The organism is Glutamicibacter mishrai, assembly GCF_012221945.1.
GTDB classification, from domain to species: domain Bacteria; phylum Actinomycetota; class Actinomycetes; order Actinomycetales; family Micrococcaceae; genus Glutamicibacter; species Glutamicibacter mishrai.
Genome location: NZ_CP032549.1, coordinates 2,577,471 through 2,635,141 on the forward strand (window position 1 = coordinate 2,577,471; position 57,671 = coordinate 2,635,141).

General features: G+C 60.5%; 48 protein-coding genes, 1 tRNA gene and 1 pseudogene (2 of these 50 cut by a window edge). 26 read left to right on the forward strand and 24 right to left on the reverse strand.

Going from position 1 to position 57,671, the window contains the following annotated elements:
* Nucleotides 1–122: the beginning of a DUF4245 domain-containing protein gene (locus D3791_RS12140; protein WP_172512358.1), read on the reverse strand. It extends 523 nt beyond the left edge of the window; only the first 122 of its 645 coding nucleotides appear in the window; it begins with the start codon at nt 120–122; the stop codon falls past the left edge of the window.
* 186 nt (nt 123–308) lie between these two features.
* Here D3791_RS12140 and glpX point away from each other — a divergent pair, with 186 nt between their 5' ends.
* Complete coding sequence (gene glpX, locus D3791_RS12145) at nt 309–1,343, forward strand: class II fructose-bisphosphatase (protein ID WP_022874932.1); 1,035 nt, start codon at nt 309–311, stop codon at nt 1,341–1,343.
* 95 nt (nt 1,344–1,438) lie between these two features.
* Here the strand turns inward: glpX and manA are convergent, their stop codons facing one another.
* From manA to D3791_RS12165, 4 genes are all read right to left on the reverse strand, one after another.
* On the reverse strand, nt 1,439–2,647 hold the full coding sequence (gene manA, locus D3791_RS12150) for a mannose-6-phosphate isomerase, class I (protein ID WP_172512359.1): 1,209 nt from the start codon (nt 2,645–2,647) through the stop codon (nt 1,439–1,441).
* Nucleotides 2,648–2,712: 65 nt separating this feature from the next.
* The gene (locus tag D3791_RS12155) at nt 2,713–4,347 is read right to left on the reverse strand and encodes an LCP family protein (protein ID WP_022874934.1); all 1,635 of its coding nucleotides are present in this window, start codon (nt 4,345–4,347) and stop codon (nt 2,713–2,715) included.
* Between the two features lie 18 nt (nt 4,348–4,365).
* The gene (gene purE / locus D3791_RS12160; protein ID WP_022874935.1) at nt 4,366–4,896 is read right to left on the reverse strand and encodes a 5-(carboxyamino)imidazole ribonucleotide mutase; all 531 of its coding nucleotides are present in this window, start codon (nt 4,894–4,896) and stop codon (nt 4,366–4,368) included.
* Between the two features lie 73 nt (nt 4,897–4,969).
* Nucleotides 4,970–6,130, reverse strand: coding sequence for a 5-(carboxyamino)imidazole ribonucleotide synthase (locus D3791_RS12165; protein WP_081638071.1), 1,161 nt, complete (start codon nt 6,128–6,130; stop codon nt 4,970–4,972).
* Nucleotides 6,131–6,307: 177 nt separating this feature from the next.
* On the opposite strand from D3791_RS12165, the gene D3791_RS12170 reads away from it, so the two are divergent.
* Nucleotides 6,308–6,877, forward strand: a complete 570-nt coding sequence (locus D3791_RS12170; RefSeq protein ID WP_172512360.1) for a GtrA family protein — start codon at nt 6,308–6,310, stop codon at nt 6,875–6,877.
* Here the strand turns inward: D3791_RS12170 and D3791_RS12175 are convergent.
* Nucleotides 6,874–7,602, reverse strand: a complete 729-nt coding sequence (locus D3791_RS12175) for a TIGR03089 family protein (protein WP_172512361.1) — start codon at nt 7,600–7,602, stop codon at nt 6,874–6,876. The two genes, D3791_RS12170 and D3791_RS12175, sit on opposite strands and share 4 nt — an antisense overlap.
* Nucleotides 7,603–7,890: 288 nt before the next feature.
* Between D3791_RS12175 and D3791_RS16840 the strand changes: the two genes are divergently transcribed.
* From D3791_RS16840 to D3791_RS12195, 4 genes are read left to right on the forward strand one after another with little or no spacing between them, the layout of a single operon-like run.
* Nucleotides 7,891–8,415, forward strand: a complete 525-nt coding sequence (locus D3791_RS16840) for a WhiB family transcriptional regulator (protein ID WP_081638083.1) — start codon at nt 7,891–7,893, stop codon at nt 8,413–8,415.
* Complete coding sequence (locus D3791_RS12185; protein ID WP_172512362.1) at nt 8,361–11,891, forward strand: glycosyltransferase family 2 protein; 3,531 nt, start codon at nt 8,361–8,363, stop codon at nt 11,889–11,891. Before D3791_RS16840 ends, D3791_RS12185 begins: the two co-directional genes overlap by 55 nt.
* Nucleotides 11,891–14,467 (forward strand): DUF5719 family protein, encoded by a 2,577-nt coding sequence (locus D3791_RS12190; RefSeq protein WP_172512363.1) that lies wholly within the window; start codon nt 11,891–11,893, stop codon nt 14,465–14,467. The genes D3791_RS12185 and D3791_RS12190 overlap by 1 nt, the downstream gene beginning before the upstream one ends.
* A gap of 25 nt (nt 14,468–14,492) precedes the next feature.
* Nucleotides 14,493–15,425, forward strand: a complete 933-nt coding sequence (locus tag D3791_RS12195) for a COX15/CtaA family protein (RefSeq protein ID WP_172512364.1) — start codon at nt 14,493–14,495, stop codon at nt 15,423–15,425.
* On the opposite strand, the gene D3791_RS12200 is transcribed toward D3791_RS12195, so the two are convergent.
* Nucleotides 15,416–15,880, reverse strand: a complete 465-nt coding sequence (locus tag D3791_RS12200; protein ID WP_172512365.1) for a metallopeptidase family protein — start codon at nt 15,878–15,880, stop codon at nt 15,416–15,418. The genes D3791_RS12195 and D3791_RS12200 overlap by 10 nt on opposite strands.
* Nucleotides 15,881–15,976: 96 nt before the next feature.
* Between D3791_RS12200 and D3791_RS12205 the strand changes: the two genes are divergently transcribed.
* Nucleotides 15,977–16,363, forward strand: a complete 387-nt coding sequence (locus D3791_RS12205; protein WP_172512366.1) for a DUF3499 domain-containing protein — start codon at nt 15,977–15,979, stop codon at nt 16,361–16,363.
* 181 nt (nt 16,364–16,544) lie between these two features.
* Nucleotides 16,545–18,020 carry a TIGR01906 family membrane protein gene (locus tag D3791_RS12210; RefSeq protein ID WP_172512367.1) on the forward strand — a complete coding sequence of 492 codons (1,476 nt, stop codon included), beginning with the start codon at nt 16,545–16,547 and terminating at the stop codon, nt 18,018–18,020.
* 64 nt (nt 18,021–18,084) lie between these two features.
* On the opposite strand, the gene D3791_RS12215 is transcribed toward D3791_RS12210, so the two are convergent.
* Entirely contained in the window at nt 18,085–19,926 is a 1,842-nt protein-coding gene (locus tag D3791_RS12215; RefSeq protein WP_172512368.1) for an AMP-dependent synthetase/ligase, read from the reverse strand.
* A 78-nt stretch (nt 19,927–20,004) separates the two neighbouring features.
* Complete coding sequence (locus tag D3791_RS12220; protein WP_172512369.1) at nt 20,005–21,615, reverse strand: dolichyl-phosphate-mannose--protein mannosyltransferase; 1,611 nt, start codon at nt 21,613–21,615, stop codon at nt 20,005–20,007.
* Nucleotides 21,616–21,683: 68 nt separating this feature from the next.
* Between D3791_RS12220 and rsmI the strand changes: the two genes are divergently transcribed.
* Both rsmI and D3791_RS12230 read left to right on the forward strand, forming a co-directional pair.
* The gene (rsmI, locus tag D3791_RS12225) at nt 21,684–22,544 is read left to right on the forward strand and encodes a 16S rRNA (cytidine(1402)-2'-O)-methyltransferase (RefSeq protein ID WP_425483107.1); all 861 of its coding nucleotides are present in this window, start codon (nt 21,684–21,686) and stop codon (nt 22,542–22,544) included.
* A gap of 136 nt (nt 22,545–22,680) precedes the next feature.
* Nucleotides 22,681–24,168: an NAD-dependent succinate-semialdehyde dehydrogenase gene (locus D3791_RS12230; protein WP_022874949.1), complete on the forward strand. Its 1,488-nt coding sequence runs from the start codon at nt 22,681–22,683 to the stop codon at nt 24,166–24,168.
* A gap of 73 nt (nt 24,169–24,241) precedes the next feature.
* Here the strand turns inward: D3791_RS12230 and D3791_RS12235 are convergent, their stop codons facing one another.
* The 3 genes from D3791_RS12235 to D3791_RS12245 are packed head-to-tail and all read right to left on the reverse strand — an operon-like array spanning nt 24,242 to nt 28,966.
* Nucleotides 24,242–26,671, reverse strand: a complete 2,430-nt coding sequence (locus tag D3791_RS12235) for a transglutaminase TgpA family protein (RefSeq protein ID WP_172512371.1) — start codon at nt 26,669–26,671, stop codon at nt 24,242–24,244.
* The gene (locus D3791_RS12240) at nt 26,668–27,993 is read right to left on the reverse strand and encodes a DUF58 domain-containing protein (RefSeq protein WP_172512372.1); all 1,326 of its coding nucleotides are present in this window, start codon (nt 27,991–27,993) and stop codon (nt 26,668–26,670) included. Before D3791_RS12240 ends, D3791_RS12235 begins: the two co-directional genes overlap by 4 nt.
* Nucleotides 27,994–28,003: 10 nt before the next feature.
* Nucleotides 28,004–28,966 (reverse strand): AAA family ATPase, encoded by a 963-nt coding sequence (locus D3791_RS12245; RefSeq protein ID WP_172512373.1) that lies wholly within the window; start codon nt 28,964–28,966, stop codon nt 28,004–28,006.
* Between the two features lie 209 nt (nt 28,967–29,175).
* Between D3791_RS12245 and D3791_RS12250 the strand changes: the two genes are divergently transcribed.
* The 5 genes from D3791_RS12250 to D3791_RS12270 all read left to right on the forward strand — a co-directional run bounded on the left by D3791_RS12250 (nt 29,176) and on the right by D3791_RS12270 (nt 35,019).
* Entirely contained in the window at nt 29,176–30,135 is a 960-nt protein-coding gene (locus D3791_RS12250) for a TatD family hydrolase (protein ID WP_246242072.1), read from the forward strand.
* 287 nt (nt 30,136–30,422) lie between these two features.
* On the forward strand, nt 30,423–31,577 hold the full coding sequence (locus D3791_RS12255) for a resuscitation-promoting factor (protein WP_281350597.1): 1,155 nt from the start codon (nt 30,423–30,425) through the stop codon (nt 31,575–31,577).
* A gap of 99 nt (nt 31,578–31,676) precedes the next feature.
* A complete protein-coding gene (gene rsmA / locus D3791_RS12260) occupies nt 31,677–32,561 on the forward strand; it encodes a 16S rRNA (adenine(1518)-N(6)/adenine(1519)-N(6))-dimethyltransferase RsmA (RefSeq protein ID WP_172512375.1) in 885 nt (294 codons plus the stop codon).
* 2 nt (nt 32,562–32,563) lie between these two features.
* Complete coding sequence (locus D3791_RS12265; RefSeq protein WP_172512376.1) at nt 32,564–33,496, forward strand: 4-(cytidine 5'-diphospho)-2-C-methyl-D-erythritol kinase; 933 nt, start codon at nt 32,564–32,566, stop codon at nt 33,494–33,496.
* 152 nt (nt 33,497–33,648) lie between these two features.
* A complete protein-coding gene (locus D3791_RS12270) occupies nt 33,649–35,019 on the forward strand; it encodes an NAD(P)/FAD-dependent oxidoreductase (RefSeq protein WP_172512377.1) in 1,371 nt (456 codons plus the stop codon).
* 10 nt (nt 35,020–35,029) lie between these two features.
* On the opposite strand, the gene D3791_RS12275 is transcribed toward D3791_RS12270, so the two are convergent.
* Complete coding sequence (locus tag D3791_RS12275) at nt 35,030–35,263, reverse strand: putative quinol monooxygenase (protein WP_246242074.1); 234 nt, start codon at nt 35,261–35,263, stop codon at nt 35,030–35,032.
* Nucleotides 35,264–35,435: 172 nt separating this feature from the next.
* The gene (locus D3791_RS12280; RefSeq protein WP_172512379.1) at nt 35,436–37,229 is read right to left on the reverse strand and encodes an ABC-F family ATP-binding cassette domain-containing protein; all 1,794 of its coding nucleotides are present in this window, start codon (nt 37,227–37,229) and stop codon (nt 35,436–35,438) included.
* A gap of 162 nt (nt 37,230–37,391) precedes the next feature.
* On the opposite strand from D3791_RS12280, the gene D3791_RS12285 reads away from it, so the two are divergent.
* The 3 genes from D3791_RS12285 (at nt 37,392) to D3791_RS12295 (ending at nt 40,103) form a co-directional block, all read left to right on the forward strand.
* Nucleotides 37,392–37,466, forward strand: a tRNA-Gln gene (locus tag D3791_RS12285).
* A gap of 132 nt (nt 37,467–37,598) precedes the next feature.
* Nucleotides 37,599–39,050, forward strand: coding sequence for a bifunctional UDP-N-acetylglucosamine diphosphorylase/glucosamine-1-phosphate N-acetyltransferase GlmU (gene glmU / locus D3791_RS12290; protein ID WP_022874960.1), 1,452 nt, complete (start codon nt 37,599–37,601; stop codon nt 39,048–39,050).
* Nucleotides 39,051–39,122: 72 nt separating this feature from the next.
* Nucleotides 39,123–40,103: a ribose-phosphate diphosphokinase gene (locus D3791_RS12295; protein WP_022874961.1), complete on the forward strand. Its 981-nt coding sequence runs from the start codon at nt 39,123–39,125 to the stop codon at nt 40,101–40,103.
* A gap of 122 nt (nt 40,104–40,225) precedes the next feature.
* Here D3791_RS12295 and D3791_RS12300 read toward each other — a convergent pair whose 3' ends face one another.
* Entirely contained in the window at nt 40,226–40,627 is a 402-nt protein-coding gene (locus D3791_RS12300) for a nuclear transport factor 2 family protein (RefSeq protein ID WP_172512380.1), read from the reverse strand.
* A 280-nt stretch (nt 40,628–40,907) separates the two neighbouring features.
* On the opposite strand from D3791_RS12300, the gene D3791_RS12305 reads away from it, so the two are divergent.
* Nucleotides 40,908–41,489: a shikimate kinase gene (locus tag D3791_RS12305; protein WP_172512381.1), complete on the forward strand. Its 582-nt coding sequence runs from the start codon at nt 40,908–40,910 to the stop codon at nt 41,487–41,489.
* A 316-nt stretch (nt 41,490–41,805) separates the two neighbouring features.
* Here the strand turns inward: D3791_RS12305 and D3791_RS12310 are convergent, their stop codons facing one another.
* Nucleotides 41,806–42,177 carry a GNAT family N-acetyltransferase gene (locus D3791_RS12310; RefSeq protein WP_343034536.1) on the reverse strand — a complete coding sequence of 124 codons (372 nt, stop codon included), beginning with the start codon at nt 42,175–42,177 and terminating at the stop codon, nt 41,806–41,808.
* A gap of 315 nt (nt 42,178–42,492) precedes the next feature.
* On the reverse strand, nt 42,493–42,945 hold the full coding sequence (locus D3791_RS12315; protein ID WP_246242076.1) for a MarR family winged helix-turn-helix transcriptional regulator: 453 nt from the start codon (nt 42,943–42,945) through the stop codon (nt 42,493–42,495).
* Nucleotides 42,946–43,025: 80 nt separating this feature from the next.
* On the opposite strand from D3791_RS12315, the gene D3791_RS12320 reads away from it, so the two are divergent.
* From D3791_RS12320 to sufU, 6 genes and pseudogenes are all read left to right on the forward strand, one after another.
* The gene (locus tag D3791_RS12320; protein WP_172512383.1) at nt 43,026–43,658 is read left to right on the forward strand and encodes an NAD(P)-dependent oxidoreductase; all 633 of its coding nucleotides are present in this window, start codon (nt 43,026–43,028) and stop codon (nt 43,656–43,658) included.
* A 330-nt stretch (nt 43,659–43,988) separates the two neighbouring features.
* Entirely contained in the window at nt 43,989–44,489 is a 501-nt protein-coding gene (locus D3791_RS12325) for a hypothetical protein (RefSeq protein WP_172512384.1), read from the forward strand.
* 218 nt (nt 44,490–44,707) lie between these two features.
* Nucleotides 44,708–44,980, forward strand: a pseudogene (locus tag D3791_RS12330) (50S ribosomal protein L25); the annotation flags it as partial.
* A gap of 42 nt (nt 44,981–45,022) precedes the next feature.
* Nucleotides 45,023–45,604, forward strand: a complete 582-nt coding sequence (gene pth, locus D3791_RS12335) for an aminoacyl-tRNA hydrolase (RefSeq protein WP_022874966.1) — start codon at nt 45,023–45,025, stop codon at nt 45,602–45,604.
* A 259-nt stretch (nt 45,605–45,863) separates the two neighbouring features.
* The gene (locus D3791_RS12340; RefSeq protein WP_172512385.1) at nt 45,864–47,156 is read left to right on the forward strand and encodes a SufS family cysteine desulfurase; all 1,293 of its coding nucleotides are present in this window, start codon (nt 45,864–45,866) and stop codon (nt 47,154–47,156) included.
* The gene (gene sufU, locus D3791_RS12345; RefSeq protein WP_058255380.1) at nt 47,157–47,609 is read left to right on the forward strand and encodes a Fe-S cluster assembly sulfur transfer protein SufU; all 453 of its coding nucleotides are present in this window, start codon (nt 47,157–47,159) and stop codon (nt 47,607–47,609) included.
* 85 nt (nt 47,610–47,694) lie between these two features.
* Here sufU and nhaA read toward each other — a convergent pair whose 3' ends face one another.
* Together nhaA and D3791_RS12355 are read right to left on the reverse strand one after the other, a co-directional pair.
* Nucleotides 47,695–49,047 carry a Na+/H+ antiporter NhaA gene (gene nhaA, locus D3791_RS12350; protein WP_172512386.1) on the reverse strand — a complete coding sequence of 451 codons (1,353 nt, stop codon included), beginning with the start codon at nt 49,045–49,047 and terminating at the stop codon, nt 47,695–47,697.
* A gap of 170 nt (nt 49,048–49,217) precedes the next feature.
* Entirely contained in the window at nt 49,218–49,712 is a 495-nt protein-coding gene (locus D3791_RS12355; RefSeq protein ID WP_022874970.1) for a DUF2505 domain-containing protein, read from the reverse strand.
* Nucleotides 49,713–49,958: 246 nt separating this feature from the next.
* Here D3791_RS12355 and mfd point away from each other — a divergent pair, with 246 nt between their 5' ends.
* Nucleotides 49,959–53,570 carry a transcription-repair coupling factor gene (mfd, locus tag D3791_RS12360; protein WP_172512387.1) on the forward strand — a complete coding sequence of 1,204 codons (3,612 nt, stop codon included), beginning with the start codon at nt 49,959–49,961 and terminating at the stop codon, nt 53,568–53,570.
* A gap of 13 nt (nt 53,571–53,583) precedes the next feature.
* On the opposite strand, the gene D3791_RS12365 is transcribed toward mfd, so the two are convergent.
* The 5 genes from D3791_RS12365 to D3791_RS12385 form a co-directional block, all read right to left on the reverse strand.
* Entirely contained in the window at nt 53,584–54,078 is a 495-nt protein-coding gene (locus tag D3791_RS12365; RefSeq protein WP_022874972.1) for a tetratricopeptide repeat protein, read from the reverse strand.
* Between the two features lie 98 nt (nt 54,079–54,176).
* A complete protein-coding gene (locus tag D3791_RS12370; RefSeq protein WP_022874973.1) occupies nt 54,177–54,434 on the reverse strand; it encodes a hypothetical protein in 258 nt (85 codons plus the stop codon).
* 35 nt (nt 54,435–54,469) lie between these two features.
* Nucleotides 54,470–55,156, reverse strand: coding sequence for a deoxyribose-phosphate aldolase (gene deoC / locus D3791_RS12375; protein WP_172512388.1), 687 nt, complete (start codon nt 55,154–55,156; stop codon nt 54,470–54,472).
* Between the two features lie 59 nt (nt 55,157–55,215).
* On the reverse strand, nt 55,216–56,946 hold the full coding sequence (locus tag D3791_RS12380) for a phospho-sugar mutase (RefSeq protein WP_172512389.1): 1,731 nt from the start codon (nt 56,944–56,946) through the stop codon (nt 55,216–55,218).
* Between the two features lie 50 nt (nt 56,947–56,996).
* Nucleotides 56,997–57,671, reverse strand: the 3' portion of a protein-coding gene (locus D3791_RS12385; RefSeq protein WP_028268489.1) for a purine-nucleoside phosphorylase. Its footprint extends 126 nt past the window's final position; 675 of the gene's 801 nt are visible here — the last part of the coding sequence; the start codon falls outside the window, past its right edge — the gene reads right to left on this strand; it ends in the stop codon at nt 56,997–56,999.

The window sequence follows — 57,671 nt, forward strand, 5'->3', positions numbered from 1 at the left end:
TGCTTCTCGGTGAGCTGTGGCTTGAACGGCAGATCCTCGAAGGTGGCTTCTGGATCATTCAGATCACGACGCTGTCCAGGAGCTGTCTCAGCTGGCTGGTCCGAAGGCTCGTTCACAGGCACGGTGTTCCCACTGTTGTTCTCAAGTTGCACGTCTTCTATTCTCCCCGATGATTCTGTGTAATTCGAACCAGCGTGCCCAACCCCACGTTGGGTTGCTGAAAAGCCATGGCGACATGAACTGTCACGGAAATTCCGAACAAGATAGAATGTGGGTGTTTGCATAGGCGCAATGACTACGACTCAGTGATGGGATCTTTCGTGACCGAAAAGAACAATTATGCCCACCTTTCTCCGCGACTGTCGGTAACCGACGCGGAGCCGGACCGCAACCTAGCACTGGAACTGGTGCGCGCTACCGAAGCCGCTGCCATCGCCTCCACGCCATGGGTTGGATTCGGCGACAAGAATGCAGCCGACGGCGCTGCAGTTGATGCGATGCGTGGTCTGCTCTCCACCGTGAACTTCAACGGCGTTGTCGTTATCGGCGAGGGCGAAAAAGACGAAGCCCCAATGCTCTTCAACGGCGAGCAAGTCGGCAACGGCACCGGTGCCGAATGCGATGTCGCTGTTGACCCTATTGATGGAACCCGCTTGACGGCCCTGGGCCTGAATAACGCACTGTCTGTTTTGGCAGTGGCTGACCGTGGATCCATGTTCGATCCTTCAGCCGTTTTCTACATGGAAAAGCTGGTTACCGGTCCGGAAGCCGCAGACCTTGTTGACCTGCGTCTGCCGGTGAAGCAGAATCTGCACTTGATCGCCAAGGCCAAGGGCAAGAAGATCAGCCAGATCACCGTCACCGTTTTGGACCGTCCACGCCACGCCGGGCTCATCGAAGAGATCCGCGCAGCTGGTGCCCGCACCAAGCTGCTCATGGACGGCGATGTTGCCGGTGCTATCGCGGCAACCCGCGAAGGTACCGGTGTTGACGCCTTGATGGGTGTCGGAGGCACTCCTGAAGGCATCGTCACCGCCTGCGCCATCAAGGCGCTGGGCGGCGTCATCCAGGGTCGACTGTGGCCAACCGATGACGACGAAAAGCAGAAGGCCCTGGACGCAGGACACCAGCTGGACCGCGTACTGACCACCAACGACTTGGTAACCTCCGATAACTGCTACTTCGCAGCTACCGGGATTACCGATGGCGACCTGCTGCGCGGCGTTCGATACAAGGGCAACCGCATCAGCACCCAGTCGATCGTGATGCGTGCCAAGTCCGGCACCATCCGTTTTGTCGAGGGCGAGCACCACCAGGATAAGTGGGAAGCTTACACCCGCTAAATCCGGGCACAACGCACTGATGGCCATGAACCTGCATAGGTTCATGGCCATCAGTTTATGGGCTGGGTTATTCCAAGCCTGGATCCAGTCCGGCGCTAGTCGATCTGGGCGCTGGCAGCGAAGAGCTGTCCAGCACCGGTGCCCTGCAGGGTTGCGGTAGCCGGAAGCTCTGCAGCGGTAATGAAGAGCGACTGCCCGCGTTCGATTCTGCGCTGGCCTTCTTGGGTTTGAATCAGGAATTCACCCGAGGTGCACAGCAGAACCGCCGCGCCATGCAGCTGGAGCTCGGAGGCCAATCCTGCGCTCTTGGGATCCAGAACCTGCAGCTGGAATTCTTCGAAGTCCGGCTTGTAGAGGCGGTCGTGGGAACCCAAAGCCACCGGCGCAAGAATCGGTGCGGGGGAGGGCTCGCTGATGGTGACGTCCAGCAGTTCGGGGACATCGATGTGCTTGCTGGTCAATCCGCCACGCAGGACATTGTCCGAGTTGGCCATGACCTCGATGCCCAATCCGCGCAGGTACGCATGGACGTTTCCGGCGCCCAGACTGATCGCCTGGCCGGGTTCCAGGAACACCAGGTTCAGCAGCAACGCGACCAGCACGCCCGGATCCGATGGGTAGATCTTGTTGATCGATACCAGCTCGGCGAAGTGGACGTTGGCCCTCAACTGCGGCGAAGCCTCGATGGCAGCACAGATCAGGTCGACGGTTCGGGCAATCGGCTCGCCCGCGGTCAGGACAAGTTTGAATGCGGCAGCCAGCGGATCCGTTCCCTGCAGGGACCGGACGATCGTCTCGATCTCGCTTGTTTGGCCTGCAGGCAATTCTGCAGCCAGCACACGCAGATCCTTGATGATCTGTCCCGGCTGGCGGAAGCCCGAGAGGGCCACGAAGTCGGTGAGCGCGTAGAGCATTTCCGGCTTGTGGTTATCATCCCGGTAGTTGCGGTCGGCCGCCTCCAGTGGCTTGCCGCTGGCGTTCTCCAGGGCAAAACGCTCTTGGGCCTGCTTGAGCGTCGGGTGGGTCTGAATCGACAGCGGCTGGGTCGCCGAGAGCACCTTGAACAGGTACGGGAGGCGGCCAAAGCGCTGCGCGACCGTTGCCCCCAGCACGTGCTGAGGGTCTTGGGCGATGAAATCATTGAGCGCAATGTCTTCATCGGCCAGCCGGCTCGGGCAACCCGGGTGGGCGCCAAGCCACATCTCTGCCTGCGGGGAAGTTTCCGCAGGCAGATTCAGCAAGTCGGAAATCTGAGACTCAGATCCCCAGTGGTAATCCCTCATCGCGTTTTTCAACTCGAACACGTTGTTTGACCATAGCCTTTCAGGAACAGTGATTGGGTTGCGTTGCGGTCGGGGGGCTTAACCGTTTACGGAACAGAGCACTCGTCGTTGTTGGCGGCGATCTGTGAAATGCGGGTGGTGTATCCAGCCATTTCCAGCTGCACCAGGTATTCCTCGGTGATCGGGCTTCCATCAGGCTGGGTGAACTCCTGGTCACCACCATTGGAAAGCTTCGGAGCGTTGTTGATGTCGGTGGCATCCGACGTCTCTTCGCTCTCTTCAGCGCTTTCCGAGCTCTTGGCGGGCTCAGAAGACTTGGAGGAGCCTTCATCCTCCTTCGGGGCTTCAGACTTCTCGGACTTCTTCGTCTCGCTCTCCGATTGCTTGGCAATCAGGGTGCGGATCTTCTCTTGAAGCCGGTCGAAGTCGGGATAGGTCGAGAAGGTGCGTTCGAAGTCCGGCGCGCCCAAGGTCAGGCGAGCCATTGGCTGTGAAGAGACCTTCTCAGCCAAGGACACGAAGGAGCCGAGCTGGCCTGCCGGAATGTTGGTTTCCACCAGCTGCTCGCCGGCGGACATGATGCTGGTGAAGTTGGTCAGAATGGTCTGAGGGGTGAACTGCTTGATGATGCCCTGCTGCAAGCACTGCTGGCGCTTGATGCGGTGGTAGTCATCGGTGAAGTCACGCGAGCGGGCAAACCACAGGGCCTGCTTGCCGGTGAAGGTCTGGGTGCCCGGAGCGAACCAGTGGGTGCGCACGGTGCTGTTGGGGTAGCGCTTGCCGTTGTAAGGTACCCAGCCACCCGAATCAATGGTGACGCCGCCCAAGGCATCGACAAACTGCTCAAAGCCAGCCATGTCCACCATGACGTAGCCCTGTACCGGCAACCCGGTGGTGCCTTCCAGCGCGTCCATGGCGGCCTGCGCGCCGACGTTCTTCACCGAAGACGGGAAGGCATCAGCGTGCTCGTCGGCAGCGTTGCGGTAGATCGCGTTGAAAATGCATTCGTCACCGCAGTTGTAGCCGTCAGGCCAGATCTTCTTCATCGGCGAATCATCGGTGAAGCGGGCGCCCTGGAAGTTACGCGGCACCGAGATCAGCAGGGTCTTGCCGGTCTTGGCATCCACCGAAAGCAGCGCCACGGAGTCGGTGCGCACGCCCTCGCGGTTGGAACCGGAGTCGGCGCCGAATACCGCGATGTTGTAGCGGCCATCGATCGGATCGAAGGCCGGGCCTTCGTCGAAGACGGAGACAATGGTCTCGCGACCGGTGTTCAGCAAGGACGCGCCGTAGATGAATACGCCGCTGGTAGCGACCACCGCGGCCAGGGTGAAGACGGTAACGATCGCGCGCATGCCGGGGGCCAGCATGCCGGGCCGGATGATCACCAAGGTGTTGATGAACATGATGAACCAGCCGACGGCCAACGTGCCGAGCACGATGATCAGGAACATCTGGAAGTTCGGGTGCGCCACCCAGCCGAGGATGACCGAGCGGTTGATGAAGTAGATTGCCAGGATGCCGAGAATGGCAACCCAGCACAGCATCGTAATGGAGACCGCAAGCCGTCCGAGTTTCCGGTTACCGGCAACCAGCTGTGCGCTGCCCGGGAAGAAGATGGTCAGAAGAACCAAGATCAGCGCACGTTTGCTGCGTTGCGGAGCGCTTATTGTCTCCGGCTGGCGCAACGGACTTGGTGCGCGGTGACTGGCAGAACCCATGTACTTGTGTGACTTTCCCTAGGAAGCGAAATTCTCGTTGGCAACTTCGTCGCGCAGCGCAGCGCCCTTGGCGTGGGCTGACTCGCGCAGTGAATCTGCGAACTGAAGCAACTTTACCTGCAACGACTGTGCAAGTTCGTCGGTTCCCGATGCGAGCATGCGCACGGCAAGCAAACCTGCGTTGCGTGCACCGCCAATGGAAACGGTTGCTACGGGGACTCCTGCAGGCATCTGAACGATGGACAGCAAAGAATCCATTCCATCAAGTTTAGCCAGTGGAACTGGAACTCCGATGACAGGAAGCGGAGTAACAGCTGCGAGCATGCCCGGCAGGTGGGCGGCGCCGCCAGCGCCGGCGATGATCACGCGCAGTCCGCGCTCATGCGCTTTTTTGCCGTATTCGATCATTTCGGTGGGCATCCGGTGGGCCGAAACAACGTCGGCTTCAAATGGAATGCCGAACTCGGCCAGTGCCTGGGCTGCCAGGCGCATGACCGGCCAATCGGAATCCGAACCCATAACTAGGCCGACAAGAGGTGCATCAGACATCAGATTTTTCCTTGGGTATGTCATTGGTAAGAGCCACTGCCCGAAGGTGCAGTGGCTCTTGCTGGAATAAAGGTTAGTTCTTGGCGTCCACGCCGTCGCGGATCAGCGCGGCGACCTTATTGGCCTGCTCGCGCAGTTCATCCACGCTTTGCCCGGCATCGGCCACCACATTCACATGCCCGATCTTGCGGCCAGGGCGAACGGACTTGCCATAGGCATGGACCTTCACCTCGGGGGCCGCGGCCAGGGCGGCGGCGAAGGCGGAGTACAGGTCTTCGTTGGCGCCACCGAGGTAGTTCTTCATGACGGTGACTCCGAGTTCGCGGGTCTGGCCCAAGGGCAGATCCAAGACGGCACGCAGGTGCTGCTCGAACTGGCTGGTGACCGAACCGTTCATGGTCCAGTGCCCGGTGTTGTGCGGGCGCATCGCCAATTCATTGATGACGAATCCGGCACCGACGCCAGGGGTTTCGAAAAGCTCGGCAGCCATCACGCCGGTGACACCGAATTCGTTGGCGATCCGCAGGGCGGCCTCGGCGGCTGCAGTGGCGGTGGCCTGGTCGAGGTCCTGCGCGGGAGCGATGACCTCGTCGCAGACGCCATCAACCTGAATCGTGTGGACCACGGGCCACGCCTTGGCTTCACCGGAAGGAGTGCGGGCTACCAATGCGGATAGCTCGCGGGAGAAATCGACCTTGTCCTCGGCCAGCAGCGGGCCGTTGGCAAACCAATCGGCGGCATCCTTGGCGTCCTGGACGTTATCGAGCATGCGCACGCCCTTGCCGTCGTACCCGCCGCGAGGCGTCTTGAGCACGATCGGCCAACCGGTTTCCTCGCCGAAGCTGATCAGCTCTTCGACGGTCTCGACCTTTGCCCAGGCAGGGTTGGGCAGGCCCAGGCGTTCAATGGCTTCACGCATGACCAGCTTGTCCTGGGCGTGGATCAGCGCTGCGGGACGAGGCTGGATGTTGACGCCTTCATCAATCAGCGTGGTCAGGAATTCGTTGGGGACATGCTCGTGGTCAAAGGTGACGACGTCCTTGCCCTGGGCGAAGGCGCGCAGGGTATCGAGGTCCTTGTAGTCGCCCACGGGCGCATCTGGAACGCTGCGGGCGGCCGAAACGTCAGGCCCTTCGGCCAGGATATGAAGTTCAAATCCTAGGTTCAGGGCCTCGGGGGCCATCATTCGGGCTAGCTGCCCGCCACCAATCACACCAATTTTTGGAAAGCTCACGATATCTAGGGTATCGAAAGCGCGGTTCAGAATCGCATGCGAGATGTCTGATTACTCTCACAATTCGGTCAATCTCCAGAAAATACGGATAAAATAGCTAGATCGCGTGCCCGGAGTTCGGCTCCGCGCGCCCTGTTACTGCTAGCCAGACGGGAACTTGATTCCCTGGAGGACCATTTGCTCGAGCGCATCAAATCAAAAATTGCCGGACTCATCTCGCTGTTCTGGCGTGAAGTTGCGAAGTTCGGCGTCGTTGGTGGCATCGCGTTCATCATTGACTCGGGCATCTACGTCTGGCTGCTGCACGGTTCCATGAGCGACTCGCAGGTGAAGGCAAAGATCATCGCCGGTGTCGTTGCGACCATCTTCTCCTGGGTAGCCAACCGCTACTGGACCTTCCGCCACCGCCGCCAGGCCAACGTGGTCCGCGAGTTGGTGATGTTCATCATCATGAACGCCATCGGCTTGGGCATCGCAGCAGCCTGCGTTTGGGTGACCAAGTACTGGCTGGGCCTGACCGATCCGACCTCGGTGTTCATCGCCGGCTCGGTGGTCGGCTTGATCCTGGGCACCATCTTCCGCTTCTTCGCCTACCGCTTCTGGGTCTTCGGCAACGAAATGGATGAGGAAGAAGAATTCGCCCACGATCACGAACTCCTCGGGCGGCCTAAAACCGATACCGGTGCAGCGGTGGATGGATCCACCGGTCCCACCGATACCGGTTCAACGCCGAAGGTCATGCGCTAGCAGGCAGGCTCATAGTCGAAGTTGATGCGCTCGCCCTCACGCAAGCGCTCGGTGACTTCCACGCCATCTTCCACGAGCACCACTGCATCGCCGACAGTCCACTGGCCGATCAAATAAGGCAGAAGAGCCAGCAGCGGCTGCTGCACGCGCACCAGGATGGTGCCCTGCGCCTCAACGGAACTGCCAAAGAGCTCATTGAGCGTCAGAGCCGAACCGGTGCTGCTTGCCAGAGCGGTTGTCGAGGAAGAAACGGCCGACGGGTAGAACTGATCACCATAAGAACGTACCGAGGCATTAAAGTCCTCGGCGACGGGGCCGAGATCCGAGCCGAAGGACAGCGCGAGAGCTGCCGGGTTCACGGCGAGGATTTCACTGCTTCCCGGGATGTGTTCATCGTTGGGCTCGGCCGTGATCCACAGCGCGGCCTGCGCGGCGTTCTCATGTCCGGCGTCGACGAGGGTCGCGCCATGATGCAATGAGGCCAGCGCGAGCACCAGGGACTTCCAGTGCGGGGCGAGATCGATAACGACGGTGGAGCCTTCATCCAGGTCGAAAAGATCGCTGAGCAAATTGGCGCTTTTGGCTACCCAATTGTCAAATACTCGCGCGGAGAGCTCGATGCGCTCACCGCTGCGTGAGTGCCACGTCAGCCACGGGGAAGCCGAGGCCCGTCGTGGCGCAAGTAGTTCCTCTGTGAAAGTTCCTTGCCGTTGAATGCTGCTCATTGAACGTCCTTTAAAACTAGATACTGAGAATTCACCGAGAATTCAAGCAAATCGAGACTCGCCCGTCTCATCTGCCTGTTTTGACGGCGTGTTGTGCCGAGAGTTTCCTGAGAAGTCTTCTTAGAATGACCTCCCCACTTGACTCTAGCGGAGTTACACGGATGTAATTAGAGGGTGAGTCCGGCGGAATCCATCACATTCTCTAGATTGATGGAATAAATGCTGCCGGATGGGTAGGTGCCAGAGAAGGCCCAATCCACTCAAACCAATCGAAAGGTCAACATCACCATGGCGAATCTGGAGCAGGGGTACTCCGAATTTTCGACCTCGGCTGTGGCGTCCGCTCAGTACGGGCTTGAAGACGCACCGTCTGACTGGTTTGTCGACCCTCAAGCCGGTGAGTCCGCACGTGTTGCAGTAGCAGCCGATCTGGAGACCGCGGCCGACAATTACCTTAAAGAGCACGACACGGCACCGGACGCTGAAGAAATTCCTTCAGTCGGATCCTGGGCGCCGGAACTGGATGAGGACGAAGAAGTACGCGACACCATCAAGGCCGTATGGCTCGGTGTTGGCGGCGAAGTTGATGAAGGCGAACTGGGCTGGCAAGCCCGCGCACTGTGCGCCCAAACGGACCCGGAAGCGTTTTTCCCTGAAAAGGGTGGTTCGACTCGCGACGCGAAACGCGTCTGCGGCGCATGTGTTGTCCGCTCTGAATGTCTAGAATATGCCTTGAGCAATGATGAGCGCTTCGGCATATGGGGAGGGCTCTCAGAGCGCGAACGTCGCCGTCTACGGAAACGAGCAATCTAATTCGTCCGCCAATTCACGTCACCGCCATCGTTGCCTCGCACGATGGCGCTGACTTTTTACCACGCACTTTGGCCGCGCTGCGCAACCAGTCGCGGCCTATTGAACGATTTGTCGGAGTCGACGCTTCTTCCTCCGATGCTTCATTTGAAGTACTTCGGGCCAACCTACCCTCCAACGCAGCCCTGCTGCTGGCCGAGGAAGGATCCCTGGGCCTGTCCCTGGAAGTAGCTGTCTCGCAGCTTCCAGAAGCTCGCGCCGACCGAGATGAGTGGCTGTGGATCATCCACGATGACTCCATGCCGGCACCCGATGCTCTTGAAAACTTGACGCGAGCCGTCGAAGCTTCCGAGTCGGTGTCTATCGCTGGCTGCAAGTTGCTGGATATCGACAACCCGCGGCACCTGGCCGAAGTGGGCCTGAGCGTAGACCGCAAGGCCCAGCGCCTGACCATGATCGATACCGACGAAGTCGATCAGGGCCAGTATGACGGACGCAGCGACTACTTTGCCGTGTCCTCGGCAGGCATGTTCATCCGCCGCGAAGTCTTCGAAGACCTCGGCGGATTCGACCCGGCAATTCCAGGCCGCGGCGACGACGTAGATTTGTGCTGGCGAAACCGCTTGGCCGGGCACCGCGTGGTAGTGGTCCCGACCGCCAAGATGTACCACCAGGTCGAGGTAGTCGACTCCCTGGCTGGACCGCGCGAAGCCAAGCGCTCGGAAGTCTTCCAGCGACTGAAGTTCGCTTCGCCGCTGGCTTTGCCATTCCTATGGATCGGGCTGCTCTTCGGAGCCATCGGCCACTTCCTGATGGCCTTGCTGGCCAAGGACCCCGGCCATGGGTTCAGCCACCTCGGCGCGACCCTGCGTGGCCTGTTCACCCCGGGCAAGCTGGCGGCCTCGCGTCGCAACGTCTCCCAGATTCGACAGGTTCCCCGCCGGCAGGTGCGCAAGCTGATGACCTCGGCTGCCCAAGTGCGCGAATACCGCCGCAACCTGAATACCGGACGCGACGATGCTGAAGTCTATGGCGATGGCAGCGGAGCTGACGCCATGGTGGAGCCCAGCGGCGATAACTTCTCGGACTTCGTCCGTATCGCCCGCCCGCCACGCACCACCGCGGTCCTGTCCCTGATCTTCGCCCTGCTGCTTTCCGTCGCCGCCTCGCTGATCGCTTGGCGCAACGTGCTGGGCGCTTCCGCTCTTTCCGGTGGCGCCTTGCGCCCGTTCTCGCAGAGCACCCAGGAAGTCGGCGCCAACGCCCTGTCCTGGTGGCAGAGCATCGGCACCGGTGTGAGCGCGCCGCCTGACAACTCCGATATCCTCTTCTGGCTGTTCTCGCTGGCGACTTTTGGCCACGCCAACCAGGCCTCGCCCTACCTCTTCCTCGCAGCCATGCCATTAGCGGCACTGACCGCATGGTGGGGCATTGGAGCGGTCAGCCGCTCCCGAGCCGTACGATTCTTCGCGGCGCTCATCTGGGCACTGCTGCCATCGCTGACCTCGTCCTTGGCCTCCGGCCGCGTCGGTTCAGCCATGGTGCATATCCTCCTGCCGGTCTTTGTCCTGGCAATCCTGCGTTCCATGAACGCTCAGGTAGCCGTCGAAGGGGCCAAGCCCAAGACTGCGAAGCAGCAGTCGGTTTCGGCCTGGACGGCCTCAGCTTCGGCAGCCTTGCTGCTCTGGGCGATCTCCGCAGGATCGATGGCATTCTTCCTCACCGCCACCGTGTTGATCTACGCCTTGGCTTTGTCGTCGCTGCAGCGAGCACGCAGCCTGTGGTGGATCCCGTTGCCGGCCGTGGTGTGGAACCTTCCGCTGTTGGTGGCTTCGCTGAGCGAACCACGACTGCTCTTCACCGAGCCAGGTGCTGCCACAGCATTCTCGCCGGCATCGCCATGGCAAATGCTGCTCGGCTTCCCGGAGGCCTTCGACCCCAAGGTCGGCTTGGTCGGCTGGGACATGCTGCCTGCCGGCCCATGGGCACTGGTTGCCGCACTCCTGGTCGGCGCGCCAATCATCTTCATGGCGGTCTTCGGCACCCTGAGCTCCGCATTCAGCTTCAATGCCGTCATGCGCCGCAACTCCCGCCGGCTGCTCTGGGCAGCTGTGATCGCCGTGGCCGCAGGATGGGCCATCGGCTTCATCCCGGTCACCATGGATTCGCATACCGCGGTAACCGCGTACACCGGACCATTTGTTTCCTTCGCGGTATTCGCCCTGATGGCTGCCGCAGCCAATGCCTTGGCCGCTTTGCGCCACGAGGACAAGCCACGAGCCATTCGCGCAGGTGCCCCTCGGCCGCTCTTGGGCCTGATGGCCGCACTGAGCGTTGTGGCAGTTCTGGCTTCCGGCTCGGTGCTCCTGGCTACGCAGCTGAACCCGGCTACAACCTCGGAATCCCTGTCCAAGCTGGTCAACACCCAGCAGGTGGGCTCATCGCAGCCACGTACCCTGCCAGCCACGGCGGCCGATGCAGGACGTTCGGAATTCCAGGAACGCACCCTGGTGCTCAGCCCGCGGTCTTCCGGAGAAATCGACAGCCAGCTGGTCTCCGGCTCTGGCGAAACCCTGGATAGCATCAGCCGCTTCTCGCAGGTCAAGGCGCTGGGCGGAAGCCTGCTGGATCCAGAACGCAATGAAGGATCCATCACCGCTTCGGTGCAGAGCAAGGCAGTGGCCATGCTGCTCTCCGAGTCGGCACTTGATTCCCGCGAGTCGCTGCGCGAACTGGGCATCGGCTACATCGTCCTGAACGAAACCGGCGAATCCGTTCCCGCAACTGTGCGCACCCTTGACGCTGCCACTGGCCTGGCGTCTGTAGGCCAAACCGACAGCGGCTGGCTCTGGCGCGTGGATTACGGAACTTCGGCTGGCGCCGAAGGAACCGGTTTCGCACGCCTGGTCAGTGAAGATGGCACAGTCACGGTGCTGCCGAGCGAACGCGGAAAGAACAGCAAGGTGGAAATCCCTGCGTCCGATTCGAAGCGCACCCTGGTCCTGGCTACGCCCGCCGATGCCAAGCTGCGGGCAAGTATTAACGGTGACGCGCTGCGCTCCGTCGCTTACCCTGAGGATTCGGACACTCGCTGGGCACAAGCCTTCGAAGTTCCCGCCGAAGGCGGCGAACTGACGCTGTCGCACAAGGAAGTCATGGCAACCCCAGTCCTGATTCTTGGCTGCCTAGTCCTGCTGATCACCATCTTGCTGGCCATCCCGGTTCCAAGCTCCCGGCGCTTCGCGAACTACCGCAATAGCGATTACCGGTTCCGTGAACCACGGGCAGAAGACGAAGAACTGGCAGACGGTTCCGAGGTTTTGGCGGCGGCTGAAGTACAGAGCCCTTCCACGGCTACCGGCGTGCTTCCGCAGAGCCGACGCGAGGCCCGTGAGCGTGCCAGCGAGATCCGAGAGAACTTGACCCCGAAGCTCAACGACCGAATTTCGGACGATGACGCCGAGCAGGAGAAGAAGTAGTGAGCGACGAGAAGAACGTGAACTCAGCGGATTCTGCTGACAAGCCAGCCGAGCAGGTTCCTGCGCCAAAGCCAGTGGCAAGCCCGCAGGAATCGGCGGCACCTTCGCAACCTGTATCCGCCGCCCTGTCCCGGGCTGAGCAGAAGGCCGCCAAGGCCAAAGCCAAGGTCGATGCAAAGCTCGAAAAGGTGCGCGCCAAAGAAGCGCAACAGCGTGCCAAGGCCGATGCGAAGAACGCGGCCAAGGAGCAGAAAGCTCGCGAGGCTGAGCAAGAAGCCGCAGCCAAGGCCGAGGCCAAGGCCGAGAAGAAGGCTGAGGCCAAGGAAACTGCCAAGCCTGCGGCTGCGCCAGCTTCTACGCCTGAGGCCAATGCCAAGGCCGAGCCCAAGGCCGAGCCGGCCAAGGAATCCGAGCCTGCCAGCGAGAAACCATCGAAGGCAGCGGGCACCCCAGTCGCAGAACCAGCATCCGACGCCAAGCCAGAGGTTGCCTCTGAGGCCAAGGACCAGCCAGCTGTAGCGCCGGCGCAGGATCCGGTCTCGCCCGAGGCCCATCCGGCGCACAAGGCCGCCAACACATCGACCCCGCCGGCGCCTGTTGCCGCTCATGAACCAAAGGCTGCCCACAAGGCAGAACCGGAGAAATCCGAATCGGACAAGACTTCTGCTGGCAAGGCTGAAACGCCGGCCGAGGGCAAGAGCCAGGCCGCACAAACCGCTGGTGCTTCGGCAGCTGCCGCGGCAACTGGCGCAGCAGCGACCCCTGCAGCAACAACCCCAGAAGCTGCGTCCAAGGACACCGCCGGGGAACCGGAAAACGCCAAGGCCACCAAGCGGCGCCGCAAGCTGGAAAAGATCCGCGCAGCCGAGGCAGCTAAGGAAGAGCAGGCCCACAAAGCCCAGGCCACCGAAGCAAGCCCGGCCAGCGAGTCCACCGACGGCAAGGTCAACGCGCGCCGCAAAAAGCTGGACAAGGCACGAGTCGCCGCGAGCAAGAACGCGGCCACCGCGCCCACCCGCAAGAAGACCGGTGCCGTGCTGCTGAGCCTGGCTGCGGTCATCGCTGCCGGCGCAGTGGTTGCTGGCGGATCCGTGATCGCTCCGAAGGCCGCGGAAAAGACGCTGCCAGCGGCCGTGACCAACCTGCCGGCAGGCGATGCCAGCAGCATCTGCGCGCCCACCCCGCAATTGCTCAAGGGCGTTGACGGCACCGACCCGCAGTTCGCCGCCGGTGCCAAAGAGATCTCCAGCAATCTGCGCAGCATTGCCGTTTCGGACCTGGCCAAGCGCATCCCCGGATCCTCGTTCGCCAAGCTTGACGGCTCATCGGAACGTTCGCTGACCAAGCGCATCGCAGAAGCCGAAGCCCTGGAAGCACGCGGTTCAGATGACGACGGACAGACCGGACGCACGAGCAAGATCTCGACCATCAATGACGCTGACGATGCGCAGGTCTATTCGCTGCAGCCCCTTGGCGGCCTGGCCTCGGAAGGCAGCGCGCTGCGCAGCTACCAGGCCAAGGACGGCGACCTTGCAGGATTGGCCACCGCCACCTGCCAGGCGCCAGCATCGAACTGGCGATTCACCGGCTTGCAGACCAGCACCGGTTCGACCAGCGTGATGAACCTGTCGAATCCGACCCATACCACCGCTCAGATTTCCGTCCGCTTGCGCGGGCCAGAAGGCCTGATCGACACCCCGACCCTGCAGAGCATCGTCCTGGCGCCGGGGGAGAGCCGCGCCCTGGTTCTGGGTGGTTACGCACAGAACATGGATTCGGTCTCTGCAGAGGTCACCAGCGTTGGCGGCAAGATCACCGCCTCGGTGCAGCAAGCCGCACTGCGCGGGTTGACCCCATCCGGCGTGGACTTCGTGGCTCCGAATGCCTCGGCATCCAACACCCAGGTGATCCCGGGCGTCTGGATCGATGAGAAATCAAATGCCGATGCCCTGAGCAAGGACGATAGCTCCCTGGTGCCGCAGCTGCACGTTTCCGCCACCGGTTCCTCCGGCGCCGGCTACAAGGTCAAGGTCCTGGGCAAGGACGGCGAAGTAGCCGCCAGCTTTGATGACAACCTTGCGGTGGCCTCCAACGCCACCGATGTGCAGAGCCTCAAGCAGCTTGCTGCCGGCTACTACACCATCGTGGTGGAATCGGACGCTCCGGTGACCGCTGCGGTCCGCATGGTCCGAGGCAGCAACCCGAAGGACTCCTCGGATACCGCATGGGCCGCCAGCTCCAACGTTTTGGCCGGAACCCAGGCCATGCCGCTCCCGGCCAATGGCACCGGCAAATTCTCGTTGGCCGCGGTCGACGCGGATTCCTCCGTGGAAGCCACGGTGGTGCGCAAGGATGGGAAGCTCAGCAAGGGCAGGAAGCTGGAGATCAATGCTGGATCCAGCATTGTCTTCGATCCGAAAACCGTGGCGGATGACGCGCAGGCAGTGATTTTCTCTACCGACGCGAACACCTACATCGGAGCCCTGACGCTTAGCTCTGAACGTTCTATCGCCTGGGCTGCCATGCCTCAGGCTAATGCCGGTCGCGACGGCATTGTGGTGAATATCGGCGGGTAGCCTCCCGCCACCAAGGAATAGTTTTATGGTTACCCCCTTCGGCTGGCTCGCCAGCCGAATCGCCCTGGAGCGCCGTTCGCTGCGCGCTGCCAGCCTGACCGCCATGGTCGCTGCCATCTTGATCATTGTCGGCGGAGGAGTGGTCCGCGTGACCGGCTCAGGCCTGGGCTGTCCGGACTGGCCGGCCTGCACCGACGGATCCTTGGCGCCAACGGCGCAAATGGGCATCCACGCGACCATCGAATTCGCCAACCGCTTGCTCACCACGGTGCTGTGCGCCGCGGTGGGATGGGTCATCATCGCAGCCCGGCTGCAACGCGAACCGGTGCCAGGCATTACCCGCTGGGCCTGGGTGCAGTTCTGGCTCGTCGTGCTCAACGCCGTGATCGGCGGAGTCACCGTCTGGGTGAAGCTGAACCCGTTCATGGTGGCCGGGCACTTCTTGGCCGCGACCTTGCTGCTGACCGCGGCGGCGATCACCTGGGATAAGACCCAGAACCTGACGGCCAAGCAGCAGCCGGAGAGCACCCCGCAGCTCAAGACGCTGGGCACCAGCATGCTGGCGATCAACGCCGTGATGGTCATCCTTGGCACCGCGGTCACCGGCTCCGGCCCGCATGCCGGGGACTCTGCCGATGTGCCGCGCATGGGCTTTGACTGGCTGGGCATCACCGTGGTCCATGCCGTGGCGGCGGTGCTGGCCTTGGTGATGGCGCTGGTCATCTGGCGCACCTCGAACCAGCAACAGGTTCCGAATGTCTCGAGCAAAGCCACAATGTATGTGCTGGTCTTCGCCGGCCAGGGTGCGATCGGCATCGTGCAGGCGCTCACCCACCTTCCCGAGCTGCTGGTGGTCTGCCACCTGGTGGGCTCGGCGCTGGTCTGGATCGGAGCGGTCCGCCTGATGCTGGCCACCCACGCGCCACAGCGCACGGTGGCCGCCCGGGCTCACTCGTAGTCGGGGTCGTCCGGGAAATAGGACGGGTCGACCTCACTGATCGGCTTGACCCACAGCTGCGCCACCTCGTGCACAATGCACTGGTGGACAAGGTCCAGCAATTCCCCGGGGCTGTCGGCGATCTGCTCGATGGGCAGCCGGAAGATGATGATCTTGGCCCGCTCATGGGCTGTCGCCGGCACGGAGGATGCCAAAGGTATCCGGTCGCCGATGGCCTGGGCCTGGTTGATCAGCTTGTCGCTGGGAACCGGCTCAATCAGGAAGTCGATGATCTCGATCTTCTGCGCCCATCGCTCGGACAGCCGCTGGGCGCTGGCCATCACCGCGTCGTCGAATCGCTCCTGGCGGGAGCGGTAGGCAGGCAGGTGCATCGGCACCAGCGGCCCGCGCCGTCCCCGGCCATGGCGGTTGCGCCGTGGCCCGCTGGGCTGATCCGGCAACTTGGAGTTCATCATCCCAGCCTATCGCTTGGCTCGATACCCAGGGCGGATCGGCCCGCAAGCACCCCTAGATCCCCGGTTAGCGAGCATGCCGCGAGTAGAATAGAGCGCGTGGAAGGTCTTCGTCTTTGTTCTCGCCCAGCTTGCCGTGAAGCAGCTCGTGCAACCCTCACCTACGTCTACGCGGATTCAACCGCAGTGCTGGGTCCGCTCGCGACCTACCCGGAGCCGCATTGCTACGACCTGTGCGCACGGCACGCCAACCGCCTGACCGTGCCCAGCGGCTGGAACCTGATTCGCGGAGTCATGCCTGACGTGCTGGAACCCGAAGACGAACTCAATGCCCTGGTTGATGCGGTGCGTGACAAGCAGCCGCAGTCCCGCGAACCACGCCACGCCTCCAGCTCCCCGGTGGACTCGGTGCGGGCCCGCGATAACCGGGGCCAGCGTTTCGATTCCCGCGTCCGTTTGGCCGTCCTGCCCGATGAGGAACAGTAAGCTCCGCTCGAAGAACCTTTTGCGGGCATATCAGCTTGTGTCCTAGCCGAAACGTGTTTTAGGTGTGGTAATCCGTCGCATGTGCCGTCCCGGTGGATATGCTGAAGGCGCGTGAGCCCTCAGCGGCTTGCCATTGACCCCAAAACATCACACCATCGCGCGAATTGCAGGAGGTTTGCTCATGGCTGAGGCGGCGAAGAACCCTACCGGAGGGCAAGGAAATGCGGGCCAGCCCGCATCGGCTAGCCCTGAAGGAGCGCTAAAACCAAAGGCATCGCTGAGCCAAAAAGCTGAAGAGCTTGCTGCGCGATTGGAAGCCCACAAGAACCAGGCGCAGGCTGAAGCGGCCAAGGAAGCCGCTGCCAAGGAAGCTGCCCGCAAGGATGCGGTCCGGCGAGCCATGTCCGGCAAGACCGAATCTCCTGCACAGCCCGAAGCCGCCAAGGCCACGGTCAAGAAGCCGGAAGCGGCCAAAGCCCCCGCGGCCCCGCCGGCACAGAAATCTGCACCGGCCAAGCAGGCCGCTCCTGCCGCGCCTGCGCAGCAAGACGCCCCAGCCAAAACCGCGGCTCCTGCCGCCGCGAGCAAGCCGGCAGCAGCAAAACCAGCAGCAGCGAAACCAGCTGCCCAGCCGAAAGCCAAAGAACCAGTAGAAGACGTGATCCGCGCCATTAAGCTGCCACACGAGATCGAAGCCGAGAAGAAGGCCAAGAGCCAGTCGCCAGCACCGGCCACCAGTGTCCAGCCACAGGTGGAGGACCAGGGCACGAACACCGCCCAGCAAGTACCGCCGGTATCGGTAGCGCCCAAGACCGGATCGCTGCCCACCACCAAGGCAGCCGTCGCCCAGGCACGCAACCGGGTCTTCGGCAGCTATGAGCCAGAGCCCGAACGATCCGAAGCCGCAGTCCAGCGCCGGGTCGCCCGGGAACGCGCCTTGAACTCCAAGCCGCCATTGGGCCGCACCGCACAGGTCATCGTGGCTTTGGCCTTCCCGCTGCTGACCTTGATCGCAGCCATCCGCCTGATCGCCACCCCGGCCTTCTTGGCATTGTCCTATGCCCGCCCGGGTTTCCCCAGCGACAGCTTCGGCTTCACCGATGCCGAACGCCTGACCTACGGCAGCTACGGCGTGGACTACCTGAACAACTTTGCCGGACCCGAATACCTGGCCGGGCTCAAGCTTTCCACCGGATCGGCGATGTTCACCGACGGGGAGGTGCAGCATATGGTCGACGTGAAGAACCTGATCGGCTTCGCCTACATCCTCGGCGCGGTCCTCGCCCTCATCCTGGTCATCGGCGTCTGGTACCTGGCCAAGCGCTACGCCGGGGGAGTGCGCCGGGCATTGTTCTCCGGGGCCATCTTGACCCTGGTCATGATCGCCGCGCTCGCGGTGGCCGCGCTGCTGGGCTGGGAAACCTTCTTCACCCAGTTCCACGCCCTGTTCTTCTCCGAAGGATCCTGGACCTTCAGCGTCAGGGACACCCTGATCCGCCTGTACCCGGAGCAGTTCTGGATGGACAGCGCCATCGGCATCGCCGTGCTGGTCCTGGCGACCATCGCCATCGTGCTGGTCAGCTGCTGGCCGACCGGACGCCGCCGAGAGGCCTCCCGGCTTCGCCAGGAGGCACGGGCCTTCGGCATCGGCAACTAGCCAGCAACGCCATTAAACAGTTCAGGCGCCGCGAAAGCGGCGCCTGAACTGTTTAATCGTGATGCTATTTGGTGTACAAGGCCTGGATCTGCTCCTCAAACTGGTCCAGGACGGTCTGCCGCTTGAGCTTGAGCGAATTGGTCAGGTGTCCGGAGGCTTCGGTGAATTCCTCATCGAGGACCACGAATTTGCGGATGGACTCGGCCTTGGACACCGTCAGATTCGCGGTGTCCACATAGCTTTGGACTTCGGCAATGACCTCGGGATGCACCGCTGCCTGCGCCAGGGACAAATCGCCAAGGCCCTTGGCCTTGCCCCAGAGCACCAGCTCCTCGGGATCCAAGGTGACCATGGCGGAAATAAACGGTCGCTGTTCACCGACCAGGACGCACTGGGCCACGATGCGGCCGGCGCGGACCATTTCCTCCAGCGGGCCAGGCGAAACGTTCTTGCCGCCAGCGGTGACGATCAATTCCTTCTTGCGGCCGGTGACCTTCAGGTATCCGGCTTCATCCAGGACGCCGGTGTCACCGGTCTTGAAGTAGCCATCGGCGTCGAAGACCTCCGCGGTGGCCTTGGGGTTGTTGTGGTAGCTGGAGAAGACGCCAATGCCCTTGATCAGGATCTCTCCGTCGTCGGCGATCCTGACGCTGGTACCGGGGATAGGACGGCCCACGGTGCCTACCCGGGTACGCGAGGCCTGGTTCACCGTGGCAGGCGCAGTGGTCTCGGTCAGTCCGTAGCCTTCCACCAGCTCGATGCCGGCGCCGCGGAAGAAATGCGCCAGATCCTGGTTCAGCGCGCTGGCTCCGGAAATCGCATAGCCGCACTCGCCGCCAAAGACGCCGCGCAGCTTCGGGTAGAGGACCTTGTTGAACAGCGCGTGGCGGGCGCGCAGGCCCAGCGGCATGCGCGCTTTCTGGCCGCGAGCACGGGCGTCACGGATCTTGGAGACCTCGATGGCGGTCTGCTCGGCCCTCAAGAACAAGTCGGCCTTGCCGCTGCTCTCGGCAGTGGCCAGGGCGGTGGTGCGGATCTTCTCGAAGACGCGGGGCACCGCCAAGAGGAATCCGGGCTTCACCGCAGCCATGTCCTGGACCAGATTGGCCATGGAGCTGGAATGGGCGATGATCGATCCGCCGTGGATGCAGGTCTGCTGCACGGCGCGCGCCAGAACATGGGCCAGCGGCAGGAACATCAGCGTGCGGCGCTGGTCTCCGAGGATATCGAGCATATGCCCGGCCAGGTTATGGGCCACCATGGCGAAGTTCGAATGGGACATATTGCAGCCCTTGGGGCGGCCGGTGGTGCCCGAGGTGTAGACCATGGTGGCTACATCTTCGAGCCTCATGCTGGTCCGATGGGATTCGATGAGCTCTTCGTTGACCCGTTGCGGATCAACCAGCAGCTGGTGCAGTCCTGCTGAGGGGATCAGCGACTTATCGGCCTGATCGTAGCCTTCAAAGATGTGGATGCGGACCTCTTCGCCCAGCTGCGCGACGGCCTGGCGCACATTGGCGCGCAGTGCGTGATCCTCGGCGAAGACGACGCGGGCTCCGGAATCGCGCAGGATCCATTCGATCTGGAAGGGGCTGGAGGTCTCGTAGATGGGCACCGAGACACCACCGGCAAACCAGATGGCTTCCTCTGCCAGCGCCCACTCGTAGCGCGTGCGCGAGACGATTGCGACCTTGTCGCCAGGCTGCAGCCCGTCATTGATCAAGGTCATGGCCAGGCGCTTCACATCGGTGAGGAAGTCCGATGCGCTGACGTCGTGCCAGGAGCCGTCGCGCTGCACGCTGAACAGGGGTTGATCTGCGCCGCGGGCGACGCGGTCGATCAGAAGATTCGTCGTATTGAACTCTGGCGCTAATTCAGTGAGCAGCTCGACGGTTACTTCTTGCATGGAAGCTAAATCCTTCGGGAATCGAAAATCGTCAAAGTGGCCTATTTCATGGCTTCAAGCACCGATGAGCTTGACGGCTTAGCCCCAGCTGGGGATCCACACGTGCAGACGCCAGAGTTCATCCGCGATCATTTGCCCGGACCAAATCGACCAGAAGAAGGCCGAAGTGACTAGGAATAACGCTATTACAAGGGTGACCACGATAATGCGCGAGCGGTACATGAGCCCGGTATTCGGCTCACGTGGAATGAACCTGCCAATCATATACGTCAACGACAGGACCATGAACGGAACCAGCGGCAGGGTGTAGAAGAAGAACATTGTGCGTTCCGGGTACATCAGCCAGGGCAGGAAACCGGCCACGGCGGAGGAAAGGATCGCTCCTGCCCGCCAATCGCGCGCGCCGAGCCACCACAGGATCAACAGGAACATACTGATCGAGCAGGCCCACCACAACAGCGGATTAGGCAGGTCGGTGATCACTTCGGTGCAGCGCTTCAGATCGCAGCCGTTGACGCCCTGGTCATAGCCTTCGAAGTAGAACAGCACCGGACGGCCGGCAAAGGGCCAGGTCCATGGCGAAGACTGCCAGCCATGTTCCGAGCTGAGCCCCGTGTGGAATTCGTAGCCGGCCTGATGATAGTGCCAGAGCGAACGCAGCGGGGCCGGCAGCCAGCTGATGCCTTCCCCGGGATTCTCCACGGCCCACTGGCGGTAGCGCCCGCCAGCGGTGACCAGCCAGCCGGTCCACGTGGACAGGTAGGTGAGCAAGACGATGGGGATCATCGTGAAGAACGAGTAGATTCCGTCGCGGATGAAGGCCGAGCGCTGCCAGCGGTGGATGCCCGCGGTGCGCCGTGCGGCGAAATCCCAGAGGACCGCCAGGATGCAGAAGACGGCAACGAAGGACAGCGCCGACCATTTGATGCCGACAGCTCCGCCGAGCATCACGGCTGCTACCAGGCGCCAAGGGCGCCACCACAGCATCGGGCCATTGGCGAGCAGGAACTCGTCGGGCCTGTTGCCCGGCGGCACCGAGAGTTTTCTCGCTAGCTGGGTGCGTCCCTGGATTCGATCCTTGAGCAGCGCGTAGAACGCTGCCAGGACGAAGAACATGAGGAAGATATCCAGCAGCGCGGTACGGGACATCACGATGGAGTGGCCGTCGATGGCCATGAGCAGTCCAGCGATGCCAGCCAAGGTGTGCGAGCCGAAGAGCAGCCGGGCGCACAGGGTCACCAGAAGCACGGAGAGCGTGCCGAAGAGCGCTGTGCTGAATCGCCAGCCGAAGCCATTAAAGTCGCCGAAGAGCAGCATCCCCAAGCCGATGAGCCACTTGCCCAGCGGAGGATGGACGACAAAAGATGAATCGTTGGACAGCTGCGGATCGCCGGCGATGAACTGGGCGTCGCTGTCATCGGCCCATTCGCGTTCATAACCGCTTTGCAATAGCGAGAACGCGTCCTTGACGTAATAGGTTTCGTCGAAGATCAGCAGGTGCGGGTGCGCCAGATTGATGAAGCGCAGTAGCCCAGCCAGCAGGGTCACCGCCAAAGGGATGATCCACATCAGCGGTCCGCTGAGTGCAACTGTGGGGAGAAGCCGCTGTTTCAGGCTCTCGAAAGTAAAGGCCTGACGCGCTGAGCGGACGTGGCCAGTATCCGCGGAGTTGAAAGTCGAGATGCCCATCACCAGATCATGCTACCGGCGTAAAGGGTGGAATGTGGGCTTTTCGTACTTCGCGTAGGCTTAAGAATGTGCAGATCTCAGAGAATGAGGGCGTCATCGTCCTCGGCGCTACCCCAATTGGCAACCTATCCGACGCATCCCCGCGCTTGCGGGAGATGATGGCCACCGCGGATATCATCGCCGCGGAGGATACGAGGAACTTCCACCACCTGGCCCACGCGCTGGGAGTCAAGATCACCGCCAAGGTCATGAGCCTCCATGAGCATAATGAGGCGCACAAGCTGTCGGAAGTCATCGACCTAGCCGCCCAGGGTGCCACGATCCTGGTCGTCTCTGATGCCGGAATGCCCGCGGTGTCCGACCCGGGCTACCCGCTGGTGGCAGCAGCACTCAGCGCCGGAATCCGCGTCACCGCAGTACCGGGCCCATCCGCCGTGCTCACGGCGCTCTCGCTCTCCGGTCTTCCCACAGGTCGTTTTACCTTTGAGGGATTCCTGCCGCGCAAGGCAGGGGAGCGGCGCAAGCGGCTGGACTCGCTGCTCACCGAAGAGCGCACCATGGTGTTCTTTGAAGCTCCGCACCGACTGGCTGACTTCCTGGAAGCCGCGGTCCAAGCCTTCGGCGAGGACCGCCAGGCGGCCGTGGCCCGCGAACTGACCAAGAAGTTCGAGGAGGTCCGGCGCGACTCGCTCGGCTCGTTGCTGCAGTGGGCGCAAGAAGGCGTGCGCGGCGAGATCGTGGTGGTGATCCACGGTGCCGAGGAAGCCGAGCCAGCCACCGTAGAAGAGTTGTTACCCAAGGTTGCGCAATTGGTGGAGCAGGGCACTCGAATGAAGCAAGCGGTGGCTGAGGTGGCCGAAAAGTTCGGAGTGAAGAAACGCGATCTTTATGAGGCTGTTCTGGCCGAACGTCACGAAGCGGATAAATAGCGAAATTCGCATAGGCTGATTGCACAATGAATCTGCGCTTTTATAGTGCACAGGGCGATTTACAGTTCACTTGTGCCGAGAATAGCGTAGGCATCAACGACGATTAGTTTCATTTAGAGTTTCAGGAGATGCGCGTATGTCGATCACTGCCCAGCGTGAAGCAGAACTGCTTGCAAAGGTTCCAACCGGTCTTTTGATCAATGGCGAATGGCGCGACGCCTCGGATGGCGGCACCTTTGACGTGCTCGATCCAGCCACCGGGGAAAAGCTGCTGACCTTGGCCAGCGCCACCAGCGAAGACGCTATGGCCGCCTTGGATGCCGCGGATGCAGTACAGGCCGAATGGGCCTTGACCGCTCCTCGCGAACGCGCCGAAATCCTGCGCCGCGCTTTCGATCTGGTCACCGAACGCAAGGATGACTTCGCCTTGCTGATGAGCCTGGAAATGGGCAAGCCGCTGGCCGAGGCCTACGGCGAAGTGACCTACGGCGCCGAATTCCTGCGCTGGTTCTCCGAGGAGACCGTGCGCCACTACGGCCGCTACGTCACCACCCCAGAGGGCAAGAACAAGGTCCTGGTCCACCACAAGCCAGTAGGCCCATGCCTGCTGATCACCCCATGGAACTTCCCGCTGGCCATGGCTACCCGCAAGGTCGGCCCGGCTGTTGCCGCAGGGTGCACCATGGTGCTCAAGCCAGCCAAGCTGACCCCGCTGACCAGCCAGCTGTTCGCCGCCACCATGATGGAAGCCGGCCTTCCAGCCGGCGTGCTGAACGTTGTTTCGGGTTCCTCGGCTTCGAAGATCTCTGGCCCATTGATGCAGGATGACCGCCTGCGCAAGGTTTCCTTCACCGGCTCCACCCCAGTGGGCAAGCAGCTGATGAAGGACGCCGCCGACAAGGTCCTGCGTACCTCCATGGAGCTGGGCGGCAACGCGCCGTTCATCGTCTTCGAAGACGCTGATCTGGATGCCGCTGTTGAAGGCGCCATGGCTGCCAAGATGCGCAACATGGGCGAAGCCTGCACCGCGGCGAACCGTTTCCTGGTTCACGCTGATGTGGCTGAAGAATTCACCGCCAAGTTCGCCGAAGCCATGAAGGCCCTGAAGCCAGGTCGTGGCACCGAAGCCGACACCACCGTTGGCCCATTGGTTGAAGAGAAGGCTCGCGACGAAGTGCACGCACTGGTCGAGGCCGCCGTCAGCGCTGGCGCAACCGCCGTCACCGGTGGCGCTCCAGTTGAGGGCCCAGGCTACTTCTACCAGCCAACCGTGCTGGCCAATGTGGCTAACGACGCCAAGATCCTCACCCAGGAAATCTTCGGCCCGGTAGCACCGGTCACCACCTTCACCTCGGAAGAAGAAGCCATCAAGCTGGCCAACTCCACCGAATACGGTCTGGCCTCCTACATCTACTCGCAGGACTTCAACCGCATGTTCCGCGTTTCGGAGCAGATCGAATTCGGCCTGGTCGGCTTCAACGCCGGTGTCATCTCCAATGCCGCAGCACCATTCGGCGGCGTTAAGCAGTCCGGCCTTGGCCGTGAAGGCGGCGCAGAAGGCTTGGCCGAGTACACCACCGTGCAGTACATCGGCATCGCCGATCCATACGCAGCAAAGAAGTAATCCAAAGCATCCAAGGATGCCGCAGAAACAGTTCGAGCCCAGCCATTTGGCTGGGCTCGAACTGTCCTAAGGATTAATGATCTGCGGCATCTTTCACGGTGGTCCGCTGCCCCAGGGCAGAGCCCAGGGAACGCGGGAAGAGGAAACCGAGGATCCGGCGTCCAAAGGGCAACTCGCTTCGCAACTGGTGCTCGATCTCGTGCAGGGCGTCTAAGAGCATCGGGGCATCGTGCGCCTGCGGATGACGCGAGGCATAGAAGCTTTGCTCGATGGCGCTTTGCAGCAACCGCAATGGTTCGACAAGCTGCGGATGATCTTCTGCCAGCCGCACCAGGTAATCACCGACCGATTCGTGGTCTCCCGCCTTGGTTCCTGCATCCATTCCGATGCTCAGCAGCTCGGCCCAGAGCGCTTGTGCCGCGTCGGGAGTGCCTGAACGAACCAGCTCCAGCCGCCTTTGCCGAGTGCGCTGCCGGCGCCACGGGCTAATGCACAGTCCTGCAACCGCCACGAGGGCCACCAGGGGAATCAGCCAGAAGGCACCGCTTGCCTCGCTTGCCGACGTCCCCTCGGTAGCTTGCGGGGTGGGAGTCGGCGCGGCGGAGCGGGTGGGGGTGCTGCGCGCGGTGGGCACTTCAGGTGCTGTGCTTTCTGCTGGCGCAGCGGACGCGGTCGGCTCCGGCGCATAGGTCGGGGTATAGCCACGGCCGGGGGTCGGTTCAAAGGGAACCCAGCCGATGCCGTCAAGGTAGAGTTCAGGCCAGGCATGGGCCTGTTGCCCGCTGACGCTGTAGCCGGTCAGTTCGGTCCCGGTCTCCAGGCCTCTGGCCAGCGCTCCTGCTTCTTCGGATTCATCCACCACCAGGGATTCTCCGGTGGCTTCACCGGGCGCGTAGCCCACGGCAATCCGCGAGGGAATCCCTGCTTCTCGAGCGAGCAATGCCATCGCCGAGGCGAAGTGGACGCAGTAGCCCTGGCGCCGGTCAAGGAATGCCTTGACTACTTCGGCATTGGCTCCGTCGTAGCCTTCGCGCAGGGGAGTGCGCTCGGAGTAGACGAAGTTCCCGGAACGGAAGAATTCCTGGAGTGCTACGGCCTTCTCCAAATCGCTGCTTGGTGTGCCCTCCTGCCCGTAGGCTTCTTGGAGCGTGCGCCTGAGCAACGGCTGCAGTGCATTCTCCGGATCCTGGGGCAGCTGGGTGTAGTCATCATTGATGAAGTCATTCGCTCCGAGGTTTAGCTGTGCGAGGTAGTCGATCATCTCCGGGGTGATGTCCAATTGCGCGTAGGCGACCGAAATTTCGTTGGTCGCTCCTAGAGCGTCGCCGCTGAGCCGGGCCATAGAGGTTTCATGGGTCCACTGCCAATCGCCAACAATTCCATTGACCAGGTAACTTCGGTCTGGAAGCGGCAGCAGCGGATTGCTATTGCCTCTGGGCCACGTCATCTGCAGTACTTCTTCGGAGCTGCCGAACGACGTGAAATCGTTGTTGACCGCGACATCGCCGTAGTAATCGGAATGGAAGAGGCCCTCGGTGGGCTCCCAGCGTTCCTGGGTCAGGTCCTTGATGACCTGGGTGCGAAGGTAAGGCGCTTGCTCGGCGCTGGTGTAATAGGTTAAGAATGGATCCGACCCGTTGGAGCGAAGATCTCGTCCCAGATTGATCAGCGGATCAACGTTATTGGCGAGCAGGTCTCCGGATGGGCGTTGCCCTTCGGGGAACATCCCAGTGCGGAAGCCCGGCATCCACATGCTCGCGGCGATCAAGGACCCCACGCAGGCCAGGGCTGTGAGGCCGAAGATCCCAAGGGTCTTCGGCTCCAGCAGACGAACTCCGCTGGCGCGAGGCAAGGGCTTGGCGAAGATGCGCGGCACCAAAGCCGCGTATCCCAATACCCCCAGAACCAGCAGTGCAAGGTAGCCGATGCCCGCGCCCTCTTGCTTGAACAAGGAAGCGATAATCGGGGCGAACGATAGCGGGATGATGACCAGCAAGGCGGTGCGCCGGAAGCTGGAAAGCAATTCCACTACCAGGCTCACGCCCAGCGCCAAGACCAGAATGGCGAAGTCCACGTAGATGGAGCTGGCCACTGGCGGAACCTGGGTGGCCAGCTGGATGCCCGCCTCGGATAATGCGGAGGAGAACCATTGCGCGGTGGAAAAACCGTAGGTATTGGCGGTCATCGCGTCGTGGCTGGCGATAGCGAGAATGCCGATGAGGATGGCAGCCGGGAGCGCCAGCCAGCGCAGGGCTCGAACGCTTCGTATTGCCCCGGCCGCCAGGTGCATGGCGGTGATGGGCAGTAGAAGATAGGGGAACCAGGAACTGCCCTCGACAACACCGGTGAGTGATGCTGTCCCTGCAAGGACCGCCACCGCCATGCATAACGAGGCCAGCACGCGCGCGAGGAAATTCTCGACTACCGGTGTGTGGTTCATGCCCGGTCCTTCTGGATCGCCGGCCCGGTTCGGTGCTGGGGCGTCGGTTAGCTTGATGCTCATGCTCCGCCCCACATCTGTTCTGCGCCCATGGTTGCCGGGATCAGATGGATCTTCCACCCGGTTCCGGCCAGTTCCTGGTGCACGTCTGAATATCGTTCCGGATGCGCTACCAGAATAAAGATTTCGGCATGGCGTACCGTGCGCGCCAAGGTGGCAAGCCATCGAGCCTGGATCATGGTGAGCTCTCCCAGGATCATGATGACCGGTTCGTCCCGGTACCCCAATAATTCCTTGTGCAAGCCGTCGCCGAAGATTTCCGAGGCGGCCATCTCTGTCCCGCCGGTGCTCAGTGCTAGCACCGCGGTAGCTGCGTGGAAGGATTCGAAGTTCGACTGGGCCGCGACATCGGAGGTTGCTTGCGGATGCTCGCTGATCAGTGGCGCGCCGCTGAGATCACGGACAGATAGTTGGTAGCCGCTGGAGGCGTAGCACAGCCCGATGCTGCTGGCCAGGGATAAGGCCGTTTCAAAACGACGGCTGCTGGGCAGGTCTTCCTTCGCCCCGGCGGGGATGGACAGGCGAAGATCCACACCGCTGTGGCACCAATGATCGAATGCGGTGTCCAGGATCAGCAGCGCCTGGGCGGTGGCGACATGATTCTCCTGTCGGACCATGAGCTTGCCTTGCCGCGCGCTGGCCTTCCAATGGACCTGGCGGATGGAATCGCCCTGCTGGTAGTCGCGAATGGCGACGTCGTAATAATCCGCGGTGGTGCTGAGCGAGTGCCGGGCGTCGCCGGTAAGCATCTGCTCGCCAAGGGAGGCGAAGCGGTGCAGATCAATGAGTTCGGAGCGGACCGGGACATCCATGGTTTCACCGGTGTTGACCATCCCCTGGATGAGGCCCAGGCTGTCCGAGACGATTTGCTGCGCGGGACCGAGCTGGTGGATGCCGCGGGTGCCGAAGACCAGTTCGTAGTCCAAGCCTCCCGGTGCCTCGAATTTGGGTCCGGGGCCGAAGCTCTCTGGAAGCCGCTCTTGGATGGTTGCCGATTCCGCGCAACTCAGCCTCACCCTGCACACTTCACCCACGCTAGGCACCGTGGAGAGCACTTGCCGCTGGATTCTTGTGCGCCCGCGAAGACCCAGCGCGAGTCCCCAGCTAACAGCCGCCAAGACGATCAGGCTGATGCCCAGGGCCATGAGCTCGTGCCGTCCGAAGAGATAGGCGAAGAACATGAGCAGGGCCCCGGCGCCCAGGGTGCACCATCCGCGCACCGTGAGCAGGTCCAGGCGCAGCCTGCGCAACGTGGCCGGTGTCGATCGTTCCGAGCGAACCCACGACAAGGCATTGCGGGAGTCGAAGCGAGGTGTTTTCTCCATGCGATGCCAGCTAGCTGACGGGGGTGCTGGAGAGCAGTTCTTGGATGAGGTCTTGGACGTCCACCCCATCAGCCAGTGCGCGTCGGGTAAGGATCAACCGGTGGTTCAGGACCATTTGGGCCACGCTTCGCACGTCTTCGGGCAGAACATGGTCGCGGCCATTAATCGCAGCGTGCGCTTTGGCGGCCCGCACCCACTGGATCAGGGCACGAGGTGAAGCGCCGAGCTCGATGTGCGGATGATTCCGCGAAGCACGGCCCAAGTCCACGACATAGGAACTCAGCCGTTCGGTAACGGTGATCGAGCTGACCTGTTCGATCATCTGCTGCAGGTCAGCCAGTTGCAAGACCGAGGCCAACGTTTCCAAGGGCTCGTGATGATGGTGCCCGGTGATCATGGATATCTCGGCTTCACGTTGCGGATATCCCAAGGAGATCCGGCCCATGAAGCGATCGCGTTGCGCTTCGGGCAGCGCGAAGGTCCCCTCGGAGTCAATGGGGTTCTGGGTCGCAACCACCATGAAGGGGTGTTCGAGCGGGTGGGTGATCGAATCGACCGTTACTTGGGTTTCTTCCATGCATTCAAGCAACGCTGATTGCGTTTTTGCATTGGCGCGATTGATTTCATCGGCAATGACGATATTGGCGAAAATCGGGCCGGGATGGAACGTGAATTCATGGGTCTGCGGCGAATAGACTGATACGCCGGTCACGTCGCTGGGCAGCAGATCGGGAGTGAACTGGATGCGGTGGACGGACCCGTTCACGCTTTTGGCTAGGGACTTTGCCAGCATGGTCTTGCCCACGCCGGGAACATCCTCCAGCAGCAGATGGCCTTGGGCCAGAAGCACCGTCAGCGCATTCGTGATGGCCTCGGGTTTTCCGTTGATCACGCTCTGCACGGCATCGAAGATGCGTTGGCAATTCGCTTGGAACGTTGAATCCAGCGATGGCATCGTCGGGTTCGCACTCATTCGAAGTTCCTCCTGCGCAATGGGTCAGCCGCGAGACACTTCGCATCCTGAGGCATTCAAAAGACTCTTGATCACTATCATATGGGGATCTTTTGTCCAACAGAAGAGTCTAATCTTGGCCGAGCGGGAGGATGATTGGGGCTGAACTCTGTGTTGGTGACACAATAAAACAAGCAGCAGGCAGCAGTGAACGAACGAAAAGGATTACCGTGTCAAAGAAGAAGTCGGACACCGACATCACCCGTGTTCCTGAGGCTTACCGTCCCAGTGAAGTCGAGGATTCAACCGGTCCTGAAGGGCGCGCGCGCAAGTCCCAGAACGAACATGGCGGCAGCAAGCGGAACCTGCACTATCCCGAAGCGCCGGAAGCCCTGCCGGTTGCGGTGGTCGACAACCACACCCATCTGGACTTCCTTGATGGCACGGTCAAGGTCTCTGCCGCTGACGCATTGGCAGCTGCTGCCGCAGTAGGAGTCAAAGGCTTGATCCAGGTCGGCTGCGATGTCCCTTCCTCTGAATATGCAGTGCAGGTGGCCAATGAATACCCTAATATCCTGGCTGCGGTGGCCATCCATCCGAACGACGCGGCACGACTTGCCGAGCGCAGTGAACTTGCCGATGCCTTGAATCGCATCGAAGAACTTGCCTCGGACCCTCGCGTGCGAGCCTTGGGGGAGACCGGCCTTGATTACTTCCGCACTGGCGAAGATGGGCGCGAGGCCCAGGAACACTCATTCCGCGAACACCTGCGGATCGCCGTGGAGCAGGGCAAGGCTGTCCAGATCCACGACCGTGATGCGCATGATGATGTCGTGAGGATCCTCAAAAGCTCCCAATTGCCGCCGAAAGTCGTATTCCATTGCTTCTCGGGAGATGAGCAATTGGCGGAAATCTGCAACGACCATGGCTGGTACATGTCATTCTCCGGAACAGTGACCTTCAAGAATTCCCATGGCTTGCGTGCCGCACTGGACGTGGCGGACCCGAAGTTATTGCTCGTGGAAACAGATGCCCCGTTCTTGACGCCGCATCCATTCCGTGGACGGCCCAACGCGAGCTACATGATTCCTTATACGACTAGGTTCATGGCAGAAACCAAGGGTGTGGAGCTTGCCGAATTCTGCGAACAAATCGATGCCAATACCCGTGAAGTGTACGGAGCATTCTAGACCCGCGAGCTGTGCCTCTCATTACAGGACACTTGCCATGAATATAACAATTCGGTTACGGTGGATGAGATGTTTGAGGTTCTTCCTGCCTTTTTATGGGGCGGCGAAAGCCTTGGCAGCCTGATCCTCGCACATCGTTGCGTCCGGGAAAGACGGCATGAATCTGATTGATAAGTAGGCAGCATGTGCTGCTGGGCTCGATGCGAATGACTGAAATATTTTCGGGGCTTGGGCCAATAAACGATGGGGATCTCACTACCGTGACTCACTTGCTCAAGAAAAGCTGGGTGAAATACCTGGCTCAGGCGCTCGCCGTGGCCGTGGTTATCGCCGGCGCCGTGTTCTATGTTGCTGGCCAGAAGTCGGTAGTCATCTCCGTCGATGGAGAAGACCAGGAAGTCAGCACTCGCGCTGCGACTGTCAGCGCGCTGCTGGAGCAGCAGGAGATCTCTCTGGATGAACGCGATGAAATCTCCGCAGGTCTCGATTCGAAGCTTTCTGATGATCAGAAGATTGATATCAAGCGCAACAAGTCCGTTGAGGTGACCGTTGACGGCACCGAACGCGTTGTTCACACCACCGGCATGACCGTGGCTGACGTTGTCAACCAGCTGGATCTCGAAAAGGGATCCGAGGTCTCCCTTGACGAAAACATGCAGTTGACCGCCTTGAGTGACGACTTCGAAGTGATCACTCCTAAAGACTTCACCCTGATTGTGGGCGACAAGAAGAAGGACATCTCCACCACCGCATCGACCGTCAAGGAACTGCTCGCCGAGCAGAAAATCAAGGTTGATGACAATGATGAAATCAACGTCAAGGTTGACGACGAGACTGAAAAGAACGTCAAGGACAGCACCGCGATCGACGCTGGCGCAGAGGTTGAGGTCATCGAGGTCAACATTAAGACCTGGGACGAAACCCGCGACATCGATTTCGAGACCAAGGAAGTCAAGGACAAGTCCCTGGATAAGGGCGATACCGAGGTCAAGACCGAAGGAAAAAAGGGCGAACGCGAACTGACCCTGCGCCAGGAAACCCGCAACGGCAAGAAGGGCGAGGAAGAAGTCCTCAAGTCCAAGGTCACCAAGGAACCTGTCGCTGAAGTAATCCGCGTGGGCACCAAGGAAGAAGAAAAGAAGGAAGAGAAGAAGGAAGAATCCTCTTCGAAGCCTTCGACCAACACCGGCAATATCTCCGCAACGTGGAAGGCGCTGGCTAAGTGCGAATCCGGCGGAAACTGGTCCATCAACTCCGGCAATGGCTACTACGGCGGCCTGCAGTTCTCGGCCTCGTCATGGCGAGCAGTGGGCGGCACCAAGTATGCGCCATTGCCACACCAGGCCACCCCTCAGGAACAGATTGCAGCAGCTGAGAAGCTTCGCGCTTCCGGTGGCTGGGGCCACTGGCCAGCCTGCTCGTCGAAGCTGGGCCTGCGCTAGAAATTAAGAAGCCTAACAACGCGACGCGTTCACCATCACGGTGGACGCGTCGCGTTGTTATGTTTGGATCTTACTGACTGAACTAGAATTGGACTTGTGATGTCTAAGGAATCTTTGCCGCTGCTTGGGGCCACCGAAATCCGTCGACTAGCCGAAGAGCTGGGAATCCGCCCTACCAAGACCTTGGGGCAGAACTTTGTGATTGATGGGAACACCATCCGCCGCATTGTCGCCGCCGCCAATGTCGACCCAGCTGAAACAGTTCTGGAGGTAGGTCCGGGGCTCGGTTCGCTGACCCTTGGCATCATGGATGCGGCCGCCAAAGTCGTTGCCGTGGAAATCGACCCGCCGCTGGCCAAGCGCTTGCCGCAGACCATGGCCGAGTTCCGGCCAGGCCGCGAAGATGACCTGACCGTCATCCTCAGTGATGCCATGAAGGTCACCGAGCTGCCGGGGGAGCCGACCTCGCTGGTAGCCAACCTGCCATACAACGTCGCAGTACCGGTGGTCCTGCACTTGCTGGAACACTTCCCGAGCATTCGCAATGGCCTGGTCATGGTCCAGGACGAAGTAGCCGACCGCATGAGCGCTACGCCGGGCAACAAGATTTATGGAGTCCCATCGGTCAAGGGCGCCTGGTACGGCACCATGCGCAAGGCCGGCGTGATCGGCATGAACGTCTTCTGGCCAGCGCCGAAAATCCACTCCGGGCTGGTTGGCTTCACCCGCGACAAGGACCGCAGCGACGCTCCGGACCGCAAGGAAGTCTTCGCCATCATCGATGCCGCCTTCGCCCAGCGTCGCAAGACCCTGCGTGCCGCCCTGTCCGGCTGGGCCGGTTCGGGCACCCGCGCTGAAAAGATCTTGGTGGCCGCCGGAATCGATCCCAAGGAACGCGGCGAAAAGCTTGATATCGAGCAGTACATCAATATCGCCCGGGCAGCCAAAGAAGTTCCTGCAGACGTAGCAGACAGCGAGGGCTAACCGTGGCACAACAGCGCGTTATCGCCACCGCCCCGGGAAAGATCAACTGCTACTTCCGAGTGGGCCCACCACGTGAAGACGGCTACCACGAAGTGGCAAGCCTCTACGTTGCGGTATCCCTGACCGAGCAAATCGAAGCCACGCTGCGTACCGATGGCGAACTGCAGCTGAGCCTTGAACCTGATTCGCCTGTGGTCCACGACCCTGAAAACTTTCCGCTGGGCGAAGGCAACCTCGTGTACCAGGCCGCCCAGCTGCTGCGCGAGCACACCGGGACGACGCTGGGCGCCGACCTGCACATCACAAAGCGTGTTCCCATCGCTGGCGGCATGGGCGGAGGATCTGCGGACGCCGCTGCCACCCTGGTCGCCTGCAACGAATTGTGGCAGACCCATCTGGACCGCGAGGAACTGGGACGCCTGGGTGCGCGGCTCGGAGCGGACGTGCCTTTTGCGCTGATGGGCGGCGCAGCCATTGGCCTGGGCATCGGAGACCAGCTGGCGCCTTTGCTAACCCGTGCCAAAACCCACTGGGTACTGATTCCTGCCAGCTATGGATTGTCCACGCCACGGGTGTATGGAATGCTGGATCGCCTGCGCTCCGGCATGGACATCGAGGTTCCGAAGGAAATCGACCCAGCGGTCATCGAGGCATTGATGGCCTCCGACGCTCCGGCCTTGGCGCAGGTGCTTGCCAATGACCTGACCCAGGCCTCGCTGGCCTTGGCTCCGGAGTTGGGCACTATGCGGGATCTTGCCGAAGGCGCTGGCGCCTTGCGCGCCATGGTCTCGGGCTCCGGGCCGACTTTGGCCCTGCTGGTGCGCGATGGCGAGCACGCCGAAGAAGTGATGGCCCAGCTCGGCGACGAGGTGGGCGTTGCCACCATTGATGTCACTGCACCTGCTGCTGGTGCACGTATCACCCTCAGCGAGTAGGGCCCAGCGGGAGCAAGTGAACCCGCCATCGCTGCGTGTAACCACAAAGTTAACTTCCTTGATTGCTCTTGTCGTGCGATAAGACTGCTCATAGGCTGAGTTCCAAGCGCTAATTGAAAGCGATTCATTTAGGGAATTCAGGTGGTCCACGCATGCTCAATGGCCAGGTATCGCATTGGTGGGAACAAATCGGCGTCCCAGAGCCCAGGCCGAAACTTCGCGGGCACAGCACCGTGGATGTCGCTATCGTGGGAGCCGGGTTCACCGGCCTGTGGACCGCCTACTACCTGGCCAAGGCCAATCCGGACCTGGACATCGCGATTCTCGAAGCCCGCCACGTTGGCTACGGAGCCTCCGGGCGCAATGGCGGATGGTTGACCAACACCATCACCGCAGGCGCGAACCACTACCTCAAAACGCATTCGGTCCAGCAGATCAACGATTTCCAGCTGGCCATGAACCGCACCGTAGATGAAGTCATCAACGTTTGCGCAGCCGAATCCATCGATGCCGATATTCTTCGTGGCGGAGAATTCGAAGTCGCCTACACGCCGGCACAGGAACGGCGCCTTCGCGCCCATGCGGAGGCGAACAAGTCCTGGGAACACACCGGAACCATGCTCTTGGAATCAGCCGAGGCGCTAAACAAGATCAACGTCGCCGGGACCCGCGCGGCCCTGTGGCATCCGCACGCCGCGAGAATTCATCCAGCAAAACTCGTGCGCGGACTCGCCGAGACCGTAGAACGTCTTGGCGTGAAAATCTATGAAGATACGCGGGTCAAGGCAATCCGTCCTCGGCAACTCGAGTTGGATGGCGGAACGGTCAATACAACGTATATCGTCCGCGCCACCGAAGGCTTCACCGCTCAGTTGGCCGGCCACAAGAGATTGTGGCTGCCCATGAACTCTTCGATGATCGTCACCGAACCATTGCCTGAATCCGTCTGGGATGAATTGAATTGGAGCGCCGGCGAAGTGCTGGGGGACTACGCCCACGTGTACATGTACGCCCAGCGCACCGCCGATGACCGGATTGCCATTGGCGGACGCGGAGTGCCCTACAAATATGGTTCGCGCACCGACATGGATGGACAGACACCGCAGAGCACCATCACTGGGCTTCAAGAAATCCTGCAACGGATGTTCCCGCAAACACAACAGGCAAAAATTGCCCATGCCTGGTCCGGTGTGCTCGGTGTGCCACGTGACTGGGCAGCAACTGTGGGTCTGGATCAGCAGACCGGCATCGGCTGGGCCGGCGGGTACGTCGGCACCGGTGTGGCCACCACCAACCTTTCCGGCAGGACCTTGCGCGACTTGATTTTGGGGCAGGAGACGGGGCTAACCCGGTTGCCATGGGTCAATCATGAGGTGCGCAAATGGGAGCCGGAGCCGCTGCGATGGCTGGCCACTAAAGGGCTTTATGCCGCCTACGGCCAAGCGGATCGAAGCGAGCTCAAGGGCCGGGAAAAGTCGTCAACTCTGGCCCTCATCGCCGATAAGATCACCGGCAAACCATAGGGGGAGCGGGCTACCGGGCGGCAGACGGCAAACCGTCGATGCGATATTCGCGCTTGATGCCGGCGGTTCCTTGGCCCCACGCGCTATCGCGGACCCGCACCTGATGCGCTTCGAAGGCTGACGGATCGGTGAATTCTTCGGCGACATTCCAAATCCAAGGATCCTCGGTGGGAGTCACGTGGAACGAGAGGCAGCCAGCTTCTGCCGTCGTGAGCTGCACGTGGGCAGGCAGGAGCTGATTCACGGTATCTGCTTCTGATTGGCTGGAGCATATAAGGCGCCCGGTCAGGCTAACAATTCCCATGATCCGAGTCTGCCACGCAGCCCTCGAATCAGTGGCACCAGAGGCAGAATACGACGTTGGCCCGGAACCTCCTGGTTCCGGGCCAACAACTACACGGTGGGGCTAGAAATGATTACTCAAGCATTTCAGTCAGTTCCAGCCAACGCTCTTCGAGCTCATCGATCTGGGTTTGGTATTCATCGATTTCCGCGGTGAACTTGCCCAAGCCTTCGTAGTCGCTCTGGTCGTGATCGGCCATTTTTGCATGGACCTTGGCGATCTTCTCGTTGAGCTGCGATACCTTGCGCTCGTTGGCATTCAACTCTTTCTGAGCTGCACGCAGTTCGGCACCCGATGGGCCAGTAGGCTTGGCCACCGACGATCCGCCCTGAGACTGCGAAGGGTTGGAACCACCGGTGGAGCCTTCCGCGGCACGCAGCTTGAGGTATTCATCCACGCCGCCTGGGACGTGGCGGAATTGCCCGCCGAGAATCGCGTACTGCTGGTCGGTGACGCGTTCGAGCAGGTACCGGTCGTGGGAGACCACGATCAGCGTGCCCGGCCATGAGTCCAACAGGTCCTCCAGGGCTGCCAACATGTCGGTATCAACATCGTTGGTGGGCTCATCGAGGATCATGACATTCGGTTCATCCATCAAGATCATCAGCAGCTGCAGGCGGCGACGCTGGCCACCGGAGAGCTCTGCGACCTTGGTGGACAGGTGCGCCGAAGAGAAGCCCAGGCGTTCCAGCAGCTGTGCCGGGGTCAGGTCTTTGCCATCCACGTTGAAGGTGGTGCGGTAGCGGGCGAGGACTTCGCGGACCTTGTCCTGGCCGATCTGCTCCAGCTCGCGGAACTGCTGGTCCAGCACAGCCAGCTTCACCGTCTGGCCGCGCTTGATCTTGCCGCCAGTGGGCTCCACGGTTCCGGCGATCAGGCCCAGCAGGGTGGACTTGCCGGCGCCATTGGCACCGAGCAGGCCCGTGCGCTCGCCTGGGCCGATGCGCCAGGTGAATGGCTTGAGCACCTGCTTGGCGCCGAAGGATACTTCGGTATCCAGCAGGTCGATGACGTCCTTGCCCAAACGGCTGGTGGCCATCTTCTGCAGTTCCAGCGGATTACGCGCCGGCGGCACATCAGCGATCAGCTGATTGGCCGCTTCGATGCGGAACTTCGGCTTGGACGTGCGGGCCGGGGCGCCGCGGCGAAGCCACGCCAGTTCTTTCTTCATCATGTTCTGGCGCTTGTTCTCGGTCACCGCGGCAATGCGGTCACGTTCCACGCGCTGCAGGACGTAGGCGGCGTAACCGCCTTCAAAAGGCTCAACGAGCCGGTCGTGCACCTCCCAGGTGGTGGTGCAAACGGCGTCGAGGAACCAGCGGTCGTGGGTGACGACCATCAGGCCGCCCGAATTCTTGGACCAGCGGTTATTGATATGCCCGGCCAGCCACGAGATTCCTTCCACGTCCAAGTGGTTGGTGGGCTCGTCCAGGATGATGACATCCCAGTCCTGAACCAGCAGCGCGGCCAGTGCGACGCGGCGGCGCTGTCCGCCCGAGAGGGTGCCGACGGTTGCTTCCCAGTCGAGGTCCGCGACCAGACCGGAAATGATGTCGCGGATGCGGGCCTCGCCAGCCCACTCATGGTCTTCCATTTCGCCCACCACGCTGTAGTGCACGGTGGCTTCCGGATCCAAGGTGTCGGACTGGTCCAAAACGCCGACCCGCAGCCCATTACGCAGGGTGACGCGTCCGGAGTTGGGCTCGATCTTGCCCGAGAGCATGCCGAGCAGCGAGGATTTGCCTTCGCCGTTGCGTCCCACCAAGCCGATACGGTCTCCATCGGAAATGCCGATGGTCACCGAGTCGAAGACAGTATGGGTGGGATATTCCAGATGTAGGGCTTCGCCCCCGAGTAAATGAGCCACGATTTCCATTTTACGTTCCGAGTGCAAATCGGCGCGGATCTAGGTGCTCCACCAGGAGGGAAGTACCTCTTGGCAGCTATGGCGTTTTGCGATTTCGCTCATAGGGGCCGAACATGGCAGAATAATTACCGTGCTTGTCGGGATAACCTGCATAAGCCATTTTCCGCCCTGGTGTAATGGCAACACTCCAGCCTTTGGAGCTGTGTATTCTAGGTTCGAATCCTAGGGGCGGAACCACGGAAAAAGCGTCACGCAAGTGGCGCTTTTATTCTTTAACCAGTTCAGGCCTGCTCGCTGCGCACGTTAGACTTGTCTAAGGGTTTTTCTTCTCTGCCCAAAACCTTGAATCTAATCTGCAGGAGAACGCACTTGAGCGATCAGGTCAATGCACCAGTAGCTGTCATCGTCCTTGCCGCCGGGGCTGGTACCCGGATGAAGTCGGCCAAGCCGAAGATCATGCACGAAATCGCAGGTCGCTCCATGATTGCTCATGCACTTCATGCCGCTTCGGCGCTGCAGCCCAAGAACCTGGTGGCCGTAGTCCGCCACCAGCGTGACCTCGTTGCCGAACATATCGTCAGCCAGTTCCCCTCCATCACCATCGCCGACCAGGACGAAATCCCGGGTACCGGCCGCGCCGTGCAGCAGGGCCTGGAAGCTATCGACCCTGCCCTTGAAGGCACTGTCGTGGTGACCTATGGCGATGTGCCATTGCTCACCAGCGAAGTGCTGCAGGATCTGGTGGCCACCCACGAAGCCAACCGCAACTCGGTCACCGTATTGACCACCTCGCTGGATGACCCCAATGGCTACGGCCGCATCCTGCGTGATGAGAACGGCGATGTCGCCGGCATCCGCGAGCAGAAGGACGCCTCGGCTGAAGAACTGCTGATCAAGGAAATCAACTCCGGAATCTACGCATTCGACGGCAAGATGCTGCGTTCGGCACTGACCGAGGTCACCACCGAGAACGCGCAGGGCGAAATGTACCTGACCGACGTGCTGGCTATTGCCCGTGCCCGCGGCGGCCGCGTGGCTTCCTCGCAGATCGCCGACCGCTGGCAGATCGAAGGCGCGAATGATCGCGTCCAGATTTCCAATCTGGCGCGCATCTACAACCAGCGCAAGGCCGAATTCTGGATGCGCGAAGGCGTGACCATTATCGATCCTGCAACCACCTGGATCGACGCAGAGGTCATTATCGGCCGCGACGCCACCCTGAAGCCGGGAACCCAGCTGCACGGAACCACCATCATCGGCGATAACGCCACCGTTGGCCCGGACACCACGCTGACCAATGTTGTTGTCGGCCAGCGGGCCACCGTCAAGCGCACCGATGCCACCGATTCGCGGATCTCCGCCGGTGCTTCGGTGGGCCCCTTCGCCTACCTGCGTCCGGGAACCGAGCTGGGTGCCGATGGCAAGATCGGTGCTTTCTACGAAACCAAGAATGTCACGATTGGCCGTGGCTCCAAGCTCTCGCACCTCGGCTACGCCGGGGATGCTGAAATCGGTGAATTCACCAATATCGGGTGTGGCAATATCACCGCGAATTACGATGGCGAAAAGAAGCATCGGACCAAGATCGGTTCGCATGTTCGCACCAGCTCCAACACCGTATTTGTCGCCCCGGTTGAAATCGGGGATGGCGCATACACTGGTGCAGGCGCCATCGTCCGCAAGAACGTCCCGGCCGGTGCTCTGGCACTGTCTGTGGCTCCGCAGCGCAATACCGAGGGCTGGACGCTTGAAAAGCGTCCGGGCACCCCTTCGGCTGACGCCGCATTCAAGTCCTCTCTGAATTCCTCGGGCACCGAGTAATCCGGTCACGGACTTAATTTCCTCGACAACAACCTCATACGTGATAGCGAAGCGAGCGAGAAAGCAAACCCAATGAGTGAAATCAGCCATAACGTCGACAAAAAGCTGGTGCTGGCCAGCGGTCGCGCACACCCGGAACTAGCCGCCGAGGTCGCCAAGGAACTGGGCACCGAACAGCTGCCGCTTAACGCCTACGACTTCGCCAACGGCGAGATCTACGTTCGCTCCGATGAGTCGGTCCGCGGCAAGGACGTCTTCCTGCTGCAGTCCTACCCAGCGCCAACGAACAACTGGCTGATGGAACAGCTGATCATGATCGATTCGATGAAGCGCGCGTCGGCTCGTCGTATCACCGTGGTCGCTCCGTTCTACCCATATGCCCGACAGGATAAGAAGGGCCGTGGCCGCGAGCCTATCTCGGCCCGTCTGGTTGCCGACCTGTTCAAGACTGCCGGTGCAGACCGTATCATCTCTTGCGACCTGCACACCGCGCAGATCCAGGGCTTCTTCGATGGTCCGGTTGACCACCTGTTTGGCTTCCCGATGCTGGCTGATTACATCAAGACCAAGATCGACGTCAACGAAGCTACCGTGGTTTCCCCAGATACCGGACGTGTTCGCGTAGCTGAGCAGTGGGCCGACCGTCTGGGTGGCGTTCCGCTGGCCTTCGTGCACAAGTCCCGCGACTTGACCGTGCCTAACCAGGCCGAGTCCAAGACCGTGGTGGGCCAGGTTGAAGGCCGTACCGCGATTCTGATTGACGACATGATTGATACCGGTGGAACCATCGCAGGCGCTGTGCGCGTGCTGAAGGAAGCCGGCGCCAAGGATGTCATCATCGCCGCGACCCACGCAGTGTTCTCGGATCCAGCTGCCCAGCGCTTGGCTGATTGCGGTGCCCGCGAGGTTGTTGTCACCAACACCCTGCCAATCCCTGAAGAGAAGCGTTTTGAGAACCTGACGGTGCTCTCCATCGCCCCGACCATCGCTCGCGCGATCTCGGAAGTATTCCACGACGGTTCGGTCACGAACCTGTTTGACGGCCGCGCCTAGCAGCCCTCGTTTCGCAACGCCTCTGGCCGGCACCTTCGGGTGCCGGCCAGAGGCGGTTAAACCATCGTTTACGGTGTCATTTAGGAGGAACGGTTACCGGGCAGAGCGGGGCGAACGCGGTCTCAGATGCTGAGCGGAGAGCCGGGCCGCTGGTGGTACCCATCTTTGACGTGTGAGTAGTCTCGTGCCGTTGTTACTAAGCCGGAATCGTCGAATGAAAGTACTGTGCACCCCGAAATCGTCATTGGCTTGTCGTTGATAAACATGATGACCCAGTACTCGACGGAGGCGGAACTTCCATCAACAAGTGGTTCACTGAACCATGTCTCTGCCGGTTTGGTCTCTTCTGCGAAGCATTCCACTAGATAAGCGCGAAGGGCGTTGGAACCGTGCAATAGCCTAAACATCGATGCCCAGTGGTCGCCGTCCTCGGCCTGCAGCTCGACAATTGCGTCTGCGTCCTTGAGTGGCCATGCCTTGGCCCATGTCCGCGCCCAGCGTTGTGCAGCTTCGAGAGTTTGCATGTTAATTTCCTCGTGACTTAGATGAGTGGTGGCTGCTGGTTTTCGAGATGATGGGCAGCTCAGTTCCCATAGGACAGGCAGTTGTTTGCAATGCTACATTCGGCCGAGCGGACTCACGGCGCAGGTTCTTCTGGCGTTGCTCTGTGCTGATATATGCACGTTGCTCCGTAAGCCGGTCCACTAAAGAAACGCCCGCAAGAGGAACCCTCTGCGGGACACTAATGCCTCTCTTGTTCAAATCGAGGATTTACATCAGTCCTCCCAATGGCAGAATTGCCTCATGAGCCTCGATACGCCATTAATTCTGATTGGTCCGGCCGCCACAGGAAAAACTACCCTAGGCCAAATAGTTGCGGCCAGCTTGTCCGTTCCGTTTGTCGATATAGATGAAATAGCCGAACCCTACTACGAGGAATCCGGCTGGAACCTCGAAAAACTCTCTCATAGAAGTTCAATAGTCGGGCGCGTTGCCGCCGAACGAGAATGGGAAGCTGCTCGCGCGCACGCTGTATGTCGCGTACTGGATGACCACCCTGATGCGGTTATCGCTTTAGGCGCGGGCCACACCTCGTATAAAAATGAGCATCATCTCCAACGCGTGAGGACCGCTTTGAAGGATGCGCCCTGCGTCTTGCTCGTCTTGCCTTCGGCAGACAGGTCCGAAGCACTGCGCACTCTACGCAACAGGTCGTTGGTTTCAAAAGGAACGGACTGGATCAGCTCAGGACATGATTTTCTTGCTGAATGGCTCGATGACCAAGGAACACGGTGCCTGGCCACTGCAACCCTGATTACAGGTAGCGAATCACCCGAGACAACTGCCAAGAGAATCGTAACGATGCTTCAACGCACTGACTCTTAAGTACTGGCCAGTGCTTGAATACCAACGAAGCCAGTTTTTGTAGCCATGACTTGGAGGTACAGTCTTGGGTGCGAAGAAGACGTGCAGCAAATATTGTGTTCTAGAAAGCAGGTGTGTGCGATGAAGTCGTATATGGCAAGAGCGTACGCCTGAAAATGACGGTTACTGTTGCGGAGAGTGCGAGTACGAAATCGAACACAGCGACCTGAACGCTCCACTGGAATCATGCACTCTCACACCGGTATCTGGCGCTCTTCGATACCTCTAACGCATGTTCGTGCGCGGAGCGCGCAACGGTTCGAAAGCACGCAAATACCTACGGGCATGTCTGAGAAAGTGATCCCTGGAAGATAGAGAATGGATTTCCTTTGCTGTCGGTTGACGATGTGATCGCGGTTAGACCGATCTTCTTAGCAACATTCTCGGAAGCGGTGTTGCCAGGGTAAATGACCGCAATCAATGAGTGGTGCCCTTTTTGAGCTGCGTAGTCGCGGCAGGCTGTGGCCGCTTCGGTCGCATAACCGCGTCCCTGCTGTCCGTGTAAGACGTGATATCCGACTTCAAGTTGTTGCCGCCCGTCCACAAACTGCCATGCTAGGCCGCAGTCCCCGATGAACTCTCCAGAATTAGTCTCAATGATCCAAAGCCCAAAGCGATCCTGTTTGTAACGGTTCAGGTTGTCATCAATCCAATGTTGAGTCTCGTTGCGAGAAAAGGGTTCCCATAAAACTGCATGACTTTTGGATCGCCGAGCAAACGGAGCATGTTTTCCAAGTCCGAATCAGTCATTTGTCGGAAGCGAAGTCGCGCGGTGTCTTTTGGGGTCATGATTCGAGATTACCCTGCGCCATGCCATCCCAACGTAGAACATTCTTGTTGTCCCTCAAGCCGGTCCGCTATAGGAGGACCCGTAAGAGGAACGCTCTACGGGACGATATTTTGTCGGTTGCCCGCTCTCGGGTACCGGGGTATCCGCCGCGTTCTTCTGGTTGATGGCTCTGGTCTACGAGCGATCAAAATTCCCGAGTTGATAGAAGTCGCTTACACTCTCCAAAAATCGAACGATCGTCTCTAGTTCGCGATGATCGAAGGTTCGCGTCAATGCATCGAACTCATCATCGGTACGGCCATAGAGAACCTGAAGAGATGCGATTTTCTCCGGCATCAATTCGAGCACAGTCTTGCGTCGATCGTCCACATCAATCGTTCGACTAAGGTAACCTGCCGTTTCCAATCGGTCGACTAGTTTGGTCACAGTGCTGGTTGGCATGCCTGTGACCTCGCTAATCTGGCGAGGGGTTCGCACATCCTCGCGCAGCACCAAGAGGTGAAGCGTTTGCAAGTCGGTGACCAGCAGTCCATGCTGGCGTGCAACTCTCTCGTTACCCAGAATCGCATTCACCAACTGCCGCTGTAATGCGCCGCGGACTCGTGGCACCAGTTCGTTGGCGGTCATCAGAACCCTTCCTGATACATTTAGTACCGTATCGGGAATATCCCGATGTGGTTTCATTTTACCCGACGGGGAACAACAGCATGAAAATTTTGGTTCCAGGAGCAACAGGATCGGTCGGTAGACATGTCGTGGAGCAAGCTCTCGCGCGTGGCCACGAGGTGATCGCCATAGCCCGCAACCCGGAGAAGCTCGCCCTCGAACATCCAAACCTCACAAAGAGACAGGTCGATATCCTTAACGCCCAAGCGGTCGAGTCGCATCTGACCGGAGTGGATGCCGTGTTGAGCACTGTTGGGATGGGGGCATCAAAGACTCCCACGACGTTGTACTCGGAGGGCACACGAAATCTGCTTGAGGGGATGAGTACTTACGGGGTTCAGCGAATCGTAGTCATCTCTTCCGAAGTCGCTGAACACTGGGCTCATCAGAGGCCACTCAAACTTTGGGTTGTGCTTCCGTTGCTACAGAAATTCCTCGGCGCGACCTACGACGATATGCGCCGCATGGACATCGTACTCTGGGAAAGTCGTGCGCGGTGGACGGCAATTCGTGCACCGCGAATCAGGACTGCACCTGGCAAAGGTAAGTACCGACTCGCAGGCCAGCCGCTACCGCGCGGGTGGATGATCACTGCAGTCGACATGGCAACCGCGATGCTAGACATCATTGAACGCGATGATCTAGATAGGCAACACGTCTACATCGCCAACTAGAGAACGGGATTGTGGCCGATGTGTGGAAAACAAAGCCTGAAGGCGCTAATAGTTTGTCGCTTTGGAACTCTAGGTAGGGCACTTCTTCTGGCTACGGTATCAGTGGCACTGTCCCACAAGGGGTCTGTCCGAATAAGAGATTTGCAGTGTCCCGTATGACGGTCGTCATACGGGTCACTCGGTCCGTTGACATGCTAAATTTTCGAAACTCCAGGTTTTCAAAGATTTCAGATTCCCGTGTACCCCGCCCGAGAAAATGCCCGGTGAAGGTGCCTTATACGGACACGGAAAACTATTATTTATGGTGGATCAAGGACCGGGAGGGGCAACATGGATTTTGGAACCAGACAAGTCACTATCGGCGGGCTCGTTCGTGCTCAGCTGCAGCATCGATTGGTGCGTACTGGGGTCCAGCTTAACGAATATGCAAAAATGTTGCTGGCCCACCGGGTTTTCGATGAGATTGTGCCAGTACAGGAGCTGACCGTGGTAAGTCGTAACCTGCAACAGCTTGATCTGGACGCCGGAGCTACGTTGCCGCAAATTTTTGACCGAGCGATTAGCCATGGACTGCAACTATGCTCACCAATAACCGGCCCCTATCTTCGGTTGGCATACCTGACTCAAGGTACTTCGAGCGATTCAGTGCTCAGTGCCGGTAAGTCTCCGGTCGATTCACTCACCATTGCCTCCTCGGCGTTGGGTGATGAGGAATTTCCCCGAGGATTTTATCTGCGAGTAGTGGATGGGGTGCCCTGGCTACGTGGGTATCGTTGCGATGACACGCATGGTTTTTCGCTCGACGACACCTTTATCTTCCAGCTGAGCTGAGCGGCAGAACGCTTGCTTAAGTGGCGTTCGCTACAGGTTTTCTTGTTGAGGATAGCAACTGGTAGAATTGTTGACTGTGCCCAGGCGAGGGAAACACCAGTAATGGTGGGACCGTTATCGACAAGGCCGGACAAGCTCTTTCATCTCTTAGATGTTGGATGCTTCCCGAGTCCACGCAAGGGCCTTAACGAAGCATTCATTTCCTAAGGAGAATTATCATGGCATCTGTCAACCTTGACGCCGTTGTACGTAGCGATTTCGGTAAGGGCGCTGCTCGCCAGGCTCGCCGCGACGGCCAGATCCCAGCAGTTGTTTACGGTGCAGGCTCCGAGCCACAGCACGTACTGCTTCCAGCCCGCGAAACCACCCTGGCCGTTCGCGACCGCGGTGTTGAGCTGGTTCTGAACATCGATGGCAAGACCGTCAAGACCACCATCAAGGACATCCAGATCCACGCGCTGAACCGCACCGTTGATCACCTTGACCTGATCATCGCTGCCTAATTCCAGCGAACTAGGTTTTAGCTAAGCATCATGAGTGATGGCACTTGGCTCGTAGCCGGACTCGGGAATCCCGGGTCCGGCTACGCTGGCAATAGACACAATATCGGGCAGATGGTGCTCGATGAGCTGGCCAATCGGATCGGCTCGAAATTCAAAACCCACTCGTCACGCGCGCAAGTTGTTGAAGGACGCATGGGCGTCGGTGGTCCGCGTATCGTGCTGGCCAAGCCGATGGTGTTCATGAACCTTTCCGGTGGCCCGGTAGCTAACGCAGCGAAATTCTACGGAATCGACGTTGATCATCTGATCGTGGTGCACGATGAGATTGATATTCCTTTTGACACCATCAAGCTCAAGCGCGGCGGGGGAGAAGGCGGCCATAATGGCCTGCGGGATATCTCCAAGGCGATGGGATCCAAAGATTATCTGCGTGTTCGCGCTGGCGTTGGACGCCCGCCGGGACGCATGGATACCGCGAAGTGGGTCCTGCAGGATTTCTCCAAAACGGAGAAGCAGGATCTTCCGTTCTTGATTGATAACTGCGCCGATGCAGTTGAGCTGCTGATGAGTTCAGGGCTCGAAGCAGCGCAATCTAAATTTCATACCAACTGATTCTTGAATCGTTGCCAGGCAACGCGGCAAGAGTGAGTTATCAAGGATCGCGGGACGGCTCAGCCGGCTCACCGCGGTCCTTGAACCGTTAAATAGGCACCGTTTGAGGTGTTACTTACTAAGGCCAAACTTAGATGTGCATCTCGGTGCGGAGTGGAATAATTACCCAATGTACACCTTGCCTAATCCATCATTGACGCTAGATCCCCGTGGTGACAAGGCAACCCATGACAATTATTCGGAGGACCACGTGCAGACGATGACCGGTCAGCCAGACGCCCAGGTATCGCTCAGTGCCGTAGAGGTTCAGCGTATCAAGGCAGATTTCGAGATTCTGGAGCACCAAGTCAACGGTACCGACGTCGTGTACTTGGACTCAGGCGCCACCAGCCAGAAACCGCGTTACGTTTACGAAGCGGAACAGCACTTCTATGAGAACGCCAACGCCGCTGTGCACCGTGGCGCTCACACCCTGGCCGTCGAAGCGACCGAGATTTATGAAGAGGCCCGCGAGACCGTAGCCAAGTTCGTCGGTGCACGCACCAACGAACTGGTTTGGACCTCGAATGCCACCGAAGCGCTGAACCTGATCAGCTACTCGATTTCCAATGCGTCCTTGGGACGTGGCGGCGAAGCCGCCGAGCGTTTCCGCATTGGACCGGGCGATGAAATCCTCACCACCGAAATCGAGCACCACGCCAACCTGATCCCTTGGCAGGAACTGGCTTTTCGCACCGGAGCCACCTTGCGCTATGTGCCAGTGGGCGAAGACGGCGCACTGCGCTATGACCTGCTGGATGAACTGGTAACCGAGAAAACCAAGCTGGTAGCGTTCACCCACGTCTCCAACGTGCTCGGCACCATCACCGACACTCAGCGCTTTGTCGACGCAGCGCGCAAGGTTGGAGCCTTGACGGTGCTCGACGGCTGCCAGTCGGTGCCGCACCTGCCAGTGGACGTCAAAGCACTCGACGTTGATTTCATGGCCTTCTCCGGCCACAAGATGCTCGGCCCAACCGGCATCGGCGCCCTCTACGGCCGCGAAGAACTGCTCAACGCCATGCCGCCATTCCTCACTGGCGGATCAATGATCACCGTCGTGGATATGGAACACGCAGAATTCCTGCCAGCGCCGCAGCGCTTTGAGGCAGGGACCCAGCGCATTGCCCAGACCCACGGCCTGGCTACCGCAGTCAGCTACCTGCAGGAAATCGGCATGGACCGCATCGCGCAGTGGGAAGAACACCTCGGCGCAATGCTCTACGAAGGCCTGTCCCAGATTGAGGGCGTGCGCGTCTTCGGCCCGAGCGACGCCCGCCGTATCGGCACCGTGCCATTTGAAGTCATTGGAGTGCACCCGCACGATGTGGGCCAGTACCTCGATTCTCGTGGCATCGCCGTGCGCGTAGGCCACCACTGCGCCCAGCCGCTGCACCGGGCCTTGGGCGTCACTGCCACCACCCGAGCAAGCACCTATCTGTACAACACGGAAGACGACATCAAGGCGCTTCTCGAAGCCCTGGGTTCCGTGCGTGAATACTTTGGAGTCTAAGTGAACGAGTTAGATCAGCTATACCAACAGGTCATTCTGGACCACTCCAAGCGACGCATCGGCTCGCCGCTGGTGGACGTCACCGAGGGTCTCCTGCATGGCGAATCGCACCAGCATAACCCTATTTGCGGCGACCAGATCCGCGTCCGCGTCGAGTTGAATGACGATGACCATTTCGAAGCCATGAGCTGGGAAGGCGATGGCTGTTCCATCTCCATGGCCTCGGCATCGGTCCTGAGCGAAATGCTCCCAGAGATGACCAAGGACGAGTTCTTGGACAAGCTGGAGATCTTCCGCGAAATGATGCGTTCCAAGGGAACCTTCGAGCCTGATGAAGAAGTCCTGGAAGACGCAGCCGCCTTTGTCGGCGTCTCCAAGTTCCCGGCACGCGTCAAGTGCGCGATGCTCGCTTGGGTCGCCGCTGAAGCTGCGATGCTCGGCGCTAACAAGTAGTCGACAGGCAAAGACTGTGGCGCTTGTCCTCCTTTACGGAGGGCAAGCGCCACAGTCTTTTAATATCCGCTAGCTCGGTCGCTGCCTAGCTGTTGTTCTCATCCTGCTGATATACGTCGGGAATGCCGTCCTTGTCCTCATCGCGTGTCTCGCGCTCGTTGATCACCTTGTAGCGGCGGTTGCGGGGAACCAGCCACAGGGCACCCAGAATGGCTGCGATGAAGGACCCGCTGAGGATGGCCACCTTGGCGTGCTCATAATGCGGGGATTCCAGACCGAAGGACAACTCGGAAACCAGTAGCGAAACCGTGAAGCCGATGCCGGCAAGCAGTGTCACGCCCAGCAGGTCGCCCCACTGGGCGTCCTTGTCCAACGAAGCCTTGGTGAACTTGGTCAGCAACCAAGTGAACCCCAAGATGCCAATCGGCTTGCCGACGACCAGGCCCACAACGATGCCCCAGAAGACCGGATCGGCAAGGACATTGCCGCTGCCGGACTCCGAGGAAACCACCGTGACTCCGGCGGCGAAGAAGGCGAAGATCGGGATACAGAAACCTGAGGAGAGCGGGCGGAAACGATGCTCGAACTGTTCTGCCAAACCGGCACCTTCTCGCCCATCGGTGCGCTTGACCGGGACGCAGAAGCCCAAGACCACGCCGGCGATGGTGGCGTGGATGCCGGAGCCGAAGACGAAGATCCAGGTGATGATGCCCAGTGGCAACAAGATGACCCACGCGGCCCAGGCGTTCTTGGCGAAGAACTTGCCGAGGTAGCGGGCCAAGACCGTAAACAGGATGATCGGAATTAGGGAGAGACCCAAGTACGAAAGCTTGAGTTCATCGGTGAAGACAACAGCAATGATGACAATGGCAATCAGGTCATCGACCACCGCCAAAGTCAGCAGGAAAATGCGCAAAGCTGCAGGCAGAGCGGAACCGATCACCGCGAGCACAGCCACGGCGAAAGCAATGTCAGTGGCCGTGGGGATGGCCCAGCCACGCAGCAGTTCCGCGCCACCACCGGAACCGGCGGCAACGGCCATGAAGATCAATGCTGGGACCAGCACACCGCCAAAGGCTGCAGCCACCGGGACCGCAGCGGTTTTGACATTGCGCAGGTCGCCAATGACAAATTCTTTTTTCAGCTCAAGACCGGTGAGGAAGAAGAACACCGCGAGCAGCGCGTCAGCGGCCCAGTGGCCGATGGAAAGGTTCAGGTCAACGCCAAAGATCGTTGGACCAAAGTGGAAATCACGCAGCGCGAAATAGGATTCGCGCAGGGGAGTGTTGGCCCAGATCAAAGCCAGCAATGCACCGGCGATAAGCACCATGCCACCGACGGTTTCCTTGCGCAGGATATCTCCGATGCGCACTGACTCTTTATAGCTTGGGCGTGAAAACAGGTTCTTGCCGGAACCCGAAGACGGAGTTTGGCTCATGCGTTTAACTCGCTTACTTCGTTAAATGAATATTTCTCGCCGACCAGACTTCCCGGCACACCTATTTCCACCCTATCGCGATCAGTGCCGGGGACCACAAATCCCCGGATGTATTGCGAAAAACGCACATCCGGGGATCGAAGAAGTTCACTTAGCGAAGGCGGAAGAACCTACTTCGAGAGCCAAGCGTTGACCTGGGCAGCCTGCAGATTCAGCGCCTTGCCAATGTATGGCTCAGCCGCCGATGCCAGCTTGCCGCCGATGAAAGGAATCGAAGAAGAGACCTTGGCATCCACGGCAAGCTCCGAGACCTCGCCCTGGCCGGTCAGCTGCTCGGTTCCGCTAACAGTGACGGGAACACCGCCAACGGTGATCTGCACCGTCGCAGAACGGCTGCCGGAAGCATCCGGTGCGCTCCACTTCTCCACCTGGGTGATCTCGATGGAAGCACCCACGAACTTGCGCGCGATATCAGGAACGCGGTCGGTAGGCACCGCACGGACCGTCGTCAAAGTGAAAGCACCAGCGATATCGCCATCTACGGTGAATTCATTCAAAGTGCCGTTGGCGACTTTGGTCAGATGCTCGGCGAAGCCACGGTCGCTCAAGGTAGCGATGACCTGCTGGGCAGGGTGGCTGATCTGAGTGCTTGCATTCAATGCCATGAAAGCGGATCCCAATCTGGAAATTTGGCTGGCCGGGCAAGCAAAAAGAGCTGGCCCGGGGACGGACAGTATTAACCCTATCCGGTGCGATGTATTAGGTAGGCTAGAACTGCACTTAAAACAACATATTGGCGTTGAGCCGGCCGCGGAAAACATTTGCGGTCGGTGTTCGTGGTGTCGTTTCGCCCCAGAACTACCACTGGGCACACTGCTCCAAGCGCCTGCACGAGAGGATACGAAATCCCCATGAGCCTGAACGGACTTCATGACTTCCTGCGCGAGGAGTCATCCTTCCGCCGCATCCGTACGAGTGCAGCCAACAGCTTCTCCACGCGAAGCGAAGAACTGGAAATCGCGGCCCCGCAGGGCATGCGCGCAATCCTCTCGGCGCATATCAGCCAATCCCTGGACGATAGCAAGAATGAGGGTGTGACGCTGATCGTCACCGCCACCGGACGCGAGGCGGAAGAGGTTTCCAGCTCGCTGAGCGCATATCTGCCAGCAGAGCGGATTGCCGAGTTCCCTTCGTGGGAAACCCTGCCGCACGAACGCCTCTCGCCACGCAGTGATACCGTCGGCCGCCGACTCGAAGTCTTGCGCCGGCTCCACCAGCGCGATGACAGCCTCAGCGTCGTCATCGCACCGATCCGCGCCGTGCTCCAGCCGCTGGTGGCAGGCCTGGGCGAATTGCGTCCGGTGGCCCTGGAACTGGATGCCGAACCAGGCTTCGACCAGGTCATCAAGGACCTGGCCGCCGCGGCCTACGCCCGCGTGGATATGGTTACCCACCGCGGCGAATTCGCTGTGCGCGGTGGCATCATCGACGTGTTCCCGCCGACGCTCGACCACCCGGTACGCATTGATTTCTTCGGTGATCAGATCGATTCCATGCGCTACTTCGCCATCGCAGACCAGCGCTCCACCGATGACGCCGGACCGCAGAAAATCATTGCCACTCCCTGCCGTGAAATGCTGATCACCCCGCAGGTCATGAGCCGGGCGGCGAACCTGAAAAACCAATTCCCTGCAGCCCAGGAAATGCTCACCAAAATTGCCGGCGGCATCGCAGTGGAAGGCATGGAGTCCCTCGCGCCACTGCTGGTCGACAAGATGGTTCCCCTGCTCTCGCTGCTGCCGGAGTCCTCCATCGCCCTGGTGATGGAGCCTGAACGCGTTCGCGCCCGCGCCCAGGATCTGAACGCTACCAACGCCGAGTTCCTGGCCGCCGCCTGGGCTTCGGCCTCCGACGGAGCCACCGCTCCGCTGGACCTGAACACCGCGAACTCCGAGCGCAAGCTCGCCACCGGCGACTTCGCCTCATTGGCCGAAACCCTGGAGCATGCCAAGGCAGCCAAGGTCTCCTGGTGGGCGCTGACCGCCATGGGCGCGGATGAAGAACTGGATCTTGGTGCTTCGACCATCCGCATCCCGGCGCGCGAACCCCACGGCTACCAGGGCGATATCGAAGCGATGATGGAATTCATCGCCGGACGAGTCAAGGACGGATGGCGTTTTGTCGTTGCTACCGAAGGCCCTGGCCCGGCCCAGCGGCTCTCTGAACTCTTCGCGGAATTCAGCATCCCCGCGCATCGGGTCGAGAGCATCGACCAGGAGCCAACGCCGGGGCTGATCGAAATCACCCAGGCCACCGCCGGGCGTGGTTTCGTCTTTGAAGACCTCAAGCTCGGCTTGCTCACCGAAGCCGACCTGCTGGGCCGCTCCAGCGCGTACCCCAACCGCAAGGGCCGCAAGCTCACGGTCAAGCGCAAGCGCAACGCGGTTGATCCACTGAGCCTGCAGGCAGGGGACTTCATCGTCCACGAGCAGCACGGCATCGGCAAATTCGTGGAGCTGATGGCCCGCAAGGTCAACGGCTCGGGCAAGGACGCCAAGCGCGAATACCTTGTGGTGGAATACGCCTCATCCAAGCGCGGAGCGCCGGGGGACCGGCTCTTCGTCCCGATGGATCAGCTGCACATGGTCACGCGGTACGTGGGCGGCGAAGCCCCCACCCTGTCCAAGATGGGCGGCTCGGATTGGGCCAGCACCAAATCCAAGGCCCGAAAAGCGGTCAAGGAAATCGCAGGGGACCTGATCAAGCTGTACTCAGCACGCATGGCCAGCCGCGGCCACGCGTTCGGCCAGGACACTCCGTGGCAGAACGAGCTGGAAGAAGCCTTCGCGTTCATTGAAACTCCAGATCAGCTCACCGCGATCAATGAGGTGAAGTCCGATATGGAGAAGGAAATCCCGATGGACCGGTTGATTTCCGGCGACGTGGGCTTCGGCAAGACCGAAATTGCCGTGCGCGCTGCCTTCAAGGCGGTGCAGGATTCCCGGCAGGTGGCCGTGCTGGTGCCCACAACCTTGCTGGCTTCCCAGCACTACCAGACCTTCACCGAACGCTACTCCGGCTTCCCGGTCCGCGTGAAAACCCTGTCGCGTTTCCAGACCGCCAAGGAATCAAAGGAAATCATGGCCGGGCTGAAGGACGGCAGCGTGGATATCGTCATCGGCACCCACCGCCTGCTGTCCAAGAATGTCGAGTTCAAGAACCTGGGCCTGGTCATTATCGACGAGGAACAGCGCTTCGGTGTCGAGCACAAGGAAGAACTCAAGAAGATGCGCACCAACGTGGACGTGCTGGCCATGAGCGCCACCCCGATTCCGCGTACCTTGGAAATGTCATTGACCGGCATTCGCGAAACCTCCACCCTGGCAACACCGCCGGAAGAACGCCACCCTGTGCTCACCTACGTGGGCCCGCGCAGCGATAAGCAGATCTCCGCAGCTATCAAGCGCGAACTCATGCGTGACGGGCAGGTGTTCTTCGTGCACAACCGCGTGAGCTCCATCGAGCGCGTGGCCGCGGAACTGCGTGAACTCGTTCCGGAAGCCCGCGTGGAAGTCGCGCACGGCAAGATGAGCGAATCACGGCTGGAACGGATCATCCAGGACTTCTGGGAAAAGAAGTTCGACGTCCTGGTCTCCACAACGATCATCGAAACCGGTCTGGATATCTCCAATGCCAATACGCTGATTGTGGACCGGGCCAACAACTATGGCCTCTCCCAGCTGCACCAGCTGCGCGGACGCGTAGGCCGCGGGCGTGAACGCGCCTACGCCTACTTCCTCTGGGACGTGGAAAAGCCGCTGGGCGAGGTCGCCCTGGAGCGCCTGAAGGCAGTCGCCGCGCACAATGAACTGGGCTCGGGCTACCAGCTGGCGATGAAGGACCTGGAACTGCGCGGGGCGGGCAACCTGCTCGGCGGCGAACAGTCCGGCCACATTGCCGGCGTGGGCTTCGACCTCTACCTGCGCCTCGTGGGCGAAGCCGTGGCCGACTACAAGGGCGAAGGCGAAGAAGAAGCCACCGAGATGAAAATCGACCTGCCGGTCAACGCCCATCTGCCACATGATTATGTCCCCGGCGAGCGGCTGCGCCTGGAGGCCTACCGCAATATTGCCTCGGCGGAAACCAACGAGGCGCTCGCCGAAGTGCGCGAGGAGCTTGTGGACCGCTATGGCAAGCTTCCGCAGCCAGTGGAAAACCTGATGAGGGTTGCCGCTTTGCGTATCCGCGCCCGCGCTGTGGGGCTGCACGATATCCAGCAGATCGGCAACAACATCAAGCTGTCGCCGGCCAAGATCGAGGACCTGCCAGCCTCGCGCCAGGTGCGCCTGGAACGCCTCTACCCAGGGGCCGCGAACAAGCCGGCATTGAATTCGATATTCCTGCCCAAGCCCAAGACTTCGCCTATTGGCGGACGGGATCTGGCGGATGAAGAGATCCTCGAGTGGGCTGAAAAGCTGATCTACGCGATCTTCGAACCTACCCCGGCCACTGCTGCCAAGTAGCCGCCGAGACGCCTTAGCGTTGGGCTGCGCCCGGGGCCGACAGGTCCTGGGCGTAGGCCGTGAGGGCACGCCCATAGAGCTGGGTGGACGGAGCCAAGGCGGTCAGCGCGGTACGCACCGCGTCCGTGCTGCGGCCGGCATCCAGCAGGGCCAACGCCAAAAACCCTTGGGCGTCGGCATGCAAATTCGAGGTTGCCGGAATCTGCGTGAGAAGCTCAATGGCTTGCTCGCACTGCCCCAGATTGCGAAGGGTGCTGGCCAGCTGGATGAGCGCTTCTTCCCGTTTCTGGCCAGGCAGCCCGCCTGCCAGCGCTTGCTGGTAGGGCTTCACTGCGTGTTCTTCTTCGCCGAGGAAGTCATGGAGTGACGCGATTTCGAAGAGTACTCGCGGGTCCTGCGGATCAAGGCCATGAAGCAGTTCTGCAAGTTCCGCATGAAGCTGCGCAGCATTCTTCCCGGCGCTGGTATTCCAGAAGGTTTCTACGCGGTATTCCCAAGACTCATCCATAGCCCCAGTCTAGAGGCCCATCGACAGGGTCCTGGTACTGGGGTTAAACAAAAAGGTTGGGAAGCCCAAGTGGGCCTCCCAACCTTCTGAAATCTCAGCTACTTCAGGTTTGCAGCGCTGGCTGCAACCAGGTCCTCGGACTTTTCCGAGCGGCCCATCAGGTGCATCGGAATGGCAAAAGCCAGGAACATCAGCGCGAAGCCCGCCAGGGTTGGCCACCAGGCGTTGTCCAATTCCCAGTAGCCCAGGGTGTAGATGCCGGCTGCGAACATCACGAAGAAGATCACAAAATTGATGAGGTTGCCGACAAGGCGGCCTTCACCGGAATGGGCAGTGTTCTTGCCGTTCGAGTACACTTTTTCTCCTTGAGGAAACTGATAGGTGCGATGTCCTAGTAGCTGGAACCGCTTTGCTCTCCTTCTAGGATAGCAACTCCTGAGCTGGATCCCAGTCGGGTAGCACCGGCAGCAATCATGGCACGAGCGGTTTCAACGCTGCGCACGCCGCCGGAGGCCTTGACTCCCATATCCGGTCCGACAGTCTGGCGCATCAAAGCCACGTCTTCAACGGTGGCACCACCGGTGGAGAATCCGGTGGAGGTCTTCACGAAATCAGCGCCGGCAGCCTTCGCAGCCTCGCAGGCCAGGACCTTGGCTTCTTCGGTGAGCAGGCAGGTTTCGATGATGACCTTCAAGATCGCGCCGCCTTCATGGGCTGCCTGGGCGATGGCAAAGATCTCATTGACCAGGGAATCGCGGTCTCCGCGCAAAGCAGCGGCAATATCGATGACCATATCGATTTCATTGGCGCCGTCAGCCACCGCGTGCTTGGTCTCGAAGACCTTGGTGTCAGTGGCCGAGGTGCCCAGAGGGAATCCGATCACCGAGCAGGTCAAGACCTCGGAGCCTTCGAGCTCGCGAGCCACGGTGGAGACCCACAGCGGGTTGACGCAGACCGACTTGAATTCGTACTTCTTGGCCTCTTCGCAGATCTGGACAATCTGTTCCCGCGAAGCATTTGGAGCCAGCAGGGTGTGGTCAATGTAGCCAGCGATCTCGCGGGCGGTAAGTTCAGTCATCTTTTCCTCTAACAGTTAAGATCTCAAGCAGTTCAAATGAAAGTCTCGAAAGGGCAAGCCTAGTTGGCATTCAGGTAGGCTGCCAATTCCTTCTTGATGGCTTGCACCTGTTCGGTGGCTCGCGTCCGAGCTGCCCGAACGCCTTCCAGGCCGTCTACCGGTTCAATGGTTTCCAAGTAGCATTTGAGTTTTGGCTCCGTGCCGGAGGGGCGAACGATGACCCGCACACCGGAGAAGGTGTGCAGGATGATCGCGTTGGTGGCCGGGAGCTTTTCGGTTCCCACGGACAGGTCGGTGACCTCGGAAACCTCGGAACCGCCCAGCGTCTCGGGGGCCTGGTGGCGGAACTTGTCCATTAGCACTGGAATCTGGGCCAGATCGGTGAAGCGCAGCGAAAGCTGGTCGGTGACATGCACCCCGTGCTTGGCGGCCAGCTCATCGAGGCGGTGCGCCAAGGACCCTGATTCGGCCTTCAGCTGTGCGGCGAGGTCTGCCAAGACGATGCCGGCGGAAATCCCGTCCTTATCGCGGACCAGATCCGGGGCGACACAGTAACCCAGGGCCTCTTCGTAGCCGAAGCCCAGATCCTCGACACGGGAGATCCATTTGAAACCGGTCAACGTTTCCTCGTGCTCGCGTCCGGCATCCTTGGCAATGGCAGCCAGCATGCGGGAGGAGACGATCGAATTGGCCAGCTTCTTGCCTTCTGGCAGGTTCTTGGAAATCTGGTCGCCCAGCAGCCATCCCACTTCGTCGCCGCGCAGCATCCGCCACGTTCCGCCATCGAGGATGGCGGCGGCACAGCGGTCAGCGTCCGGGTCATTGGCGATGACCAGGTCAGCGTCCACCGTGCGTGCCAGTGCCAGCGACAGGTCGATGGCTCCGGGCTCTTCCGGGTTGGGGAATTTCACGGTGGGGAACAGCGGATCCGGCTGTTCCTGCTCGGCAACCATGTGGACGTCGCTGAATCCGGCGTTGAGCAATGCCTGCTTCATGGTGTGCCCGCCGACGCCGTGCATGGCTGAGACGACAACACGCAGGTTCTTGCGGGCTGCCTCCTGGCCCTGTGCTTCGGGGATCACCGGGGTGATGGCTGCCAGGTAGGCGGCCTCGATGTCGCCTGGGGCACCGGGTGCCGGCAGCACGTCCCAGCCTTCGGTGGCCCGCTGGATTTGGGCGACCGGTTGCTGGTGGTCGATGAGGGCAGCGATTTCAGCGTCGATGGGGGATACGATCTGCGCGCCGCGTCCCGAGTCGTCGGTGATGTGTCCGCCGACGTAGACCTTGTATCCGTTATCACGGGGAGGGTTGTGGCTGGCGGTGACCATGACTCCGGCCTCGGCCGAGAATTCGCGGACGGCCCAGGCCAGCACCGGGGTGGGCAGTGGCGAGGGCATCAGCAGGACCTCGAAGCCGGCGGCCGCGAAGATCCCTGCGGAATCTTCGGCGAAGACATCCGAGTTGAAGCGGGCATCGAAGCCGATGACGACCTTGGGGATGTACTGGCCGGCGGCCTTCTCAGCAAGGAAACGGGCGATGCCCGCCGCGGTGCGCATGACCACAACGCGGTTCATGCGCATCGGCCCGGCGCCGAGCTCGGCGCGCAGGCCCGCGGTGCCGAATTCCAGCACGCCGCTGAAGCGGTCGGCGATATCGTCAAAGGCCTGTGCGTCGCCTTCGGTGACCCGCTCGATGAGCCGTTGCAATTCGGCTTGGGTTTCCTGGTCTGGATCCTGGGCCGCCCATTTGCCAGCTGCATCAAGGAGCTGGATCTTTTGCGTGTGATTCACTGTTTTCCCTCTGAGAAGAACGCCGTTGATTCCCGGTACTGCGCCTCGGCTTAGAGCTTGGCGATAATCTGCGCGAGCAGCTTGGAAATGCGCGGGCCGGCGGCCTGGCCGGCTTCGATCACTTCTTCGTGGCTCAGCGGAACCGGGCTGATGCCAGCGGCCAGGTTGGTCACCAAGGACATGCCGAAGATCTCCATGCCTGCGTGGCGTGCGGCAATGGCTTCCAGCGCGGTGGACATGCCCACCAGGTCGGCGCCGATTCGCTTGGCGTATTGGACCTCGGCCGGGGTTTCGTAGTGCGGTCCGGTGAACTGGGCGTAGACGCCTTCATCAAGGCTGGAGTCCACTTCGCGGGCAATGCCGCGAATGCGCGAGGAGTACAGGTCGGTCAGGTCTACGAAGGTAGCGCCTTCCAGCGGGGAAGTGGCCGTGAGGTTGATGTGATCCGAGATCATCACCGGGGTGCCTGGGGTCCAGTGCTCGTTCAAGCCGCCGCAGCCGTTGGTCAGCACCAGGGTTTCACACCCGGTGGCCGCTGCGGTGCGGATGGGGTGGACTACTGAGCGTACGCCGCGGCCCTCGTAGTAGTGGGTGCGGGCACCGAGCACCAGAACGCGCTTGCCGGTGGAGGTCAGGATCGAGGAGATGCTGCCCTTGTGGCCGGGTACGGCCGGGGCGTGGAAGCCGGGGATGGTGGTGGCATCCAGGGTGTGGGTGGTTTCGCC

What these genes read in the sequence shown, in the direction of transcription:
- D3791_RS12175 (WP_172512361.1), bottom strand. Translation starts at nt 7,602, where the DNA reads ATGAGCAGCATTCAACGGCAAGGAACTTTCACAGAGGAACTACTTGCG.
- D3791_RS12340 (WP_172512385.1), top strand. Translation starts at nt 45,864, where the DNA reads ATGACCGGTCAGCCAGACGCCCAGGTATCGCTCAGTGCCGTAGAGGTT.
- D3791_RS12195 (WP_172512364.1), top strand. Translation starts at nt 14,493, where the DNA reads ATGGTTACCCCCTTCGGCTGGCTCGCCAGCCGAATCGCCCTGGAGCGC.
- glpX (WP_022874932.1), top strand. Translation starts at nt 309, where the DNA reads ATGGGATCTTTCGTGACCGAAAAGAACAATTATGCCCACCTTTCTCCG.
- D3791_RS12270 (WP_172512377.1), top strand. Translation starts at nt 33,649, where the DNA reads ATGCTCAATGGCCAGGTATCGCATTGGTGGGAACAAATCGGCGTCCCA.
- D3791_RS12215 (WP_172512368.1), bottom strand. Translation starts at nt 19,926, where the DNA reads ATGCAAGAAGTAACCGTCGAGCTGCTCACTGAATTAGCGCCAGAGTTC.
- D3791_RS12155 (WP_022874934.1), bottom strand. Translation starts at nt 4,347, where the DNA reads ATGGGTTCTGCCAGTCACCGCGCACCAAGTCCGTTGCGCCAGCCGGAG.
- D3791_RS12300 (WP_172512380.1), bottom strand. Translation starts at nt 40,627, where the DNA reads ATGCAAACTCTCGAAGCTGCACAACGCTGGGCGCGGACATGGGCCAAG.
- purE (WP_022874935.1), bottom strand. Translation starts at nt 4,896, where the DNA reads ATGTCTGATGCACCTCTTGTCGGCCTAGTTATGGGTTCGGATTCCGAT.
- D3791_RS12315 (WP_246242076.1), bottom strand. Translation starts at nt 42,945, where the DNA reads ATGACCGCCAACGAACTGGTGCCACGAGTCCGCGGCGCATTACAGCGG.
- mfd (WP_172512387.1), top strand. Translation starts at nt 49,959, where the DNA reads ATGAGCCTGAACGGACTTCATGACTTCCTGCGCGAGGAGTCATCCTTC.
- D3791_RS12355 (WP_022874970.1), bottom strand. Translation starts at nt 49,712, where the DNA reads ATGGCATTGAATGCAAGCACTCAGATCAGCCACCCTGCCCAGCAGGTC.
- D3791_RS12230 (WP_022874949.1), top strand. Translation starts at nt 22,681, where the DNA reads ATGTCGATCACTGCCCAGCGTGAAGCAGAACTGCTTGCAAAGGTTCCA.
- D3791_RS12235 (WP_172512371.1), bottom strand. Translation starts at nt 26,671, where the DNA reads ATGAGCATCAAGCTAACCGACGCCCCAGCACCGAACCGGGCCGGCGAT.
- rsmA (WP_172512375.1), top strand. Translation starts at nt 31,677, where the DNA reads ATGTCTAAGGAATCTTTGCCGCTGCTTGGGGCCACCGAAATCCGTCGA.
- D3791_RS12220 (WP_172512369.1), bottom strand. Translation starts at nt 21,615, where the DNA reads ATGGGCATCTCGACTTTCAACTCCGCGGATACTGGCCACGTCCGCTCA.
- D3791_RS12200 (WP_172512365.1), bottom strand. Translation starts at nt 15,880, where the DNA reads ATGATGAACTCCAAGTTGCCGGATCAGCCCAGCGGGCCACGGCGCAAC.
- pth (WP_022874966.1), top strand. Translation starts at nt 45,023, where the DNA reads ATGAGTGATGGCACTTGGCTCGTAGCCGGACTCGGGAATCCCGGGTCC.
- deoC (WP_172512388.1), bottom strand. Translation starts at nt 55,156, where the DNA reads ATGACTGAACTTACCGCCCGCGAGATCGCTGGCTACATTGACCACACC.
- D3791_RS12365 (WP_022874972.1), bottom strand. Translation starts at nt 54,078, where the DNA reads ATGGATGAGTCTTGGGAATACCGCGTAGAAACCTTCTGGAATACCAGC.
- D3791_RS12185 (WP_172512362.1), top strand. Translation starts at nt 8,361, where the DNA reads ATGGGGAGGGCTCTCAGAGCGCGAACGTCGCCGTCTACGGAAACGAGC.
- D3791_RS12240 (WP_172512372.1), bottom strand. Translation starts at nt 27,993, where the DNA reads ATGGAGAAAACACCTCGCTTCGACTCCCGCAATGCCTTGTCGTGGGTT.
- D3791_RS12210 (WP_172512367.1), top strand. Translation starts at nt 16,545, where the DNA reads ATGGCTGAGGCGGCGAAGAACCCTACCGGAGGGCAAGGAAATGCGGGC.
- D3791_RS12305 (WP_172512381.1), top strand. Translation starts at nt 40,908, where the DNA reads ATGAGCCTCGATACGCCATTAATTCTGATTGGTCCGGCCGCCACAGGA.
- nhaA (WP_172512386.1), bottom strand. Translation starts at nt 49,047, where the DNA reads ATGAGCCAAACTCCGTCTTCGGGTTCCGGCAAGAACCTGTTTTCACGC.
- D3791_RS16840 (WP_081638083.1), top strand. Translation starts at nt 7,891, where the DNA reads ATGGCGAATCTGGAGCAGGGGTACTCCGAATTTTCGACCTCGGCTGTG.
- D3791_RS12245 (WP_172512373.1), bottom strand. Translation starts at nt 28,966, where the DNA reads ATGAGTGCGAACCCGACGATGCCATCGCTGGATTCAACGTTCCAAGCG.
- D3791_RS12320 (WP_172512383.1), top strand. Translation starts at nt 43,026, where the DNA reads ATGAAAATTTTGGTTCCAGGAGCAACAGGATCGGTCGGTAGACATGTC.
- D3791_RS12295 (WP_022874961.1), top strand. Translation starts at nt 39,123, where the DNA reads ATGAGTGAAATCAGCCATAACGTCGACAAAAAGCTGGTGCTGGCCAGC.
- D3791_RS12325 (WP_172512384.1), top strand. Translation starts at nt 43,989, where the DNA reads ATGGATTTTGGAACCAGACAAGTCACTATCGGCGGGCTCGTTCGTGCT.